This is a genomic window from Hymenobacter arcticus, from assembly GCF_054779975.1.
The window spans coordinates 394,626-451,029 of sequence record NZ_BAAGXF010000001.1; the positions used below are offsets into that span (position 1 = coordinate 394,626).

Genomic DNA, 56,404 nt, shown 5'->3' on the forward strand with positions numbered 1-56,404 from the left:
GCATCCGGCGGGTGGCCAGCTTCTACATCGTGCCATTGGATGTGGTAGTGTCGGCCCGCAAGTACGAAACCAACGGCTGGCTGCGCGTGCAGCTGGCCAACCTCACGGCCTTCGCTATGTACTTTCTCAAGCAGCCGCCGCCGCGCATTGCGCGCACCTACAAAGCCCTGCTCAACTACCGGTGAGTCAGTCATCTCTGCTGCCACGCGTGCTCGTGACCGGCGCCAACGGCTTCCTGGGCCGCCACCTCGTGGCCGAACTGCTGCGCCGCGGCTACCCCGTGCGGGCGCTGGTGCGGCCGGGCAGCCCGCACAGTTCGGCCCTACCGCCCTTGCAATCGCTGCCTATTGAGGTGGTTGAGTTTGACCTGGCTCCCGCTGCCACTAAGGCAACCATGACTGGCCTGGCCGCGGGTTGCGGGGCCATTATCCATGCGGCTGCTTTGGCCCAGGTAAACCCCGCTCGCAATCCAGACGTGGTGCTTACCAATCTCAGTGGCACTGAAAATGCACTTCGCATGGCGCGGCAGCCTGGAATCGCCCGTTTCGTGTACGTGGGCACCGCCAACGTCTTTGGCTTTGGCTCCAAAACCCGGCCCGGCGACGAAACCCGGCCCTACGCCGGCCGCCGCTACGGGCTTGATTACATGGATAGTAAGCGCGCCGCCACCGACCGCGTGCTGGCCGCCGTGGCCCGCGAGCAGCTGCCCGCCGTGCTGGTGCACCCCACCTTTATGCTGGGCCCCGGCGATGCCCGGCCCACCTCGGGCGCGCTGCTGCTGGCGCTACGCGCCGGCCAGCTGCCCGGCTACCCGCTGGGCGGCAAAAACTACGTGCACGTGCACGACGTGGCCGTGGCCACCGTCAACGCCCTCACCCAGGGCCGGGTGGGCGAATCGTACATTCTAGGCAATGAAAACCTGAGCTATCACGAAGCCTTCGGGCTGCTGAGCGGCGTGCTGGGCGTAGCGCCCCCGCGCTGGCCGGTGCTGCCGCCGCTGGCCAATTGCTACGGCGTGCTCTGCGACCTCCGGGCCCGCCTCACCGGCCGCCCCGCCCCGGTAAATGCGGCCATGGCAGCCGTGGCCAACGATGGCCACTACTTCACCGCCCAAAAGGCCCGCGCTGAGCTGGCCCTCCCCCAAACGCCCATCACCCAAGCCGCAGCCGAGGCCCGCGACTGGTTTATCACCCACGGCTATGTCAAGTAAAAAGGCCGGTTCGCTGGCGGGGCAAGTGGTGGTTATCACCGGCTCCGAGTCGGGCATTGGCCGCGCAACGGCTCGCGCTTTTTGCCAACAGGGGGCGGCCGTGGTGCTCAACGGCCGCCAGGCCGAGCGCCTCGAAGCCACCCGCCTGGCCTTGGCCGATGAGGGCTACCCGGTGGCGGCCTGCGTGGCCGACGTCACCGACTACGCCGCCTGCGAGCGCCTTGTGGCCACGGCCATCGCCCACTTCGGCCGGCTCGATATCCTGATTGCCAACGCCAGCATTTCCCAACGCGCCTACTTCGCTGATATGCAGCCTGATGTGTTTCGGCAGGTGCTCGATAGTAACGTGTACGGCGCGGTATTCCCGCTCAAGGCGGCGCTACCGCACCTCATTGCGGCCCGGGGCAGCGTCACGTTCATTTCCTCCATCTCGGCCCTCAACGGCATGCCCAGCGGCTCGGCCTACTGCGCCGGCAAGGCCGCGCTGGCCAACCTGGCCCACACCCTGCGCCTGGAACTAGCTGGCACCGGCCTGCATTTCGGGGTAGTGCACATTGGCTTCACCCAAAACGACCCCGACAAGCGCGTGCTCGATGCGGCGGGCCAGCCCGTGCCCATTGCGCATCGCCCGCCGCGCTGGCAAAAGTCACAGGCCGAGGTGGCGACTATCATTTTGAAACATGTGCGGCGGCGGCGGCGGCGCACGGTTATTTCGGCTCTGGGCCGCCTTATTTTAGTGGTGCATTCGCTGCTGCCCCGCCTCGGCGACTGGGTGGTGCTAACTTCCCAGCGCCGGCTGCGCAATTTTTACGAGTAGCCCGCCCGGCAATCTGTCCCCCGTCTTTTTTTCGTAGTATACTTCAAAGTTCTGCCCCATGGAAACGTATTACAACCCCGCCGACCTCAAGAAATTTGGCAACATCGGTGAGTTTCAGAAAGAGTTTGCCGATAAGTTTTTCGCCTACTACGGGGCCGTATTCGCCGAAGGTGCCCTCACGGCCCGCGAAAAATCGCTCATCGCCCTGGCCGTTTCTCACGCCGTGCAATGCCCCTACTGCATCGACGCCTACTCGGCCGACACCCTGGAAAAAGGCTGTACCGAGCCCGAAATGATGGAGGCCGTACACGTGGCCGCCGCTATCCGGGGCGGCGCTACGCTGGTGCACGGCGTGCAGATGATGAATAAGGTCAAGGAGTTATCGATGTAGTGCAGCGTGGACTCTGTGAGTCCGCGCGTTGTACGATTCCCAACGTTCCCACGCGCGGACTCACAGAGTCCACGCTACTTTCCCCATGATAAAATCTCTCAAGGCCTCCGGCAACCAACTCGCCGATTCGGCTTTTCAGCTCACCGTACTGCGCCAGGAAGTGGTGGATGTGCTGCACCTGCCGCCCTTCCACCAGAAGATGCGGGAGGCCAGCCTGTTTCCGCTTAAGCCGGTGGCCCCGGCGGTGCTGCAAATCAACGTGGGCAAGATGTGCAACCAGGTGTGCAAGCACTGCCACGTGGATGCCGGCCCCGACCGCAAGGAAATCATGACCCGCGAAACGATGCAGCTCTGCCTCAACGCGCTGGCCGCCACCGACATTCCGACGGTGGACCTCACCGGCGGCGCGCCCGAGATGAACCCCGACTTCCGGTGGTTTGTGGAGGAAATCAGCAAACTAGGTCGCAAGGTGTTGGTACGCTGCAACTTAACTATCATCGTGGCCAATAAGAAGTACCACGACCTACCCGAGTTTTTCAAGAAACACGGGGTGGAAGTGGTCAGCTCGCTGCCCTTTTACTCGGCCGACAAAACCGACCGCCAGCGCGGCGATGGCGTGTTCGACGACTCCATCAAGGCCCTGAAAATGCTGAACGCTGTAGGCTACGGCCAGCCCGGTAGCGGCCTGACCCTGAACCTGGTGTATAATCCGGCCGGGGCCTTTATGCCCGGCCCGCAGGCGGCCCTGGAGCGGCAGTTCAAGCAGGCGCTGCTCAAGGACCACGGCATTGTGTTCAACAGCCTGTTTGCCATTACCAACCTGCCGGTGAGCCGCTTCCTCGACTACCTCGTGGAGTCGGGCAACTACGCGGGCTACATGGAGAAGCTCGTGAACGCCTTCAACCCCACGGCGGCGGCCGGCGTGATGTGCCGCGACACCATTTCGGTGGGCTGGGACGGTGGCCTCTACGACTGCGACTTCAACCAGATGCTCGACCTGCACGTGGCCAGCACCGGCCAGCACATCCGCGATTTCGACGCGGCGGCCCTGGCACAGCGGCCCATCGTGCTCAACCAACACTGCTACGGCTGCACAGCGGGCGCGGGCTCCAGCTGCGGCGGCACCGTGGCGTAAGAAGTACCGGGGCAGTGCCTGCCACGCCCCGATACTTCTTACATAACATATTGATAATCAATAAATTAGCTTGCTACGGCACCGGTACGACGCTGCGCTTATCCATTGATTTGCGGGTGGGGCGGCTGCCGGGGGCGGTAGCGGGGCGGGGCACGGCCCGCTCCATTTTGGCCCGCTGCTTGGCGTTTTCGAGGGTCAGCAGCACGCCGTTGGTCCAGCCGAAGCCGTCTTGCAGGGGATATTCGCCACCGCCGCCGGCGGCGGTACCGGTGGCTTCCACGTTATACTTTTCGAGGAGCTTGCCGGTTTGCATGAAGCCGCGCACGTTGAGGCGGGCCCAGCGGTCGGCAACGGTATCGGCCAGGGCTTGCTGGCCGTAGCGGCGCAGGCCCACGATGGCCAGGTACTCCAGCGGGGCCCAGGCGTTGGGGGCGTCCCACTGCTGGCCGCTGTGCACGGGGGTGGTGAGCAGGCCGCCGGGCCGCAAAAACTCCTGCTGTAAATGACTCGCCACCTGGCTGGCCTGGGCGGGCGTAGCCACCCCAAAGGCCAGCGGAAACACGGCGGCCAAGGTGCGCGCCGGCGTGGGCTGGCGCTTATCGAGGTCATAATCAGTGTAGATACCGGCCTTGGCGTCCCAGCAGTAGCGCCGGATGGCGGCGGCCCGCCGCTGGGTGAGCTGGCGGTAGCGCGGGGCCTCGGCGGAGTCGCCGGCTTGGCGGGCGGCCAGGCCCAGGGTTTGCTCCAGGGTCAGCAGCAGGCAGTTGAGGTCCACGGGCACGAGGCGCGTGGTGCGGATGGTGCCCAACCCCTGGCCGGGCTCAAACCAGCGCGAGCTGAAATCCCAGCCCGAGGCGGCGGCGGCGCGCACATTGCGGTAAAACTCGGCCGGCGGCTGGGTGCTGGTTTTGGCGGCTTCCACGTCTTCGCGGTACGACTCCTCGCGGGGCTGGTCGCTGTCGTCCCAGTAGCGGCTCAGCAGCTCGCCGCCGGGCATGCGCACGGCTAGGCGCTCGGCGGTGCCGGGTGCGGGCTGGGCGCCGTTGGCGGTCCAGTAGGCGTATTCTTTCAGCAACTGGGGCTGAAACTGGGTGAGGGCGCGGCTGCCGGGGCCTTCGCTTTCGGCCAGCAGCTGCACCATGAGGGCAAAAAACGGCGGCTGCGAGCGGCTGAGGTAGTAGGTGCGCGTGCCGTTCGGGATGTGCCCATAGCGGTCGATGAGCGAGGCAAAATCGGCCACCATGTCGCGCACCAGCGCCGTGCGGCCGGCCTCACGCAAACCCAGCATCGTGAAGTACGAGTCCCAGTAGTACATCTCGCGGAAGCGCCCGCCTGGCACCACGTAGGGCCGGGGCAGCGGCAGCAGCGACGAGTACGGCACCGGTTGCAGCTGGGCCGGCCGGCTCAGCACCGTCCACAGCGTATCGAGGTGCGCCCGAATGCCCGCCTGGATGTTGCTGCGATAGTCGCTGGCCACCGCCGTGGGTGGCATAAAATACTGCTTTACAAAGGCTTGCAAATCAAACCCCGGCTGGCCGCGCAGGTGCTCGTAGGCGGCCACTACCTCGGTGGGCGGCGCGGTGGGCAGCGCATCCACAAAGGTTTTGCCATCCGGGTACACCCGATTCATTTGGATAGCCTCAAACAGGCCGGGGTACAGCTGGCGGGGCGTGGGATTGGGCGTGGGCTGGGCCGCGGCGGCCAGGCCCGCCAGCAGCAAGCTGGCACTGAGGAAGAGGCGTTTCATGAGGCAGGGCGACGGGTGGGAAGGGGTAAAGGTGCGGTTTTTTTCGTTTGTTCTTAAAGTAAGTAACCAGAACGTCATGCTGAGCTTGTCGAAGCATCTCTACCACGCCATCGGGGGTTACTTATCACTAACGGCGCGGTAGAGATGCTTCGACAAGCTCAGCATGACGTTCTAGGTTATTGCCTTTTCACCAGGCTCCTCCCGTCAAGCCTCCCGCACGTACTCCGGCGGCACGGCCTCGGTGAGCCACACGCCGTTGCCAGAGCGGTAGAACACGCCGCCGGCCGCGTGCCAGGCGGCGGCGTCTACGGTCAGCAGCACGGGGCGGCCCCGGCGCTGGCCCACGCGGCGGGCGGTGGCCTCATCAGCCGTGAGGTGCACGTGGTGGCGGCTCATCTTTTGCAAGCCGGTGGCCCGGATGGCAGGCAGCGCGGCCGGGGCGGTGCCGTGGTAGAGCACGGCGGGCGGCGTGGCCGGGGCCAGCTCCAGGTCGACGGCCACGCTGTGGCCCTGCTGGGCCCGCAGGCGCTGGCCGGTCTCGTCGTAGGCAAAGCGCTGTTTGTCATTATCTTCCACCAGGTCGTCGAGCTCGTCGTGGGTGAGCGGGTGGCCGTGGGCAGCGCAGGCGGCCAGCAAGTCGGCCACGGCTACCCAACCGCCGGCTTGCAGCGTCAGGCCGATGGCCTCGGGCTGGTGGCGTAGGTGCTGGCTCAGAAATTTGCTATGGCGGGTGGCGTCTTGCGGGTTCATGGTGCCTAATGTAGGGTAGCGTGGACTCTGTGAGTCCGCGCGTGGGGGCGTTTGGCAGGGTCGTTCGGCCATCGGGCCACGCGCGGACTCACAGAGTCCACGCTACTTGCCGACCTTTGCGCCATGCCGCTCTTCGAAGAAAACGTTTCGCTCCGCCCCTACAACACCTTTGGCCTCGATGTGCAGGCCCGCTACTTTGCGCGCTTTGCCTCGGTGGAAGCGCTGCGCGAGCTGCTGGCCCAGCCCGAGGTGCAGGCCGGCCCGCTGCTCATTTTGGGCGGCGGCTCCAACCTGCTGCTCACCCAAAACTTTGACGGCGTGGTGCTCAAAAACGAGCTGATGGGCCTCGAAATCATGGGTGAAGATGCCGATACGCACACCGCCCTGCTGCGCGCCGGGGCCGGCGAAAGCTGGCACGGCCTGGTAACCTACGCCCTCGACGAGGACCTGAGCGGCGTCGAAAACCTTTCGCTCATCCCCGGCACGGTGGGCGCGGCCCCGCTCCAGAATATCGGGGCCTACGGCGCCGAGCTGCAAGACACTTTTGAGCGGCTGGAGGCGCTGGAAATCAGCACCGGCGAGCTGCGGGTATTTGGCAAGGAAGCCTGCGGCTTCGGCTACCGCGAAAGCGTGTTTAAGGGCGCGCTCAAAAACCAGTTTGTGGTGACGTCGGTGGTGCTGCGGCTGCACCGCGCCGCGGCCGCCCGGCCCACCAACAGCAGCTATGGCGCCATTCGGGAAACGCTGGCCGAGCTGGGCATTGAGGACGAGCCCACCCCGCGCCACGTGAGCGAGGCCGTGGTGCACATTCGCCGCTCGAAGCTGCCCGACCCGGCCGAAATCGGCAACGCGGGCTCATTTTTCAAAAACCCCGAAGTGTCGCAGGCCAGGTTCGACGACCTCAAGCGCCGCTACCCCGGCCTGCCCGGCTACCCGGTGCCGGGCGGCGTGAAGGTGCCCGCGGGCTGGCTCATCGAGCAGGCCGGCTTTAAGGGGCTGCGGCGCGGGGCGGGCGCGGGCACCCACGGCGTGCACGAGCGCCAGGCGCTGGTGCTCGTGAACCACGGCGGGGCCACCGGCCAGGAGCTGCGCGCGCTGGCCGAAGAAATCATCCGGGCCGTGGGCACGCAGTTCGGCATCGAATTGCACCCCGAAGTTAATATCTTGTGAATGAGCTACTTATTGGAATAGCAACATTTTTAACCTTGGCTTAACCGCCCTTAATTGCTTGTCAGCTAGCTTTGCACCTTAATTTACACGCCTTTTTTACAAGTAGTGCTATTTCTTTTCTCCATATGATTTTTGCTACGCCTCTAGTTGTCGCCACTTTGCTCAGCAGCCTGGCGGGCCCTGCCCCCAAGCCCGCCGCTACGCCCCCTGTCACGGGCGTGCAGTCCATTAAGGCGGCGCGGGCACTGGGCGCGGGTGCCACGGTGACGATACGGGCGGTGGTGCTCAACGGCCCCGAGCTGGGCGGCCTGCGCTACGTGCAGGATGGCGAGGCGGGCCTGGCCCTCTACGCCCTGCCCACCCGCGTGCCGGGCTTCGACGAGCTGCGCGCCGGCGACAGCCTGCAAGTAACCGGCCAGCTCAAGAGCTATAATAACCTGCTCGAAATGGACCCCATTATGGCGGTGCGCAAAATCAGCGGCGGCCACGCCCTGCGCAGCCTCAAGGTGCCCATGGCCGACGTGGGCAGCGCCTTTGTGGAAGCCAACGAGGGCCGCCTGCTCGAAATAACGGGCGTGTCGCAGCTCACCAACCCCACGGGCACGCCCGTGCAAACGCTGACCGCCAACGCCAACTTCCTGCTCGACGGCGACAAAAACGCCCTGCTGCGCGTCACCAACGCCAGCACCGGGCCCACCGGCCTCATCGACTCGGCGGTGCCCAAGGGCGAGTCGTTTGACGTGCGCGGCATCCTGAGCCAGTTTTCGCCCAGCGGCACGGGTGGCTACCAGCTGCTGCCGCGCCTGGCCAGCGACATTGTGCGCGGTGGCGGTGTGCCCCGCATCACCGGCGAGCCCGTGCCGGTGGGCACCACGCCCCAAAGCTTCACCCTGGAGTACACCACGCTGTACCCCGGCGACACCCGCCTCAAGTTTGGCCCCTCAGCCACCGAGCTCACCCAGGAGCGCCTGGTGGCGGACTTTACCACCCAGCACCGCATCACGGTCGATGGCCTGGAGCCCGGCACCACCTACTACGTGCTGGTAAGCTCGCGCAACGCGGCGGGCACGGCCTCTTCTACGCCGGTGCCCATTATCACGGGCGGCAAAAAGAGCACCCGCAAAAACCGCTAGGCCCCGCGGCCGGGCTTTAACAGGCTCCTCCATAATAGTTTGCATAAGCCTGCTCATCAATTAGATGAGCAGGCTTATTTTTTGACCGTCCGCTTTCTATTATTGTGACTTTCGTGGTGCCGGCTTTTTGGGGTTAATTTGCATCTTCTGGCCGTCCTGTTTCTGCGTTGAGTAATCCGTCTGTTCCTGCTCCTTTGTTGGCGCGCCTGCGCGCCGAAACCCGCCCCTACCACGATGCCGTGGAGCAAAACGAGTTCAACCGGGCCCTGGCCACGGGCACACCCAGCGCAACGGCCACCGAGCGGTTTTTAGCTAAGATGTACGGCTTCATGCAGCCCTACGAAACCCAGCTGCAAGCCCACGCCGCGGCCCTGGGCCCGGCCTGGGAAATCCCTGAACGCCTGCGGACTCCCCTCCTGTTGGAAGACCTGCGGGTATCCGCCAGTGAGTTGCCGCTGTGCCCGGCTTTGCCGCCGCTGGCCACGCTGCCCCAGCTGCTGGGGGCCATGTACGTGCTCGAAGGCTCGACGCTGGGCGGGCAGGTGCTGGCCCGCCAGCTGGCCAAGGCCGGCCTCGACCTGGGCCGGTTTTTCACCGGCGCGGGGCCACTTACCGGGCCGCGCTGGAAATCGTTTTGCCACTTGCTGACTACCACGGTTGCCCCCGAAGAGGAGGCTGCGGTAGTGCAGTCAGCCATTGTCACCTTTCAAACGCTGGCCGACTGGCTGGTCCGCCCGTGAGCCTCCCCGACGAGCGCCTGCTTGACCAGGCCATTACCCTCACCAACTGCGACCGCGAGCCGATTCACACGCCGGGGTCCATTCAGCCCTACGGCTTTGTGCTGTGCCTTGATGAGAACACGCGGCACGTGGCGCACGTGAGTGAAAACACGACCACCCTGCTGGGGATAGACCCCGCCGATTTGTTTAACGCGGGGCTGGGCTGCCTGCTGGCCCCCGCCCGCGTGGCCGAAGTGGAAGCGTGCTTTGCCAGCCTCACCACCGCGCACCAGCTGCTGGGCGTGCGCCTCGAGCTGGTGGCGGGGCAGCCCTTCTACAAGCTCATTATGCACCGCCACGACCGGCTGCTGTGGCTGGAGTTTGAGCCGGTGGTGGAGAGCGGGCCCGCTACCCTCGACCTGCCCCTGCTGAACGCCGCGCTGGGCCAGATGCTGACCGCCGGCTCGGTGGCTGAGTTTTGCCAGCAGGCCGTGGCGCAGGTGCGCGCCCTCACGGGCTTCGACCGGGTGGCCATCTACCGCTTTGCGCCCGATGAGAGTGGCGAGGTGGTGGCCGAGGCCACCAGCCCCGGCCTGCCCCCCTGGCTGGGGCTGCGCTACCCGGCCAGCGACATTCCGCAGCAGGCGCGGGCTATGTATCTGGTTAACTGGCTGCGCTTTATTCCCGATGCTAGCTACGTGCCGGCCCGCCTGGTGCCGCTGCGAGTGGCCCGCACCAGCCGCCCGCCCGACATGACCTATGCGGTGCTGCGCAGCGTGTCGCCCATTCATATCCAGTACCTGCACAACCTGGGCTCGGCGGCCACCATGACGCTCTCGCTCATCCAGGACGGGCAGCTGTGGGGCATGATTACCTGCCACCACCGCACGCCCCTGCTGGTGAGCTACGAGCTGCGCGAGCTGTGCCAGTTCATTGCCAAAACGTTTTCGGCCCTGCTCGGCTCCAAGCAAAAGCAGGACGAGCTGGCCTACCAGCTGCGCATTCGGGAGCGGCAGGTGCGGCTGTTTGAGCACATTTCGCACACGCCCAATTTTGTCGAAGGCCTTTATAAACAGACCCCTACGCTGGCCGGCGTGCTGGATTGCGGCGGCGCGGCCATCTGCTTCGATGGCGAGATAACCCTGCTGGGCAGCACGCCCAGCCGCCCCCAGGTGGAGGAGCTGCTCGCCTGGCTGCAAGCCCACGTGCAGCAGGACGTATTTCACACCAGTTCGTACGCCAGCCTCAACCCGGCGGGGGTGGCCATTCGGGGCACGGCCAGCGGCATTTTGGCGGCGGCGCTGGCCGAGGCCCCCGGCAACTACCTGCTCTGGTTTCGGCCCGAGCTGGTGGAAACCGTGACCTGGGCGGGCCAAAATGAAAAGGTGCAGCAACTGGCCAATGGCGAGCTGTTTTTGTCGCCCCGCCAGTCGTTTGAGGCCTGGAAGCAGCTGGTCGAGAACACGGCTGCACCCTGGCAGCCCCTGGAGCTGGCGGCGGCCCAGGAAATCCGGCTGCACATCTCCGACGTGCGCCTCAAGGTGTTCAACGAGCTACACGCCCGCGCCCGCGCCCTGCAGCAGCTCAACACGGAGCTGGAGCGCAGCAACGACGAGCTGGACTCGTTTGCCTACGTGGCCTCGCACGACCTCAAAGAGCCGCTGCGGGGCATTCACAACTACTCGCTTTTTTTGCTCGAAGACTACGCCGACCAGCTCGATGCCGACGGCGTGAGCAAGCTGCAAACCCTGGTGCGCCTCAGCCAGCGCATGGAAGGGCTGATTGAGGGCCTGCTTCAGCTGTCGCGCGTGGGGCGCATTGAGGTGGTTTTCAAGGAGGTAGACATGAACGAGGTAGTGGCCGGGGTGCTCGACCTACTGCACCCGCGCCTGGAACAAACCCAAACTACGGTCACGGTACTGGGCCCGCTGCCCACGGTGCTGGGCGAGTACCTATGGCTACAGGAAATATTTAACAACCTCGTAGCCAACGGTATAAAGTATAGCGACCAAGCGGCCAAGGCCGTCACTATTGGCGTAGTGGGCAGCGGCGTGGTGGTACCCGGCGGCCCGAGTAGTCCATCCAATTTTCATGTCTTTTACGTACAAGACTATGGCATCGGGATTGACCCGCGCCACCACGAGAATGTATTCAAGTTGTTCAAGCGCCTCCATGCCCAGGAAAAGTATGGCGGCGGCACCGGGGCTGGCTTAGCCATTGCCAAGAAAATGGTTGAAAAACAGGGCGGCCGCCTATGGGTTGCTTCTGAATTAGGCCAGGGAGCTACCTTCTATTTCTCGCTGCCCAAGCAGCTATCCGTTTTATAATTAATTATAGTAAGCCGTGATTACCAGCCCGTTGAAGCCCATCTTAGTGGTGGAGGATAGTGCCGAGGACTTTACCGCCTTGGGGCGCGCCTTTCGCAAGCACGCCCTCCAAAACCCCGTGCTGCGCTGCGAGGATGGCGACCAGGCCCTCACCTACCTCAAGGGCTACGGCAAGGCGGTGGGCTGGCCGGCCACGCTGCCTGCCCTGGTGCTGCTCGACCTTAACCTGCCGGGTACCGATGGCCGGGCGGTGCTCGAAATTCTCAAGCGCGACCCGCTGCTGCATTCCATCCCGGTTATTATTTTCAGCACCTCTTCCAGCTCGCGCGATATTGAGGATTGCTACCGCCTGGGGGCCAACAGCTACCTCACCAAGCCGATTGAGTACAGCGCGCTGGAAGAGAAAATTCGGCTCACTATCAATTATTGGCTGGGGGCCTCGGAGCTGCCGGCGCTTAACTAAGGCGCTCATCCCTGAACGTGTAAGGTGAAGAAAATTCTTCTCGTCGATGACAATGAGCAGGACCGGCAGCTTTACCGGCGCTACCTAGGTAAGCAGCTGGGCCACGAGCGGGTAGAAATTATCGAAGCTTCCTCAGGGCAGGAAGCCATTAAGCTGTTTGCCAGCACCCAGCCCGACTGCGTGCTGCTCGACTACAACCTGCCGGACGTGGACGGCCTCGATTTGCTGGCCCAGTTCAAGCAGCTGGCCCCGCCCGATGGCTTGTGCGTGGTGATGATAACGGGCGGCGGCAACGAGCAGCTGGCCGTGCAGGCCCTGAGCATCGGCGCCCTCGATTACCTGGTCAAGCAGCAGTTCGACCCCGAGCTGCTGGCTAAAACGGTGGTGCACGCCATCGAAAAAAACGAGTGGCGGCAGTACCAATCTAACTACCACCAGGAGCTGCAAGCCATGAACCAGCAGCTACGTGAGTCGCTGGAAATGGTGGAGGAAACGCGCCACGCCCTCGATGCCAAGAATGCGGAGCTCACCATTGCCAACCAGCAGCTGGCCCGCACCAACGCCGACCTCGACAACTTTGTATACGCCGCCAGCCACGACCTCAAGCAGCCGGTAAACAATCTGCGCGGGCTGTTTGACGAGCTGCGCGCCACGGCCACGTTTGATGACCCCTTCGCCCCCAAAATGTGGGACCTGGCCGACGACTCGCTGCGCGTGCTGGCCACCACCATTGCCGACCTAGCCAGCGTGGTGCAGGAAGAGCGTCAGCCCGCCAACGAGCCCGTGGAGCAAGTGGCCATGGCCGACATAGTGGCCGAGACCACCCAGGCCCTGCACTTGCAAATAACTGATAGCAAAGCTTTTATAACTAATTGCTTCGAAGCGTTACCCGTGCTGCGCTACTCGCCGCGCAACCTGCGCACCATCTTGCTCAACCTGCTGGCCAACGCCCTCAAGTACCGCCACCCCGACCGCGCCCCGCGGGTGCGCCTGCGCACCTGGCTGGCCGCCGGCCATCCCGTGCTGGAAGTGCAGGACAATGGCCTGGGCATTGACCTGGAGCGCCACCGGGGCGAGCTGTTTCAGCTGTTTCGGCGCTTCCACCCCGATGCCGCACCGGGCACAGGCGTGGGGTTGTTCCTGGTCAACCGGCTGGTGCAGGCGCAAGGGGGCCACATTGAGGTAGCCAGCCAGCCGGGCGAGGGCACTACATTTAATATTTATTTACAAAATACTGATTAACAGCATTTTGTAAATAAATAACGCATTTATAAGAAATAGGCATCGTTACGAAAACGGCCCGTAGCTCAGCAGCACGTAGAGGTGCCAGCTGGCGACTACGGCCAGCACCGCAGGCCGGGCGTAGCGCGCAGGCCAGTGCGGCAGCAGGCCCGCCAGCAAGCACAGCACCAGCGGCAGCAGCGTGTAGGCCAACCGCTCGGGATAGTAACCCAGCAGGGCAAAAAACAGCCCGAAGCAACCAAAAACCCAGCCCAGCGCCGGCCCGGTACCAGCGGGCAGCACCGGCTGGCCACGAAGCCGGCGCCGCCACCAGGTAGCCGCCAGCAGCAGCGCGCCGCCCAGCAGCCACCAGCGCATAACCCCAATGCTGGCGGCGTAGGCTTGCAGCTTAGTCGCTACCACATTGCTAAACTCCGGCCAGGGCAGCGGCCAAGCCTCGGGCAGCCATACCAGTTGATGGAAGCGGGCGGCCTCGTGGTTGTAGTAAGCGGTACCCTGAGTGCGCAGCAAGGCAATCCACAGCAAGGTGGGCAGGCCAAAGAGCAAGCCGCTCAGCAGTAGGCGGGCCACCATCGGCAGCCAGCGCCGGCTGGCGCTTAGTACGCCTCGGGCGGCCCACACTACCCCATAAGCCAGTGCGGGCCAAGCCAGTACGAAGCTGCCGTACACCAACGGCAGCAGCCCCAGCGCGAAAGCCAGGCCCGCCAGCTGGCTGCTGCTTAGCCGGCGCTTTGCCACCTCCAAGACCAGCGCCAGGCAAAAAAGCGGCACCAGAAAGGCAAACATCTGCTGATGGGCCGTCCAGAAAAAAGCCTTGGTGATGGGGTTAGCCACCAGCACCCACGCCAAGGCGTAGAACTGCCAGGCCGCACCCTGGCCAGTAGTCAGCACCATGTATAAGTACCTCAACAACAGCATACTGACTAGCAATGCCAGCCCATTGAGCAGCACAAAGCCGGCGTAGTAGCCGGCAATGCGCGGGTCCTCGGGGTAGAAGGGCAGCACCAGGCCGTGCCGGCTGGCCAGGCGCAGCGCGGCTGTGAGCGGGTAGCCCACAGCCGCGCCTAGCAATGCATAGAGCGGGCGCGACTGCCGTACTTCCTGGGGCAGCAGCAGCCGGCGCGGCTCCTGGGCCACGAGGATGTAGCCGTAGCTGTCATGGTTGACCACGAAGCCCACGCCGGGAACCAGGCGCACGTATTCGCCCCAGTATTCTACATCGGGCTGGCCCTGCGGGGCCGGTGATAGCCAGAACGATAGGCAGGCCGCCAGCAGCAACGCCACCAGCGGCACCAGGCCCCTGAGGTACCTAGCCAAGCGGCGGCTCCTCCCGGTTGGGGCGGGCGAGGCCCTGCATATCGCGGGTGTTTTTTTGCACCGCAATGGCCGCGAACAAGCTCAGCAGGAACGACATGGCATAGAAACCTTTCTCGCTGGCCGTGAGCGTGGCGTTCCACAATCCTATTACCAGTAGGCTGATGGCCAGCACGGTCGAAAACCAGCTCAGGCCGTAGTAGATGTTGGTGACGATGACGCCGTCTTGGCGGTCGCGCACGCTTTTTTGCACCGACACGGCCGAAAATAGCCCGTACATGAGCACGGTGAAGTAGTAGCCTTTCTCGTTGAGCACCATCTGGGCATTCCAGAGGCCAATATTGTAGGCCACCATGCCGGCCAGCAGCGCTACCCAGGAGGCGATAATGAAGGCGGGAGATGGCCCCTGGGGCACGGTGCGGGCAGAAGGATTCATGAGTATAGGATGATGACCGGGCAAACATACGCCCGCCGGCCCCACCCCACTCCTACCGCGCCAGCCGGGGCCGGCGCAGCCACCAGCTGCCCAGCCCGACACCCAGCAGCAGCAGCCACGGTGCATAGTCGTCGAGCGGTACGGCGGTGGCGGCCGTGGGCGGCTCGGCTTCCTGGGCATCGAGGCTGGCGTTGGCGGCCAGCGTTTGGGCCTGCTTGCGGTAGAGGGCCTGCTTCTGGGCCTGGTTTTCGAGGGCCAGAAAGGCAGTGAGCGGCGTGAGCAGGCGGCTCCGAAAGCTGGCCTGGATGAAGGCCAGGTGCTGGGCATCGGCGGCGGCGGGGTGCAGCGCCTGCCACTGGGCGCAGCCGCGCAGCAGCAGCCCGGTTTGCCAGCGCGAGGCCGCGGCGGTGGGCACGGCGAGCGCAGCGGCCGGCTGGCTGAGCACCACGCTGGGGCGGCCATCGTCGGGCAGGTACGCGCGGGGCTGGGCAGCCGTGGGCCAGGCGCGCACGGCTGGCTTCACTTCCTGTTGATTACCAATATTTTGTGCAACTTCGCCGGACGCGGTGCGCAGCGAATGCACCGTGGCCTGGCCACCCGGCCCCAGCACCAGGAAGGCGTCGCTTTCGGGGTAAGCCGGGGCTAATTCGGCAAAGTCGGGGGCCAGCACGGTGCCGGCCAGCGAATCGGTGACTACTACCAGCACCGGGTAGCTGGCGGCGGGGTGCAGCTGGGCATCGGCCAGCGTACGCTGCACGGCCCCGGTGAGGTAGCAGCCGCCCGCGTTAGCAAAGGCGTCGAACTGCTGCCGCCAGTCGGCCCCGGCCGGCATGGGCGTGGCGTAGGTGTTCACGAGCGTGAAGCGGGCCGGCGCGGCGCTGGCGTGCTGCTCCAAAAACTGGGCAACCCACTGCCGGTAAGCGGCTTTGCTGGCCTGGTGGGCGGCCGATACGTCGAGCAGGAAGTGGTAATACGGCTGGCGCTGCACCCGCGGCAGCTGCTGCTTGGCCGCCGCGCTGAGGTACACCACTGCGCCGCCGGGCGTGGCCACGGGCGCGGGGCTGGTAGCCATCGAGTCGGCGCGGCCCAACTGGATTTTTTGCCCGTCAATAACTAATTCAAATGGCTCCTTATGCGTGAGCTGCACGCCCGTGCGGCGCGGGGCGGCGCCCTCCACCGGGTACACCTGGAGACGCAGCTGGTCGGGGCCGGCGTAGGCGAGCAGGCCGGGGTCGCGGCGGTCATTCTGGTGCACTATCTGGGTGTATACCCAGTCGGCGGCCTTCTTCTCGGCCAGGATGCCCGGCTCGCGGCGGCCAGCTATGTCGAGGTAATAATCGCTCACCCAGCAGCCGGCCGGCAGCGCAAACGTGGTGCGGTACTCGCCCACCGCCTGCACCGGGTTAGCGTTGCCAACTTCCACCTCTACCCAACTCACCCAGGCCTGCTGGCGGGCATCGTAGGTGCTGCGGGCCGTGAGGTGCCGCAGCGCGGCGGGCGCAGGCGCGGACGCGTTGGCGGAAAATCTACCTAACTGCCAGTTATTAAGTTGATTGAGTCCTATTCCAAATACGCTTTCCAGCGTGGCGAGCTTACTTTCGGATAGCAGCAGGTTATCGAGCACTAGCCAGTTGAAATACGTGGAGAGGAAGGGCTGCTGGCTGCCCATAAACAGGTCGCGGCCCTGCTGGTCTTTGTGCTGGCGCACGGTGGCCAGGGTGCGGGCCAGCGACGCGGCGTCGAGGTCGTAAGTTTTGGCGTAATCGGGGGTGTACACGTAGGCCAGCGCCGCGTGCAGCGTGCGGCGGGCGTGGTAGTAGTCGGCGGTGAGCAGTAGCGGCAGCACCGCCACCCCGCCCAGCAGCACGGCGCGTGGCACCCAGCGCCCAAAGTGGGTGCGCACGGCGGCCACATCATCGGCCAGCAGGCGCAGGTGCACCACCAGCAGCACCAGCGGCGTGAGCATGAGAAAGCCCGTGCCAATGGCGATGACGGCTAGCAACGACAGCGGTAAAAACGGCAGGAAAACCAGGAAAAAGTACAGCGTGTAGCTCAGCAGCACGCTGCGCGCGCCCAGCAGCGCCAGCCGCCCGCCCGGCCGCGCCGGGGCCGGCACGCACAGCAGCACCCCATTGAGCACCGCCAATCCGTAGAACCACGGCGTATTGAAATTGCCAAAAATGCCGCTCTGCTTACCCACCACCCCCAATAGCATGCCCGCATTCACGAGCAACCCCAACAAGGGCAATACCAGGGTAATGAGCACTTTCCAGATGATAGTAAACTCATCGTCGCGGCGCAGACTGATGAGGTAGGCGGCCCGCACCAGAAAAAATAGGAAGGTCAGCGGGCCCACTACCAGCCCGGCCAGCAGCAGCGGCCCACCCAGCCAAGCGCTGTCGGCCCAGCTACCCAGCAGCGTGCTCACCAGCCCCAGCACCAGCCACCCGCCCATCGGAATGGCCACGGCTAGTTCCAGGCTGGGCAGCACCGAGTGCGGCCGGCCAGCGGGCACGCTGCGCACCACCAGCACCAGCAGCGCGTGGGCCAGGGTAGGCATCAGAAAGGTCCAGACGTAGATGAGCAAGTCGGTGGGTACCATCCAGCGCGGCACGTCGCGCGGCAGCACCACCTCGCTGCTGGTCGTGTACCAGGTCAGGTAGGCCGCGTAGGCCAGTAGCGCGGCCCCGGCATAGCGGGTGCCCAGCGGCAGCCCGCGCCGCCACTGCCAGGCCGCGTACAGCAGCGTGGCCCCGCCCAAGCCCGCCAGTACCAGCGCCAGCTGCTGCCACACGGCTACGCTGGCGGCCGGCAGCAGCGTTTCAATCACCGAAAACTCGCCGTAGCCCAGCGCCGCCAGCAGCAGCAGTGGCAACGTATTGAGCAGCAGCACCCATTTGGCATTAAGCAAGTTGTGCATAAGTAGCGGGTAGTAAGCTGGAGCGCCTTTCTACCACCGGCGACAATGACCAGGGTGGAACGCTGTACAAATGTATTGTAAAGAACTTTGTAATTCAAAGCAATTTTTTCATGCTTCTTAAATCTTTCGATTTTTGGGGCGCGCTAAGCAACTTTGGCTCGCTCTTGTTCTACCGCTTCGCGATGGGCCAGCTTTAGTCAGCCCGCCGCGCCTTCGCCCTATGCTTTCCGAACCTACCTACCTGGCCGCCCGCATGGTGGCCCCCGCCCTCGCAGCCCACTTTGCCCAGCACCGCACCAACGCCGCGCAACTGGGTGGGCCGCCCCTGCCCCCACCCCCGCCGGCGGCCCTGCTCGAAGCCATTATCGACGTGGCGTTTTGGGCCAGCTTGCGGCGCGAGGAGGGCCGGCCGCCGCGCATTTCGCTGGCGCTGCTCGAGCCCGAGGAGGCGGGACAGCCGCTGCTGTTTGGGCACCGGCTGCGCCTCACGCCGCAGGTGCTCATCAAGCTGGCCCCGGCCGTGGAGCACCCCGGCATTCACCTGGGGGTGAGTTTTGATGCGGAGGGCCTCTACATCTGGGGCACGGCCAGCCAGGTGCCGCCGGTGTGCTTTGTGCTGGAAGTGGTGGAGCCGGGCCTGCTGGTGGCCAAGCACCGCCGGGCCGACGGCTTCGGCAAATTCATCAACGTGGCCGTGCTGCGGGGCGACCAGATACGGGTGGTGGACGAGGACACCATGGGCCTGGGCGACTACCCCGCGCTGCGTGCGTCGCTGCCGGCCATTCCGTGCCCGGCCACCGCCCCCGGCGGCCGGTCGGTGGATGTGCTGCTGGAGTTGGCCCGCGCCATGCGCGCCCACGGCCGCGGCGGCCTGCTGCTGCTGGTGCCGCCGGGCTCCGAGGCGTGGCGGGCCTCGGTGGTGCAGCCGCTGGGCTACCCCGTGGCGCCGGCCTTCGCGGGCATTGCCGACCTACTCACCGACGCCGACCGCAGCCACCGCGACTGGCAGGAGAACCTGCTGGATGCCATTGAGATAGTGGGCGGCTACACGGCCGTGGACGGGGCCACCGTGCTCGCCCGCGACTACAAGCTGCTGGCCTTCGGCACCAAGGTAACGCGCCGCACCAACGGCACGGCGGTGGAGGAAATCGTGCTCACCGAGCCCGTGGTGGGCAGCAGCGCCACCACCCTGCACCCCGCCAAAAACGGCGGCACCCGCCACCTGGCCGCCGCCCAGTTTGTGCACGACCAGCACGATGCGGTATCGCTGGTAGCCTCGCAGGACGGCAATTTCACGGTCTTCTCGTGGTCGGAAGCGCTGGGCCGGGTGCACGCCCACCGGATTGACGTGCTGCTGCTGTGAGCACCGGCTGGCTACTTGGGCTGCAGCAATAGCCAGTTCACGGCCGCCGTCTCGCTATCGAAAGAGCGGTAGCGTACCGGCAGGGCTAGCACGCTAGTGGTGATGTAGGAGGTAGCCAGGCGCGTTAGTACATTGCTGGCCACCACTATAGCTCCAAATCGGTAGCCACTTTGCTGCACCGCCGCTGGCAGCCACTCCGCGCTTATCCAGTCTTGTTCCTTGGAGTTAAACGGTATCATGCTGACCTGATTAATCAAAATCCGGCTCCAGCCGCGCTCTTCCAAGGCCTGCGCCGCTGTGGTAAACATGGCCTGCGTTTGGGCAAATGGCCGGGGCTGGTTGCCCCAATTCAGGCGCAGAAAGCCCGCCGGGTCGGCCAGCACCTGGCCGGCCGCGTTGCGGAGTAGGACGAGCAGGCTAGAAGCGTCTTGCATAGGTACTCTATATCCTTTTGATTCGCAGCAAATTATCACCCATTCAGCCATGAAACAGTCTGTGCCGCCTAATTGCTTTGCCCTGCCGCAGCCGCACCGCGTGGTAGAGCGTGGGCACATCACTAGCCCACACCTTCAACGTGAGGAGGATTCCCATTATTTCGAGCCGCGAAAGCACCCCTACCCAAAAGCACAGCTGAAACAGCCACCCGACCGGCAGCTTAGGCAAACCTGCACCAGCGTGGCCAACGATACCAATACCCAGCCCTTGGCCGCGAAGGAATGCGTAGCTACCTCCTTGCGAAATCTTAGGCAGGAAACGGCGTAAGTCAAGGCTTCCAAACCCAGTAATATACTGAGCTGTAAGCTATTGCCAGTAAAGAAGACAGGGCAGGCTACGTACGTGGCCCCCACTACCAACAGCCAGAATACCTGGTCGATGGTAGAGTCGAGCCGCCGCAGACGTTGCGTCGAAATGCCCAGCTGCCGGGCCACTATCCCGTCGAATACGTCGGTGAGCACGGCTACTATCAGCAGCCCAATGGCCACGGGGCCGTAGTGCGGAATATGGCAGTAGCTGAGCCCCACCAGCAAAACTCCGATAAGCAGGCGACTGTAAATCAGCCCTATCGGGATTTTGTTGGTGAGGCTACGCATGGAGCCAAAGCTACGCTACTTGAGCACGGCCAGCGTGACGCCGTCGCCGCCGCGGTCGGCGTGCTCGTCGCCCACGCTGGCGATGGCGCGGGTGCGGCGCAGGTAGTCGCGGGCTATTTGGCGCAGCACGCCGTTGCCGCGCCCGTGCAGGATTTTCACCTCCGGAATCCCCAGCATCACGGCATCGTCCACGAAGCTCATGAGCTTGGTGAGCGCATCTTCGGCCCGCTCGCCGCGCAGGTCGAGGGTGGGGCTGAAGCTGGCCATGCGGCCGGTAATGTCGAGGCTCTGACCGCTACTGTTAGCGGCGGCGGTTTTGCGGGCTACCTGCTCACGCTCACGCGCTTCGGCCCGGCTCAGCTTTTCGAGCTGGGCTACTTTCACCAGGGTTTTCATGCCGCCAAAGAGTACTTCGGCGGTTTTGCCCTTCACGCTCACTACCTCACCGTGGCCGTCCTGGCCTAGGATGGCCACGCGGTCGCCGGCCAGCAGAGTGCCGGCGTCGGCCAACTCGCGGGAGGGGCGTGCCCTAGGCGGCTCCACTTGCAGCTCTTGGCGCACGAAGGTTTCGAGGGTCGAGCGGGCCTGCTTGGTGGTTTCCTTATCAGCCTGAGAGCGGCGGATTTCGGTAATGGTGGATTCGATTTGCTGGTTGGCCGTTTGCAACAACTGCTTGGCCTGCTGCTTGGCGGCGCGCAGAGTTTCGGTGCGGGTGTCGTCGAGGTGCTTCTTGAGGTCCAGGTATTCCTGGGTGAACTTGCGCAGGCCGTTCTGCAGCTTTTCGGTATCGCGGAGCTTGTTTTCGAGCTCGGTTTTGTCCTTTTCGAGGCCTTCGAGCAGGCGGTCGTAGCGGATTTTGTCCTTGCCCACCAGCTGGGTGGCGCGCTCCACGAGCTGCCGGGGCAGGCCGATTTTGCGGGCAATTTCGATGGCGAACGACGAGCCCGGCTTGCCGATTTCGAGGCGATAGAGCGGTTGCAGGCGCTCGGGGTCGTAGCGCATGGCGCCGTTCACGAGGCCGTCGGTTTTCTCGGCAAAGTTTTTGAGGTTAGTGTAGTGCGTGGTTATCACCCCAAAGGCGCGGGCCTGGTTGAGCTGCTCCAGCACGGCTTCGGCAATGGCCCCGCCCAGGCTGGGCTCGGTACCGGTGCCAAATTCGTCAATCAGGATGAGGCTTTTCTTGTTGGCTACGGTCACGAACTGCTTCATGGCCAGCAAGTGCGATGAATACGTACTCAGGTCATTCTCAAGACTTTGCTCATCGCCAATATCAAGCAGGATGTCCTCAAACATGCCGGCTTCCGAGTAGTCGTCGCACGGAATGAGCAGACCGCATTGCAGCATGTACTGCACCAAGCCCACCGTCTTGAGGGTCACCGACTTACCACCCGCGTTGGGCCCCGAAATAACCAGCATGCGGCGCTCGGGCGTCAGCTCCAGGTCGAGCGGCACCACTTCACGCTTCTCGGCGTCTTTGCCGGCGGCCTTGTTCTGCTCCTTAAAAGTGAGGGTGAGTACCGGGTGGCGCACCCCGCGCCAGCGGATGAGCGGCCGGCTGCTGAGCTCGGGCAACTGCGCATCGAGCTCGCGGGCCAGCCGCGCCTTAGCCCGGATGAAGTCGAGCAGGCCGAGGTAGCCGTAGGCCTTGCGCAGGTCGGGCAGGTGGGGGCGCAGCTGGTCGGTGAGGCTGGTGAGAATACGAATCAGCTCGCGCTGGTAGGCGTTTTCGAGGTCCTTGATGTCGTTGTTTGACTCAAACACCTCCGAGGGCTCAATAAACACCGTTTGGCCCGAGGCCGACTCGTCGTGGATGAGGCCGCGCACGCGGCGCTTGTGCTCGGCTATCACGGGCAGCACCAGGCGGCCGCCGCGGATGGTGGGCTCGGCATCGCCGGGAATCCAGCCCTCCGACTTGGCGTGGCGCAGCACGCTGGCAATCTGCTTGCGCAGCTGGCCCTGGCGCTGAATGAGCTGCTGGCGCACCTGCCGCAGCAGCGGTGAGGCGTCGTCGCGCACCAGGCCGTCGTCGTCCACCACTTTGTCCATGGCGGCCAGCAGGTTGCGGTCGGCCTGAATGCCGATGCCCAGCAGGCGCAGGTTGGGATACAGATTTTCGGCCGCCTGGGTAAAAAACGTGAGCGCCGAGCGGATGGTACGCAAACTCATCTTCACCTCAAAAAACGCGGCCGCGTCGAGGTACGCACCGGGCAATGAGGCGCGCTTGAGGTGCACCGTCACATCGTAGTAATACGCGCCCGGAAACTCGCTGCCGCCGGCCAGCAGCTGCCGAAACTCGTCGGTTTGGGCCAGCAGCTTGCTAAGCTGCTCGTGCTGGGTGATAAACTGCATGTTGGCCACGTGCTGCCGGCCCAGGGCCGAGAGGCAGAGCTGCTCCAGCAGCTCGCGCAGGGTGGTGAAGCCAATCTTGGCCTCAAAGTTTTGGGGTACTAACAAATCGAATACGAGCAGGAATAGGGACTAACTGGCCGTAAAGTTAAAACAGCAAACGGGGCGGGAAGATTCGGTGCGCGGGCGGTGTTTTCACCGCAGAAGACGCAGAGGGTTTCGCAGAAGGTTAGGCGGTGCACCGGGATATGACCACGGCGGCTACGGCCACGGCTACCAGCGCGCCCAGGCGCAGGGCCAGAAACACCCAGGCGGGCAGCTCGGGGCCTTTGGAATTTTTGAGCATAAGCCCGTGTACGTAACCCAGCTTAATATGCTACTTTCTTATCCTAGCTTGATTAATTACTCGCGCTTATCTGAGAACATAGCCCATACACTCAGGTAAGGCAACACTACAAGTACTACCGGCAAAACATACTTGATAGGAGAAACAGCTGCTGAAAAGCCCCATGCTATTAGTACAGTAGCTAAGGCGAACAGGCTCAACAGTACTTTGGTAGAAATCACCCGCTCGAAAAATCCTTTTTCACGCAGAATGGGTGTCATATTTTCAGTCTGATTATACTGACGTAACGCTTGTTCAAAAGCCTTAATCATGTCGGCAAATTCAGTAGTATAGCTGGCGGAGAAACTCAATTTTTCTTCATTCTTAGTTCGTAGTAGCAACCCCATACTTCCTTTTGCCGGAAGTATTCGATATGAATGAAGCTGCTTAAACAACAAGGTTATTTGTACGCCTGTCTTCTGGTTTGTGAGCTCCAATCCGTCAGCATCGATTCTGACGCGGCCATCCTCTCCTACTAGCTTATCACGAAACCGAAGGAGAATACCTAACCCAATCGGCAACAGACATAATAGTCCAAATACAGCATCTGTATGGTGCGTGCCTAAAAGCGTAATAAGCAATCCCACATAACCAATATACCCCCAAAGCACCCGTAAGCCCTTTCGCTGATTCAATATTGTTAATTCAAATTCTCTGACCATAGGCATTGAAAGCATAAGCGACATACTCATTTGTCACTGGGAGCGGCTTACCATTACACAAGTAAGCTACCCCACGCCCTCCCCAAACAGCGCGAAGTCATATTTCACGGGGTCGTGGGGGTCGAGCAGGCGCAAATTAGCAGTTAGTTCCTCGGCGGCGGGCCAGTCTACTTTGTCGCGCTTTAGCAAACCCAAAAGCCGCGCCTGGCGCTCGACGTGCACGTCGATGGGGCAGATTAATTCGCTGGGCGAGAGGCGCGTCCAGAGGCCAAAGTCGACGCCGTTATCGTCGCGGCGCACCAGCCAGCGCAGGTACATGTTGAGGCGCTTGCAGGCCGAGTTGCGGGCGGGCGTGGCTACGTGCTTGCGGGTGCGGGCCGGGGCGTCGGGCAGGCTGAAAAACAGGTCGTGAAAATTGATAAGCCGCTCGCGCATGGTATCCCCGCGTAAGAAGGCGTCTTCTAGCGAGTTATGCGTTTCATAGAACCAGCGTAGCCAGTGCACAAAGTACAACAGGTCGGTGTCGCAGAAAGTGCGGTGGCAAAACTTGAGCAGCTGTTTGAGGTCCTCTTCCTGGTGCTGGGTGATGAACTGGTAGGGCGCCTCGTCCATGCGCGTCATCAGCTCGGCGGTTTTTTTGAGGATGGTGGGGCGCTGGCCCCAGGCCAGCAGCGCAGCAAAGAGGCCGCTGATTTCAATATCCTGCAACTTACTGAACCGGTGCGGGATGCTGACCGGGTCTTTGAGCAGAAACTCGGGCTGGTTGTACTGGTCGGCGCGCGCATCGAGCAGGGTGCGCAACTCATTTATTCTTAAAGAATTCATTATCCGTCAACTGTCATTACAAAGAGAACGTCATGCTGAGCTTGTCGAAGCATCTCTACCGCGCCGGAAGGGTTAGTAATCCCTGCGGCGCGGTAGAGATGCTTCGACAAGCTCAGCATGACGTTCTTTTAACTCGGTACTTACCTGATATAATTCCGGCCGGCCCTACGGCACGTAGCTGGTTTCGACGCGAAACTTGGCGTCGGTGGTGCCCAGCTTTTGCACGGCGCGGGGAGAAAGGCGCACCAGGATGTTCTCGTTTTCACCGGTGTCGGGCAGCGGCCCGATAACGCGCACGTACACCGACTGGCCGTTCATCTGATTCTTTACCTGCATAATGGTGCCCACGGGGGCCGTTTTGTGCAGCGCCAAGTACTTGTCGGTGCCGCTGTTGCCGATGGCCGAGGCGATGCCCACGTCGGTTTTGCGCGTCACCAACTCGCTGGCGTGGGTGGGGCTGCGGGTTTCGGCGGCTTCCTCGCGCTTTTCGGCGGGCGTGGCGGCGGTTACGGTGGCAATCTGGGCCGGCGCAGTGGGGTTAATCTTAGGCGTGGCAGTGGTTTCCGTGGCAGCGGGGCGGGCGGGCGCTATCGCAGTAGCCGCCACGGGCGTAGCCCCAGCTTCAGCGGCGCGCAGCAGCAGCTCTTGGCCCACGCGCACCGAACCGCCGCTGGGCAAATGGTTGAGTAGCAGTAGCTCGGCGGGCGAGAGGTTGAAGCGGCGGGCAATGCCGAACAGCGTTTCACCCTTGGCTACGGTATAGCGGTCGGGCACGGCGGCGCTAGTGGCGGCGGGCGCAGCAATAGTCGCCGTTTTGGCGGGGGTGGCGGCCGTAGCCGGGGCCCCAGCGGCCCGGCCGCTGGGCCGCGGTATCAGCACTACTTCGCCAATGCCCAGGCCGTTTTTAAGCTGCGGGTTGGCGGCGGTAATCTGGTCTACCGTCACTTTGTAGCGGCGGCTGAGGGCAAACATGGTTTCGCCCTGGGCCACGCGGTGGCGCACGAAGCGCTGGCCCCCGCGCATTTCCTGGCCGATGGAGTCGGTGGGCAGGCGGTGGCTGGCGGGTGGCGCGGCCAGCGGGCCGTGCAGCGAATTAAGTATCAGGAAGGAAGCAAGCAGACTCATGCGCAGAAGCAAGGCTAAAAATGTACCAAAACCGACTCTCGGCCGGCCCCGGCTCAGTGCCAGCGGTAGGCAAAGTAAATAGCTAGCGGCCGGGCGGCGGTATTTTCGGGCTCGGGGCAGGTCGCCAGCCCCTGTTTCACAAGCCTCTGCCGGGCTAGGCCAGGCTACCCATTTACTCATTCACTCCCCCACTTCTTCACCTATATGTCCGCTCTCGGCATCATTCCGGCCCGCTACGCCTCTACCCGCCTCCCCGGCAAGCCCCTCGTGGACCTCGGCGGCCAGTCTATGATACAGCGCGTGGTGACGCAGGCCCGGCAGGCAAACTTGGCGCGGGTGGTGGTAGCCACCGATGACCAGCGCATTCTCGACCATGTGCGGGGCTTTGGGGGCGAGGCTGTGCTCACGCGCCCCGACCATCCCAGCGGCACCGACCGCGTGTGGGAGGCGTTTGAGTTATTGGGCCGGCCAAGGGAGGTGAATTGCATTGTAAATATTCAGGGCGACGAGCCGTTCATTCACCCCACGCAGATTGATGCGCTAGTGGCGCTTTTTGCTCAACGGCCCACCCCCGCCATTGCTACGCTCATCAAGCCCGTGCTCACCGAGGAGGAGCTGTTTAGCCCGCACCTGCCCAAAGTAGTAACCGACCAATTCGGGCGGGCGCTTTATTTCAGCCGCCACCCCCTGCCCTACCAGCGCCAGCACGCCCCCGCCGACTGGCTAACCCACCACCGTTATTACCGCCACCTGGGCCTGTACGCCTACGACCCGCAGGTGCTGGGGCAAATCACGCTGCTACCACCATCCTCTTTAGAAGTGGCCGAGAGCCTGGAACAGCTGCGCTGGCTGGAAGCCGGCTTTCCAGTCCAAACTACTGTTACCGAACTAGATGCCTTCGGCATCGACACTCCTGAAGACGTAGTGCGGGCCCGGCTCAGAATCAGCGGGCAGCAGGCCGATTAACTTTCTGTCAGTCTTTCTCTTACTTCATGCACCGCGCCGGGCGCTACTTATTTCTTACTGTTGCTGCATGCTGAAGCGAATGCGCAGGGTTGCGGGCACCCGCACGGGCTTGCCGGCCAAGCGGGCGGGCGTCCACCAGGGCATGAGGCGCACTAGGCGCAGGGCTTCTTCGTCGAGGCCTGCGCCGATGCCTTTGGCCACTTCGGCATCGAGAATGCGCCCGGCCTCATCCACCACGAAGCTCACATACACGTCGCCCGACAGGTTTTTGGCCTTGGCCACTTCGGGGTAGCGCACGTTTTGCTGCAAGTAGGCGCGGTAGGCTTCCACGCCGCCGGGGTAGGTGGGCTGCTCGTCGGCCAGGTTGAGCAGGCCGCTTATCACTTCGACGCCCGCCGCGGCGGTGTTGCCGCCCACGCCCACCGGGTGCATGGTGAGGGTAACGGGGCCGGCGGCGGTGAGTGCTACCGTTTGGGTCTGATAGCCGGCGCATTTGAGCGTGAGCACGGGGTTAGGCAACTCACTGTTCAGCAAGAAGCTACCCGCGGAGTTGGTAGTTGCGTTAGCGGCCGCGTCTTTCATCGTAATAAACACGCCGGGCAGCGGGGCCCCCTTGTCGTTCAGGATGCGGCCCGTAATGATGAGCGCCCCAGGGCCGGCCGCCACTGCCAGCGGAGCAGCTGCGCTTTGCCGGGGCAAGGCCGCCCCGGTACCCAGTGCCCAGGCCAGCACCAACGCCAGGTGCTTCACCCGAAAGTGCCGTAAACATTTATTCATCGAAAAGTACAGTACAGGTGGGAATGTACCACAAGTATAAGTAGTTAGGAGCTAACTTTCCTAACCACTCATCTTGGGTTAATCCTGTCTGCCCATACCGCACGCCCGGCGGTATCAGTCGTGCTTAGCCTGGTTAAAATCCTCCGGCTCGGGCCCGCCTTCGTGGCGCTCCTGCTGCATTTCTTTGGATAGGAAATAGTTGAGCGCCGTGCGGATGACGGCAATGGCCCCGAGCCGGCCAATCTGCTCCCACCCCGGCGCAATGGTCGTGGACAGGATATCGGCCCCGAGCTGAAACTCCAACGCCAGGGCCAGGTAGCGCGCCAGCGTGAGCCGGATGGCCGTAAAATCGGCCGTGCGCCGGGCCAGCAGCGCCCGCACCAGTAGCCCGCCCGCCACTACCACGCCCAGCGAGATAACCAACGCCCCGAGCAGCTCGGCCCCCAGTTTGAGCCACTGCACGCCGGCTACCACCGTAACCTCCGTATGGCTGAACAGCGAAGCGGGCACTTCCGAGGGCAGTGTAACCATAACTATTTGCTTGTCAATTACTTATATAGAAATAGACACTACCCCGCGCAGGGTCGCCCTTAGCCTTGGGTGACCGCCGCCAGCCCCAGCGCCGCGCCACGAGCCAGCAGCAGGGCGTAGGCGGGCTCCCACTCGTTGGGCACTTCGCCTTCCAAAATGGCTTCTAGCACGGCTTCCTTCAGCTCGCCCACCTGGCGCGAAGGCTTAAGGCCAAAGGTTTCCATGATGACCTCGCCGGTGATGACGGGCTTGAAATTGCGCAGGTGGTCCTTGCTCTCGATTTCGCGCAGCTTCTCCTCCACCGTGTCGAAGTTGCTGAGGTAGCGGGCTTTGCGCTGGTGATCCTTGCTGGTGATGTCGGCCCGGCACAGCAGCATGAGGCGGTCAATGTCGTCACCAGCCTCAAATAGCAAACGCCTTACGGCTGAGTCGGTTACAATAGCCTTGCTGAGCACGATGGGCCGCAGGTGCAGGCGCACAAGCTTCTGCACCATGCGCATTTCTTCGCCCAGCGGCAGCTTGAGGTCGGTGAAGATGCCCGGCACCCAGCGCGCGCCCTTGTCTTCGTGGCCGTGAAACGTCCAGCCTACCTTGGGGTCGAGGCGCTTGGTGGCGGGCTTGGCAATGTCGTGCAAAATGGCGGCCCAGCGCAGCCACAGGTCGCCGCCCGCCGCCGCCACGTTATCAAGCACTTGCAGGGTATGGTAAAAATTGTCCTTATGGGCGTGCTGGCCCACTTTCTCCACGCCGTGCAGCAGCGCCATCTTCGGGAAAATGAGCTGGAGCAAACCGGTCTGAAACAGCAGCTTGAAGCCGTAGCTGGGCACCGGCGATTCCACTATCTTATTGAGCTCGATGGTGATACGCTCCTGCGACACAATCTTAATCCGCTCCTTATTACGGCCGATGGCGTCGAACGTATCGGGCTCAATATCAAAGTTGAGCTGGCTGGCAAACCGGATGGCGCGCAGCATCCGCAGCGGGTCGTCCGAGAACGTGATATCGGGCCCCAGCGGCGTGCGGATGGTCTTGGCGGCCAGGTCCTTCAGGCCGTCGTAGCGGTCCACGAGCGCGCCAAAGTCGTCAGCGTTCAAGCTCAGGCCCAAGGCGTTGATGGTAAAGTCGCGGCGGGCCAGGTCGTCTTCCAGCGTGCCGGCTTCCACCTCGGGCTTGCGGCTTTCGGCGCGGTAGCTTTCCTTGCGGGCTCCCACAAACTCGATTTCGCCGGCCTCTTCGGTGGGCAGCATGGCGGTGCCAAAGTTCTTGAACACCGTGACGCGGCCCCGGCCCGGCAGCCGCCGGCCCACCGCCTGCGCCAGCCGGATGCCATCGCCCACCGTCACCACATCTATGTCTTTGCTGGCCCGTTGCAGCGCCAGGTCGCGCACGTAGCCGCCTATAACGTAGGTGGGCTGGCCCAGCTCCTGGGCGGCGTCGGCAATGGTGCGAAAAATGGGTAGGTCGGGCAGCGTGGGCGTAGTCATGGCCGCAAAGTTCGGCAAAATGTGGCGTGAGCGCTGCAAAAAGTAGCGTGGACTCTGCGAGTCCGCGCGTGAGCGGAGCGAATAGCTGGCGTGCGAATCCTCCGGCCCCATCTGTTCGCTCCGCTCACGCGCGGACTCGCAGAGTCCACGCTACACTACTCGCGTACCACTTCCAGGGTGCCGCCCACTCCCAGGCGCACCACCCGCGAGGGGGCCACGCGGGTAGCATCATCCTGCCGCCAAGTCACTACGTGCCCGACCCCGCGCACCAGGTCCGGGTTAACTTCCGCAAATATGGCGGGCGCTGGCTCGCCGGGCTTGTTGGCCGAGGTCGATACCAGGCCGTGGCCCAGGCGGCGCACTACTTTGTGGCAAAACTCGTCCTGCGTTACGCGCAGGCCCACCGTGCCATCGGGGGCCAGCAGGCCGGGGGCAATGGCCCGGCTGGCGGGCAGGATGTACGTAGTAGGCCGGGTTTGGGTGGCCAGGGCGGCTTCCAGTTCGTCGGGCACCTGGGCGGCGTAGCGGCGCAGCATGGCCAGGTCGGCCACCAGCACAATGCTGGGCTTGCCCTCGGGGCGGCCTTTGAGCTTATATAATTTATCCACGGCGCGGGGCACTTCGGCGTCGCAGCCCAGGCCCCATACCGTATCGGTGGGGTACAGAATTACCTCCTGGTTGAGCAGCGCATCGACTGCTATATCAACTTCTTGCCTGAAAAAGACCACAGATTCAAACGGATTTAACGGATTTCGCAGATACGCCGCTTACGCGGCTGACTACGTGGGCGCAGCGTTGGGGCTGGAGCCCAAATATTTGATTAGTAGGCAACTGCACCGCTAGCGCGGCTTGCTATGTGAACGCAGCTTTGAGAACTGAAACGAACGGCGAGATGACAAGATACTTGCTAAGTAGGCTAGCCAGCTGCGTCAGCGGCGTATCTGCGAAATCCGTTAAATCCGTTTGGATCTGCGGTTAATCAGCGTTCTGGCAGAGTTCTACCAGCACGCCGCCGGCGCTCTTGGGGTGCACAAAGCACACCAGCTTATTATCGGCCCCGCGCTTGGGTACTTCATTTAATAATACGAAGCCCTCGGCGCGCAGCCGGGCCATTTCGGCTTCAATATCATCGACCTCGAAGGCCACGTGGTGGATGCCTTCGGGCTTCTTCTCCAAGAACTTGGTGATGGCGCTGTCGGGGCTGGTGCCGGCCAGCAGCTCAATTTTGGAGCCGCCGACTTGGAAAAAAACTGTGTCTACGGCCTCGCTGGGCACGTGTTCGGTTTTGTAGGGTGGCTGGCCTAGCAGGCGCGTGTAGAGGTCGGTGGCGGCGGCCAGGTCGCGCACGGCCAGGCCCAGGTGTTCGAGGTTGGTAAGCATAGGAAGGGAAGTGCCGGCCGGGCCAGCGGCGCAAAGCTACCGGCCGCCGCGGGTAGCGGGCCGGGCCACGCGGTTTTTGGCAAGCTACCCGCTATTTTTGTGGATTCGAAAAAACTGTTTAGGCCAAAATTCTGTTTCAAAGGCAGTCAAAGCTTAACTTTAGACCTTACTAGCCACATCCAGCCCAGCGCCATGCTTAAGCTACCTATCTACTTGGACAATAACGCCACCACGCCGCTCGACCCGCGCGTGCTGGAGGCCATGATGCCCTACCTGACCGACGTATTCGGCAACGCGGCTTCGCGCAACCACCCCTTTGGCTGGGCGGCCGAAGAAGGCGTGGACTACGCCCGAAATCAGATTGCCCAGCTTATCAACTGCGACCCCAAGGAGATTATCTTCACCAGCGGCGCTACCGAAGGCGACAACCTGGGTATTAAGGGCGTGTACGAGATGTATAGCCAGCGTGGCAACCACATCATCACCACCACCACCGAGCACAAAGCCGTGCTCGACACCTGCAAGCACATCGAAAAGCTCGGCGGTAAGGTGACTTACCTGCCCGTGAACGACAAGGGCTTGATTAGCCTCGACGAGCTGGAAGCCGCCATGACGCCCCAGACCATTCTGGTGACCATCATGTACGGCAACAACGAGACGGGCACTATCCAGCCCATCCGCGAGATTGCCGCCATTGCCCACAAGCACGGCGCGCTGTTTATGACCGACGGCACCCAGGCTACCGGCAAAATTCCGGTGGATGTGCAGGCCGATGGTATTGACATTATGGCCTTTACGGCCCACAAAATGTACGGCCCCAAAGGCGTGGGCGCGCTCTACGTGCGTCGCAAAAACCCCCGCGTAAAGGTTACTGCCCAAATGGACGGTGGCGGCCACGAGCGCGGCATGCGCTCGGGTACCCTCAACGTGCCCGGCATCGTGGGCTTCGGCAAAGCGTGTGAGTTGGCCCGCCTCGAAATGGCAGCCGACACCGAGCGCCTCAGCAAGCTGCGCGACCACCTGGAGCAGTCGCTGCTGCCCCTCGAAGAAAGCTACGTGAACGGTTCGGTAGAGCACCGCCTGCCCCACGTAACCAACATCAGCTTCAAGTACGTGGAAGGCGAAGGCCTGATGATGGGCGTGAAGGACCTGGCCGTATCGTCGGGCTCGGCCTGCACCAGCGCCTCGCTGGAGCCCAGCTACGTGCTCAAGGCCCTGGGCCTGAGCGACGACCTCGCCCACAGCAGCCTGCGCTTCGGCCTGAGCCGCTTCACCACCGACGAGCAAATCGAGTATGCCATCGGCCACGTAAAAGAGGCCGTAACCAAGCTCCGCGAAATGTCGCCGCTCTGGGAAATGCACAAAGAAGGCGTTGACCTCAGCACCATTGAGTGGGCTGAACATTGATTTAAGGTTTGAGGGTAGGGGGGTAGGAGTTCAGGAGATATCTCCTTCTAAACCCGCCCTTCTTTTCCCCCTCCTACCCCCTTACCCTCTTACACTCATACCCTAAAATACCATGGCTTACTCCGATAAGGTAATCGACCATTACAGCAACCCCCGCAACGTGGGCACGCTCGACAAAAGCAAAAAAACAGTAGGCACCGGCCTCGTGGGCGCTCCTGAGTGCGGTGACGTAATGCGCCTGCAAATCGAGGTGGATGAAGCCACCAACACCATCACCGATGCCAAGTTCAAGACGTTTGGCTGCGGCTCGGCCATCGCCTCGTCGTCGCTGGCGACGGAGTGGCTAAAAGGCAAAACGGTTGACGAGGCCCTGGCCATCGACAACATGGAGATTGTGGAAGAGTTGGCCCTACCGCCCGTGAAGATTCACTGCTCGGTACTGGCCGAAGATGCCATCAAGATGGCTATCAACGACTACCGCGTGAAAAACGGCATGCCTGCCCTGGAGCTGGAGAAGTCGCATCACTAAGCTGACCTGCTCGCAAGGAAGACGACCCCGAACTGGGGTCGTCTTTTTTTTGTTATTTAGAATCCTTCTTAGTGGTATCTTTGTTATAGAAGCGCTGCCGGGCGGGGCGGCCCCATTCTCTCTACGCACCTCTATTACTTACGCATTATGATAACCGTTTCGGATAAAGCCAAGGAAAAGGTGGAGCACCTGATTCGCGACTCGCAGCTCGACAGCACCTATCGCCTGCGCGCCTCGGTAGCCGGTGGTGGCTGCTCGGGCCTGAGCTATAAGCTGGACTTTGACAACGAGATGCGCCCTATGGACCAGGAGTTTGAGGACAAAGGTGTGCGCGTAGTCGTCGATATGAAGAGCTTCTTGTATCTAGCCGGTACGGAGCTGGATTTTTCGGATGGCCTGAATGGCAAGGGCTTTCAGTTTCACAACCCAAATGCCTCACGCTCATGCGGTTGCGGCGAAAGCTTCTCCGTATAAACTTCTTTTGATTGTCCCGCAGAAGGCCCCCGTGCACTCCGCACGGGGGCCTTTTTTATAACTTGCGAACGAGTGGAAGGTGGCAGCTGGCTGAAATTAGCTGGCGCCACGCCGTTTTTTTCAGCACGTTGATAGTGAGTGACCTTTCCGCGTTTGCGTTTTCTACGGCCGACGAACTGCTGCGCGATACGCTGGCCGTGTCGCTGACGGCCATCAACCTGCTGCGGCCGGTACTGGGGCCGGCCGGGGAAATCAGCGATTTTACGCTGGAATACGTGAATCCCGCCGGCCAGCTCCTGGCCGGCTTGGCTGAGCAACCGGCCGGCACGCTGTGCAGCTTGTTTCCGCACGCGCAACCTACTGGCTTACTGGCCTTTTACTGCCAGGTTTTTACCACTGGCGAGGCGAGTACGTACAATTTCAATTACCAGAACCAAGGCGAGGACACGTTTTACTTAGTGGCAGCGCGCCGCAGCGGGCCGCGCCTGGTGGTGAGCCTCAGCGACAGCACCAACCACGAGCGCTCGGCCGTGGAGCAGGCGCTGCGCGCCAGCCAGGCCCGCGAGCAGGCCGCCCGCGCCGAGGCCGACTTGCAGCGCCAGCAGCTGCACAACGTGTTGCAGCAGGCCCCGGCCATGATATGCGTGACTGCCGGGCCGCAGCATGTGTTTGAGTTTGTGAATCCACCCTACCAGGCGCTGGTGGGCCAGCGGCCACTGGTGGGCATGCCGGTTGCCGTAGCCATGCCTGAACTGGCCGGCCAGTCTATTTTCGAGTTGCTCGATGAGGTATACCAAACGGGTAAAACCTTCTACGCCAATGAGATGCTGGCACAGCTCGACCACGAGAACAACCAGCCCGAGGCCCTGGACAAGCGTTACTACAACTTCATTTACCAAGCTCGCTACAGCCTGGCGGGCGACATCGACGGCATTTTCACGTTTGCCTACGAGGTAACGGCGCAGGTACTGGCCCGCTACCAGGTGCAGGAGCTCAACGAGGAGCTGGCGGCCACCAACGAAGAGCTGCTGGCCGCCAACGAGGAGTTTTTGACTAGCAATGCGGAGCTGGGGCAGGCGCAGCAGCAGCTACGGCAGCTCAACCAGGAGTTGGAAACCCGCGTGGCCGAGCGCACCCAGGCGCTGGTGCTGGCCCAGGCCGAAACCGAGCGGCAGCGGCAGCGCTTGGCACGGTTTTTCAGCCAGGCCCCGGCGGCCATCTGCATGCTCGATGGCCCCGACCTCACCTATGAGCTGGTAAATGGCGCGTATCAACAGCTGTTTCCGGGCCGGCGGCTGCTGGGCCTGCCGCTGCTCACGGCCCTGCCCGAGCTGGCCGGCCAGCGCGCATGGCACACGCTGCGGCAGGTGTACGAAACGGGCGAAACGCATGAGGAAATGGGCATTCGCCTTGCGATAGCCAAGCACGAAGGCGGCCCGCTGGAAGACTTTTATTTTCACTACATTCAGCAGGCCCGCTACGATGAGCACGGCCGCATCGATGGCGTGCTGGTGTTTGCCCTGGATATGACGGCGCAGTTTTTGGCCCAGCAGCGCGCCAAGGGCTTGCAAACCGAGGTACTGGCGGCCGCCCAGCGCCAGGTGCAGCAGCGCGAAGACTTATACCGACTTTTTGAGCGCACGCCCGCCGCCATTGCCCTGCTGCGTGGCCCCGAGCACCGCCTCGAATACTTCAACCCCGCGTATCAGCAGCTGTTTCCGGACCGGCGGATGCTGGGCCGCCCCATTGGCGAGTCGCAGCCCGAAGCCGTGGCCCAGGGGTTTGTGGCGCTGCTAGACCACGTGTACCGCACGGGCGAAACCTACTACGGCAACGAGGTGCCCCTGCACGTAGCGCCGCTGGCCAACGCCCCCATCGAAACCCGCTACCTCAACTTCACCTACCAGGCCTACCAGGAAGCCGGCCAGACGGCGGGCATCTCCGTGTTTGCCTACGACGTGACCGAGCAGGTGCTGGCGCGCCAGCAGCGGGCCACGGCGCAGGCCCAGCTGCAAGCCGTGCTAGAGCAGGCCCCAGTGGCCATTGGCATTCTGCGGGGGCCAGCGTATGTAATTGAGATTGCTAACCCCCTCATTGCCAGCATCTGGGGCCGCACTACGGAGCAGCTGCTGGGCCGGCCGCTGTTTGAGGCGCTGCCCGAAGTGCGCGACCAGGGCTTTAAAGAATTACTCGACAAGGCATTGCGCACCGGCGAGGCCATTGTGGCGCAGGAAGTAACCAGCCTTTTGCAGCGCCCGCAAGGCCTGCAAACCGTGCAGCTCAACTTCGTGTACCAGCCCCTGCGCAACGCGGCGGGGCACTTCACGTCCATCGCCATTGTGGCCACGGAGGTAACCGAGCAGGTGGCCGGCCGCCGGCAAGTGGCCGAGGCCAACGAGCGCCTGCGCGCCTCCAATGCGGAGCTGGACCTAGCCAACCAGCAGCTCACCCGCACCAACGTGGACTTGGATAACTTCATCTACACCGCCTCGCACGACCTCAAAGCGCCCATCACCAACATCGAGGGCCTCCTCACGGCCCTGCAAGAGCAGCTACCGCCGGCGGTGCGCCAGACCGAGCAGGTGCAGCCCCTGCTGGCCATGATGGCGGGCGCGGTGGAGCGCTTCCAGAAAACCATTGCCCACCTCACCGATATTTCCAAGCTCCAGCAGGCTCACGACCAAGTGGCCGAAGCCGTGGACCTGGCCGCCCTAGTGGAAGATGTGCGCCTCGACCTGGCCCACGAGCTAGCCGCCGCCCAGGCCCAACTGCTGGTTGATGTGAGCAACGGCCCCAGCCTGTCGTTTTCGCCCAAAAACCTGCGCAGTATCGTCTACAACCTGCTCAGCAATGCCATCAAGTACCGGGCCCCCGGCCGCCGGCCCGTAGTGCAGCTAAGCAGCCACACTACCCAGAGCCAGCTGGTGCTTCAGGTGCAGGACAATGGCCTGGGCCTGAGCGAAACGCAACAAACCCAGCTATTTATGATGTTTCAACGCCTGCACAACCATGTCGAGGGCTCGGGGGTGGGCCTCTACATGGTCAAGCGCATTGTGGAAAACGCGGGCGGCACCATTGCGGTGCAGAGCGAGTTGGGCGTGGGCACCACATTCACAGTAAAACTTTTTACGTAACTTATTGATTAATAATAATTTATGTAAAAATGCAAACTACATAGTAGCGCTATTTGGAGCAGGCAAGGAGTTGGTGAGGCTCTCAAAAAAGCGCCTGGCCACGCTGTTGTAGTTAACGCACATTTCTGCGGCGCTTTTGCCACTCTTGTCCCTTTTTGTGTAATCTGCCCCATTTTGCACAAGCAGCTCGACGGTTTCGTTAGAGATAACGTCCGCTTCATCATTTAAAAAAGCTTGGACGGCTACATCTACTGCTACATGCAAGGGTAGCGTATATACCTGCCGGGGGTCGGGATTGGGATTAGCTCCCTGCGCCAGCAAAAATTTTACGAGCTCCACATTCATCGTATCAACGGCAATCAGCAAGGGGGAATCCTGGCTGGAGGAAAAGTAATTTACGTCTGCACCGGCTTGCACCCACTGCTTTACCAGACCGATATCTTCGCTGGCAACTGCTTGTAATAATTGTTCATTAAGGTTGGTGGTCATGGGTTTACGCTACCAGGACTTATGCAGAGTATCCTTTTTTGCCCTCAAGACAGTACCTAGCGCTACTCCCAGAGTGGATAATGCTCTAGCTGCACTTCCTGGCCGAAGAAGATGCGCGTGCTTTCCTCAAACGAGCGCGTGAAGTCGCTCACGTAAAAGTGGTGGCGCAGCCCCGGCGCGGCGCCCGGGGCGGCCAGCAGCTGGCGGGCGGCCAGGGCCTCGGCCACGGTGGCGGCTACCACGTCGGAGGGGTCGAGCACGGCCACGCGGCCCTGGTAGTGGGCCTCCATCTGGGGCTTAATGAGCGGGAAGTGCGTGCAGGCAAGTAGCAGCGCGTCAATACCTTGCAGCGCATCATGGTCGAGATAGGCGCGGATAATCTCTTCCGATACGCGGCCGGCGAAGAAGCCTTCCTCAATCATGGGCACCAGCAGCGGGGTGGCCAGCGCGTGCAGGTCTACGCCGAGGTCGAGCTGGTCGATTTTTTTGCGGTAGATGTTGGAGCCCACCGTTTGCTTGGTGCCGATGAGGCCCACTGGGCGGCCGGCGTAGTGCTGGCCCACGTAGGCCACCACGGGGTCTATCATGCCCACTACCAGCGCTTTAGAGCCCACATACTCGCGCACCAGCTCGTAGGCCGCGGCCGAGGCCGAGTTGCAGGCAATGAGAATCAGCTTGCAGTGCTGGCGCAGCAGCACATCGCAGATTTTGATAGAGTAGGCCTGGATAGCGGCGGTGCTTTTTTCGCCGTAGGGCAGGTGCGCCGTGTCGCCGAAGTACACCAGCCGCTCGTGGGGCAGGCGCTGGGCCACGGCGCGGGCCACCGTGAGGCCGCCAATGCCGGAATCGAAGATGCCAATGGGCCGGGCGGCCGGGTCGGGAGGAGCTGTCATAGGTGGCGGCAAAGGTCGGGCGGGTTTAGCGTAGCGCGGACTTTCAGTCCGCGCTACGGCCTGTTCGCCAATCGCTCTAGCAGCACTATCGGGATGTTTTTGTAGAGTACCCGGTCAATTTCCTGGTAGCCAACTTTTGCCGCCAGGCGCAGGGAGGACTGGTTGGCCACATCCACGATGCACACCGTGCGCGCCACCGGCAGATGCACATCGCCCCAGGCCAGCGCGGCCTGCGCCGCCTCCAACGCGTAGCCCTGGCCGTGCGTGTGCGCCGCCAGCACCCAGCCCACTTCGGGAAAGCCCTTGAGCGAGGGCGTGATGCCGCGCTGCCACTCACCAAAGCCCACCGCCCCGATAAAGTGGCCCGTCGCTTTTTCTTCCACGGCCCAAAAGCCGTAGCCACACAGGTACCACACACCCAGGTGGCGCAGCATCTTGGTCCAGATTTCCTCTTCGGGCAGCGGCTTGCCGGTGAGGTATTGGTAAAACTGCGGCTCTTGCCACATGGCTACCGAAGCGGCAAGGTCGCTGGGGTAATGGCCGCGCAGCCGCAGCCGGGCCGTTTCGATAACCGGAATTTGCATGGAACAGCCAGTTAGTTACTGGCAAATTTTATCAATCAACGAGAAAGCTAACAGCTAGCAGCTAAGAGCTAACAGCTTACCAGCTAGAGCAGCGGCTGCACGGTGCGCCACACGGTGCGGGCTACCAGGCGGTGGCCTTCGGGGGTGGGGTGAATGCCGTCGCGCTGGTTGAGGCGGGCGATGCCGCCCACGTTTTCGAGCAGGAAGGGAATGAGCGTGAGCTTATTCTTGGTCGCGATGTCGGCGTAGAGCTTCTTGAAATCGGCGGCGTAGGCGGGGCCCATGTTGGGCGGAATCTGCATCCCAGCGAGCACGATTTTGGCCTGCGGGGCTTTCAAGCGCACCGTGTCGATGATGGCTTGCAGGTTCTGGCGGGTGTCGGTGAGGGGCAGGCCGCGCAGGCCGTCGTTGCCGCCCAGCTCCAGCACAAACACGCTCACCGACTGCTGGCTGAGCACCCAGTTGATGCGCGAGCGGCCGTCGGCGGTGGTTTCGCCGCTGAGGCCAGCGTTGACCACGGCGTAGGGCAAGTGCAGCGAATCGACGCGGTTCTCGATGAGGGCCGGGTAGGCTTCGTCGGGGTCTACGCCGAGACCAGCCGTAATGCTGTCGCCAAAGAACAGGATGGCCGCCTGAGTTTTGGCGGCCGGTGCGGCGGCCGCGGTAGGGGCGGCAGTCTTGGTGGCGGGGGCGTCGGGCTGGCAGCCCGCGGCGCTTAGGGCCAGCAAGCAAACCAGCCGGGTCAGGTGTTTCATAGTAGGGAGCTGTTAGCTTTTAGCTGCTGGCTATTAGCTTTTTTAGTAGATAATTGGTTATGGGAACGACGAAATCCAGTTGATTGCGACTGACTTTTTAAGAACAAAATCAAAAAGCACGCAAAAGTATAAGCCGCTGTTACGCGTCCTACGTAGCCTACAACCGATGGGAAGACGTTTTTCTTCCCGAAAGACTTTTGATAGGACGCTTACGCAAAATCGTTTGTCATTGCGAGCAACGCGAAGCAATCGCACCAGAACGAGCTGTTCGGGTGTCGTTCGGGTGTGATTGCTTCGCGTTGCTCGCAATGACAAACGATTTTATGCAAACCAAACAATTTCTAACCACTTACTCCTGAACGCCTTCCGTGACCAGCCTTCAAGTCGAAAACCTCACCAAAACCTACACCAGCGCCGGCCGCCAGCTCACGGTGCTGCACGAAGTTAGCTTTAGCCTGCAACCCGCCGATACGTTTGCCATTGTGGGGCCGAGCGGCAGCGGCAAAACCACGCTGCTGGGTTTGTGCGCCGGCCTCGACCGGGCCAGCAGCGGCAGCGTGTGGCTGCAAGGCATTCAGCTTGATACCCTGAGCGAAGACCAGCGGGCGGCGGTGCGCAACCAGCACGTGGGCTTCATCTTTCAGAATTTTCAGCTGCTGCCTACCCTCACGGCCCTCGAAAACGTGCAGGTGCCGCTGGAGCTGCGCGGCGAGCGCAACGTGGCCAAGCAGGCGCAGGTGCTGCTGGAGCGCGTGGGCCTGGGCGAGCGCGGCCACCACTACCCCACCCAGCTGAGCGGCGGCGAGCAGCAGCGCGTGAGCCTGGCCCGCGCCTTTGCCAACCGCCCCCAGATTCTGTTTGCCGACGAGCCCACCGGCAACCTCGACCCCGACACCAGCGCCAACGTGGTGGAGCTGCTCTTCGACCTCAACCGGGAAGCCGGCACCACGCTGGTACTCGTGACCCACGACCTGGAGCTGGCCGCTAAAACGCAGAGAATCATGCGGATGCGTGGCGGCCGGGTGGTGGAAGAAACCGTGGCCACGCAAAAGGCCGGCTAGCCACGTTGCACACGTCGCCAGCCGGCCCTCCAGAGGTTTGTTTTCAGGCCCTTCTATAGATTAGTTTGTGTTTTCGCAGGCAATGGGTGTTTTGTCGGCAGTGGTGCTGGCTATGTCGAGGGGGCCGTATTTGCCGCCGCCTTCGTACGCGCGCCGCAGGTAGTAGCGCGTGTAGTAGCAGCTGCCATCGGCGGCTTTTTCTACCGTCCAGATGGCGCGGGTAATCTTGTACTCGGGCACGCCCAACGCGTTTTTGTGGATGAGGTAGTCGGCACTGCCCGGCTCCACGGCGAAGCGCACGGTGCCGGGCCCCAGCTTCTGCTTGAGGGCCGCCGCGCTCAGCTGCGGGTCGCTGAAGCGGCCGGGGGCTTTGAACACGGCGGGCAACGTGGCCGACTTGGCGGCGGCACCGGCCTGCGCCTTGAGGGTGGTATTGAAGCGAGCCTCCAGCGCCCGCTTTTCCGGAAAGCCGTTCACCGTCAGCGTGAAGCTGCCCTTGGGGGCATTTTCGCCATCAAACTCCATGGTAAAGAGCTGCTTGCCAAAGGGAATGGTGCCCAGCGAGGTAGAGCTGCCAAATTTGGTGAAGATGAAGCTGAGGTGGTCGTTGGGGTTGCCCCGGCCGATGTACTTGGTGTGGGCATTGCCGGCGGCGGGCAGCACGTCGAGGTCGTAGAACGTCTTTTTATAGTCGGCTTTCGGAATGACCAGGTTCACGTACTCGTCGGGGGCACCGCTGCCCGCGCCAATGCCCACCGTCAGCGTTTGCTGGGGCTCCTCTTCCTTGCCCTTCGCCGCGAGCTGGTCGTAGAGGGTTTTGGGCATGAGCACCCGGGCGTAGATGTTGTCGGTCGGCCCAAAATCGGTAGCCGTGCCGGTGGTCTGGCCGGGCTTGAAGGGCTCCTTGCTGAAGATAATACCCTGCTTATCGGTGACCCGCCCGGCGGCGTCCGACGCCTGGTTTTCGGCCGCCTGCCGGGCCTTGCCGCCCACCGAGGGCCCGCCCGCCCCCGCCGACTGCACGGCGTTGGCGGCCCGGTCCTTGAGCCGGTTCAGCAGCTGGGCGGGGGCCGCGTGGAAGGTGCAAACAGCCGCAAGTAGCAAGAGGTAGCGCATCATGGAAAAAGGGAATTGGTGGATAAATCGGGTGGCCTGGCCCGGCCGCCGGCTGGGCCAGCGGGGCCGCGCCGGGCACTAAGGCCGCCGCCAGCGGGCCGGTTAGCTTGGAACGAAGGTTTATTTAGCCGCGCCGTACCAGCACCATTCTACCCGGTTACAAATGGTTTACCACTCAGTCAACATCTTGTTTATCAGCAATATAATAGTAGATACCCGTAGCTGCTAATGCGGCCCCTACCCGGCCCCACCGGCCCCTGGCCACCCCCAGCGCCGTAAAGCATTTTGCCTTGTGGGCCGTTTACTTAGGGTGGCGGGCATAAGCTGGCCACCGTTTTTCATCCGCCAGCTCACTGGGTTGGCGCTTCTTATTTTCTACTTCGTGTCCGTTTCTCCCAAACCAGCCGCTGGCTTCGGCTGGCTTTTACAAATGGCCTGGCGCGACTCGCGCCGCAGCCGCTCCCGGTTGGCGCTGTTTATGTCGAGCATCGTGCTGGGCATTGCGGCGCTGGTGGGCATCAACTCGTTTGGCGACAACCTGGCGCGCAGCATCCGCGAGCAGGCCCGCGAGCTGCTGGGGGCCGACCTGGTGCTCTCGTCGAGCCAGCCCTTCACGACCAGCACCCTGCGGGGCCGCCCCCAAACGCCCGGCGACTCGCTGGCCGTGGCGCTGGCCCCCACTCTGGAGCGCCTGGGGCAGCGGCGCAGCGAAGAGGCCTCGTTTGCCTCGCTGGTATCGTTTCCGCGCACCCAAGGCGTGCGGCTGGCGCAGGTGCGGGCACTGGGCGCGGGCTTCCCCTACTACGGTGCCTGGGAAACCCAGCCGGCCGCGGCGGGCGCGCAGTTCAAGGCCGGGCAGGCCGCGGGCGCGCTGGTTGATGACGTGCTGCTGGTGCAATTCGACGCCAAAGTGGGCGACTCGGTGAAGGTGGGCACGCTCACGCTGCCCATTGTGGGCCGGGTGCTGAGCACGCCGGGGCAAACGGGCTTTAGCGCCGCCGTGGCTCCTAAAGTGTTTATTCCCATTAACTTACTACCTAAAACCAACCTGGTGAAGCCCGGCAGCCGGGTGCAGTACCGCACGTACTTCCAGTTTGCCACCGGCACCGACGTGGCGGCCATCGTCAAGCCTCTGGAACCCAAGCTGGAGCAGGCCAACATCGACTCCGATACCGTGGCCAGCCGGCAGCAAAGCACCGGCCGCGCTTTCCAGGACCTCACGCGTTTCTTGAGCTTGGTGGCCTTCGTGGCGCTGCTACTGGGCTGCGTGGGCGTGGCCAGCGCCGTGAACCTCTACGTGCAGGAAAAGCTGGCCTCGGTGGCCGTGCTGCGCTGCCTGGGGGCCAGCGGGCGGCAGGCGCTGCTCATTTATCTCATTCAAACGTCGGGGCTGGGGCTGCTGGGCGCCATTATTGGCGCGGGGCTGGGTGCGGTGGTGCAGCTAGTGCTGCCGAAGGTATTGGGCAGCTTTTTGCCGGTGGCGGTGAGCGTGTCGGTGTCGCCCACGGCCGTGGCCATTGGGTTGCTCACGGGCCTGGCAATGGCCGTGCTGTTTGCGCTGCTGCCGCTGCTGGCCATCCGGCGGGTGTCGCCGCTGCGGGTGCTGCGCGCCTCTTTTGATGAAGACACCACCACGCCCGACCCGCTACGCTACCTCGTGCTGGGCGCGGTGCTACTGTTCGTGGTGGGATTTGCCTACGCCCAAACGCGCGAGTGGAAGCAGGCGCTGGGCTTCACGGCCGGGCTGCTGGTAGCGCTGGGCGCGCTGGCGGGCCTGGGCCTGGGCCTTCGCTACCTGCTGCGGCGCTACTTCCCGGTGGGCTGGAGCTACGTGGCGCGCCAGGGCCTGGCCAACTTGTTTCGACCCCAGAACCAGACAGTTACGCTCATCATTTCACTGGGCCTGGGCACGTTTTTGCTGGCCACGCTTTTCCTCACGCAAGCTTTGTTGCTGAGCCGGGTGCAGCTTTCGGCCAGCGGCAAGCAGCCCAACCTGGTGCTATTTGATATCCAGACCGAGCAGGAGCGCGGCGTGGAGCAACTACTTCAAAAACAAGGCATTCCGGTTATGCAGCGGGTGCCCATCGTGACGATGCGCCTGGCGGCCATCAACCGGCGCACGGTGGGCGAGCTGCGCAAAGACACGGCCAGCGGCGTGCCGCTGTTTGCGCTCACTCGCGAGTACCGCGTCACGTACCGCGACACGCTGAGCGCCAGCGAGAAGCTGGTAGCCGGTACGCCGCCGCAGGCGGCCGTGGCCGGCGGCCTACCCCGCGTATCGGTCGATGCCAACTACTTCCAGCGCGTGAAGCTTAAGCTCGGCGACACGCTGACCTTCAACGTGCAGGGCGCGCCGCTGGCCGTGGTGGTGGGCGGCACCCGCGAGGTCGATTGGGCCCGCGTGCAAACCAATTTCCTGGTAGTGTTCCCCACCGGCGTGCTGGAGCAGGCCCCGCAGTTCCACGTCATTCTCACCCGCGTGAAAGACAACCAGCAGCTGGCCCTGGCCCAGCGGGCGCTGGTGCGCGATTTTCCCAACGTGTCGGCCATCGACTTGGGCCTGATTCTGCAAACGGTGGACGAGATTCTGAGTAAAATCTCGTTCGTCATTCGCTTTATGGCGGGCTTCAGCATCCTCACCGGGCTGCTGGTGCTGGCTAGCTCGGTGCTCATCAGCCGCTACCAGCGCACCCGCGAGAGCGTGCTGCTGCGCACGCTGGGCGCCAGCCGCCAGCAGATTCTGCGCATCACGGTGCTCGAATACGCCCTACTGGGCAGCCTGGCCGCGCTGGCGGGCGTGCTGCTGGCCGGGCTGGCCGCCTGGGCGCTGGCCGTGTGGGTGTTCGAAACGCCGTTTGTGGGCAGCAGCTTGCTGTGGCTACCGGCCCTAGTGGCGCTGGTGGCGGGCCTCACGGCCCTCATTGGCGGGCTCAACAGCCGCTCGGTGCTCAGCCAGCCGCCGCTGGCGGTGCTGCGGGCAGAGGGGTAATTGCCCTTGCTTATTGATAATTAGAGGCTATTTACTTTATGTGCCATTGACTAAAATAACGCGTACCATTCTGTAAGCATATTTGCGCAATTTGGTCAATTAACGTAGTATCAGCCTGGGCATTGCGAGGACTCGTACCAGCAAAGGAGGAGGTGAAGAAGACTGGCGTATCGGCTAGCCCAAATGCTCCATCCGGGTCAAGCTGGCGGTTCGTAGTGCTGCCGATAATCCGGTACGCGCCGAATTCATCCGGCTCGGGAGTAAACTGCAAACCCATCCATTCGTTTTCACCAGTTTGGGCATTCTTGTAGAATCCGGTTAGCCGCTGCCCGAAACGATTAGCAACTACTAGGGCTACCGGTTGCAACAGTGCCAGCAGACGCTTGGTCAGTTGTAGCTGCTGCCAAACGAAGCTGGCGGCACCAGGCGTATTCCATACCTGGGTTTCTAGCGCTCGCTGACTGGTAGCGCGCATATACAACAGGTCCAGATGGCCCCACTCCAACTCGCCAAAATGGTACAGCTGTTCGCCTGGCGAATAGGAAGATTCTTGAAAGAGTCGCTGATATTGCCTCGCTATTTGCTGCCCAAAGCGGCCAATTCTTCGGAAATAAGGGTGGCTGTCAAATCCCACAGGATAAGTTAGTTTATCCCGGTCGTGGGGGTTGAGCGACGGATTCAGCCCCAATACCTGCACTTGCTCCAACCGAGCAGATTCTGGGTAAAGGGGCGGTACAGGTCCCATTTCGTCTTTCGTCCAAGGATTGAGTTGAGAAAATTCAGCCCATATTTCTGCCAGTGTGGGGGCTAGCAGTGGGGCTAGCTCAAGGTCTTGGTTGCGAGGTAACGACAAGTCAGCGAACGTTTTATTGAAGTCCATGTATTTGCTTTGATTGGGGTGAGTTGGGTAGTGTACTACAAGTGAGCGCTAAGTTCAAGTTTAGGCCGCTCATCCTGCTCATTGCGCTTCAGAGCTAATTTTGCCCCATGCCTGCCCCTACCCCACTCACAAAACTCTTCGCCGATTTCAATAACCTGCACGTCCTCATTGTGGGCGATGTGATGGTCGATGCCTACGTGTGGGGCCGCGCCAGCCGGCTCTCGCCCGAGGCCCCGGTGCCCGTGGTGAACGTAGACCGCACCGAAAACCGCCTCGGCGGGGCCGCCAACGTGGCCCTCAACGTGCAGGCCCTCGGGGCCACGCCCCTGCTGTGCTCGGTGGTGGGCGACGACCAAGGCGGCGACCAGCTCCTGCGCCTGCTGCACGACCACCAACTGCCCGCCGACGGCCTCATCCGCAGCGCGCACCGCCCCACCACCTTCAAGCAGCGCATTCTGGCCCACGGCCAGCAGCTCGTGCGCATCGACTCGGAGGTCGAAACCAACCTCAACGCCGAGGAAGCCGCCCAGCTCCTGGCTGCCTACGACGACCTGCTGCCCCGCGCCGATGTCGTCATCTTTGAAGACTACGACAAAGGCGTGTTGAGCGAAGCTATTATTACGGAGTGCATTGCGCGGGCGCGGCAGCGTGGCATCCCCACGGTGGTAGACCCCAAGAAGAAGAACTTCCTGGCTTACCGCCACTGCACCCTCTTCAAGCCCAACCTGAAAGAACTGCGCGAAGGCCTCAAGCTGGAATTTGGCGCACCCGACGCCGACCGCCCCGGCTTCGAGGCCGCCGTGGCCCGCCTGCGTGAAGTGCTCACGCCCGAAATCGTGCTGGTCACGCTCTCCGAGTACGGCGTATTTGCGCAGCAAGCAGACCAGAAAACCTACCTGCCAGCCCACCTGCGCACTATCTCCGACGTGTCGGGCGCGGGTGATACCGTTATCAGCATTGCGGCCTGCTGCGTGGCGCTGCACCAGCCCGCGGCCTTCACGGCGGCGCTGGCCAACCTGGGCGGTGGCCTGGTATGCGAGCAAGTGGGCGTGGTGCCGATTGAGAAGCGACTGCTGCTGGCCGAAGCCGAAGCGGCGGGCCTGTAGCAAATTTCCGCACTGCGTTAAGAAGAGGCAGAGAGAGTTTTACAGATTGAATCAACTCTCTGTAAAACTCCCTTTTTCTCTAACGCAGTGTAAAATCGGTACCCGGTCGTTACTTCTTGAACAGCGTAAGCAGCCACAGGAGCACCAGCAGCACCAGGGGCGTGGTGATAATGGCGGCCATGGCCGTCGCTATCACCACTACGCCCTCGGCCCGGAATACGCGCCGGAACAGCCGCCGCCAGCCAAAAAACAATACGCCGGAAACCACCAGCGACACCACGTAGAAACCAACGCCGAACCCTGTTTTTGCAAGCTCCATCGCGCGGCTAGGCTTTCTTCAAAAACTCGGTTTTGAGCACCATCGTGCTGCCGCCGGCCCGGCCCTCTACCTCGGCAGGCGAGTTGGTGAGGCGAATATTCTTGACCAGCGTGCCGCGTTTGAGCGTCAGCGACGAGCCTTTTACTTTAAGGTCTTTGATGAGGGTAACCGCGTCGCCCTCGGCGAGCAGGGTACCATTGCTGTCTTTTACGTCCATGGGGCTACTGGTGCGCAGTGCTTTCAGGGGGTAGATACTGTTATTTTTTAACCAAGACGTACTCGGCGAAACCCAGCAAATCCCAGAAAATGCTTGGCACAATGCGGCCGTATTTGAGCAGGTTGTGGGGTATTTTGAAGGGGATGAGCGCTATAGTGTGCCAGCGCCGCACCACGCCCCCGGCCACTACTTGGCATCGCTGGCGCATAAACAGGTTGTAGAGCTCACTGAGTGAGTAGATGCGCACATGCGTGTCATCATCGAAATAGTTTAGCGTGCCTTTCATGCGGGGCAAGGTCGTGGAGTTGAAGCCCGGAAACTCCACGTACAGCATGCCGCCTTTTTTAAGCTTTGGCAACAAGCCTTCCAGCACGGCATCACCGTTACGCAGGTGCTCAATGACGTGGGCCATGATGATGAAATCGAAATACCCGTCGGGAATGGCGCTGAAATTCAGCTCCTCCAGGTTCATCTCATAGAAGGCCGTCATCACCGCAAAGTCCCGCTCGTCGTTGTTGTAGTTCTTATCTAAATCAACGCCGTGGTACTCACAATTCGGAAACCACTTTTTGGCGTTCGAGGCCGAGTGGTTTCCCGCACCGATATCTAAGAGCCGAAAGGGTTTATTGGCATAAAAACGCTCAACAAATCTAAACTTGGCCGGAATTGCCAGGTAGCGGGACAAACTCATTTCTACTAGTTAAGCCATAATAAATAACACCCTGCTACCCGCGCCACGCCTTCACCGTCTCCACAAACACCTTCACATTGTCGGGGTTGGTGTCGGGGTACACGCCGTGGCCGAGGTTGGCGATGTGGGGGCCACCAGCAAACTCGCGCAGCATGGCTTCAGTGGCAGCTTTTACTTGGGTGGGCGTGCCATAGAGGGCGCAGGGGTCGAGGTTGCCTTGCAGGGTTTTGCCGGGGGCCTGCTGGCGCACCTGGGCCGGCGACTGGTTCCAGTCGAGCCCGATGGTGCGGCAGGGCGTGTGGGCGAGGTCTTCCACGGCCCACCACGCGCCTTTTGCGAAGATGGTAACGGGCACCAGCGGGGCCAGCGCCGCGCAAATACGGCTGATGTAGCGCGTCGAAAACTCGGCGTAGTGCGCGGGCGGCAAAATGCCGGCCCACGAGTCGAACACCTGCACCAAGTCGGCCCCGGCGGCGACCTGGGCTTGCAGGTAAGCAATGGTAGTCACCGTAATTTTTTCCAGCAGCTGGTGGGCCAGCGCGGGCTCCTGATAGAGCAGGCGGCGGGCCTTGCTGAAGGTTTTGGAGCCGTGGCCCTCTACCATGTAGGCCAGGATAGTCCAGGGCGCGCCCGCAAAGCCGATGAGCGGCACCCGGCCGGCCAGCTCCCGCTTGGTGATGCGCAGGGCTTCCAGCACGTAGCCCAGGTGCTCCTCGGGGTCGGCCACGCGCAGCCTGGCTACGTCGGCGGCATTCTTTATTACTTCGGGGAAGAGCGGGCCGCGGGCCTCCACCATCTCGTAGGTGAGGCCCATGGCCTCGGGCACCACCAGGATATCGGAAAAGATGATGGCCGCGTCCACGTCGAGCGCATCAACGGGCTGGATGGTGACCTCGGCGGCCAGGGCGGGCGTTTCAACCAGCTCCTTAAAGCCCGAGAGGCGGCCGCGCAGGGCGCGGTACTGGGGCAGGATGCGACCGGCCTGGCGCATGAGCCAGACGGGAGTACGTTCGGTGGTTTCGCCCTGGGCGGCGCGGAGGAGAAGGTCGTTTTGGAGCATGGGGCAGGGAACGGGCCGCAGCGCAGGGCTGGGCCGCAGCGGGCCGCAAAGGTAACAGCGAGCGGGGCCGCCCGGGCCCCCAGCCGGCGCTAGGGCCGCTGCACGGCGCGCAACAGCTCGTCCTGGCGGCGGCGGGCGCGGTCTTCAGTCAACGAGGCCACTCCCCAAATAGCGGCCGGAATCCAGCCGATAAGCGTGAGATGCAGCACGAAGCAGATGAAGGCTTTGAGGAAGTGGCCGTTGAGAAACATCGACACACTAGGGAGCAGAATAGCAAGCAGCATGGGTAAAAAGCAGAAAAAGGTACTGGACGGGGTTGGTTTCGCGGGTGCTTCGGCTGGGTCTTACTACGCATAACCCAACGCCAAAGCTACGTTAAGGCCAGGCAGTGGCGAGGGCCTGTTTCGCATTACCAGCCGTCCGCAGCAGCTAGCTACCTGATTCGCTACTGCTTTATATAGCAGGCACTTACAAATAAAGGGAGCAACGATTGCTCGTTGCTCCCTTTATACAAGTTACGGCCGTAGCCTGCTAGCGATAAGGCTAGTGCGAAACAATAGTGTGAGAAAAGTCAGTCCCAAGCCATTGGCGTTCGGCTTTGGGAGCCGGGCCGACGCGGCCCGGCGAAACAATGCGCTTGGGCAACATCCCCAGGTCCTGCATAAAAATCAGGTCCTGATGAGCCACGGCAAGGAATTCCGCAGTGTCTTTAAAATCGCTGCCCGTAGGCAGCAAACTGGGCGGGCACAAGGTAGATTGGTCCATTGTTAGTATACGCAACCAGCCCGGGCGGTGGTTACAATGGCCCGCCGCGCAAGCACCAAAAATCGACGCGGCTAGGGCTTCTTTAAGTGGGAATCAACTGCCGGGCTATGGCTACTGACTACCTACTGGCTTAGCAAGCCAGCTGGCCGCGTGGGCACCAGAACAGGAGTAGAATAAGAACGTCGGCGAGCAAGGCGCTAAAGTCACAACTCACCCTACCTGCTAAAAATACGCCTACGCATAACTTGTTATTAGACAGTTATTTACTAAAAGGTAAATAATTTTATCTACTTAAAAATTGTGTTTATGAATGACGTTTTATGACCTAGTTTATTTTTCAAAAAAATACTAATGTCACAAAACAACCCAGTTTGTCCTTTCGTAGTTCATTTTATTGGACTTTCTTTGCACTACTACTTCCCATCTGCGGAGGTTCAACACCCACCCTTTCCAACATTTTCCTTTTCCAAACCAGGGTTACTTAGGGCCTCCTCAAGCAATTGAGGAGGCTTTTTGCTGGCGCTGCCCCAGCGGGCTGGCCTTGCTGGGGCAGCGCCGCAGCCAGTCGTAGGCCGAGGCTACATCCGAGAAAATGGCCACCACGGGGCAGGGCAGCAAAAAGCACGCGCGCTCCATCGCAATGCGGTCGTGGTAATCGGCCGCGCACACCCAGGCAAAATGCGCCACGCCCAGCGCGGCCAAGCGGTCAAAATAATCCCCGCCAATCCAGGGCACCATCCTGTGCCAGGCACCGATAAGCTCACTGTGGTCACTCAGCATTTTGGAGCAAGGCTGCGCCGCCAGGCACGCCACCACGCCGTCGGCGTGCATTTTGATGGAAGCCGCGTCGTGCTTGCCGCGCCACTGGTTGTAGAGCCAGCCGTTGGGCGCATCGTGTGACACGCGCAAACCGGGCGAATCCAACAAGCAACGAAGCTCTTCCATTCGGCAAAGATATTCGGCTGTTACCCAAAGCTGAAGCGCTTATTTACGCAACCAATAGCGGGGTGGCGAGCGGCCCCGTTCGGCACGATGCCCAGCCATGGGCAGGCCATCGCAATTCATTCAATAACTAGCTGTATAACAAGTAATTATGAACAAAGCACAACCCAAAGCCAGCGCAAAACATCTTTTCCTTACCCCACGCCGAGACGGATAATTGGCATGCACTACCGGTGGGTCGCTGGCCTATACCTACCAGGCACGCGGCTAGCTGGCAAATGGGGCATAAAAAATAAACCCCTCACCAGCTAAGATGAGGGGGTTTAGAGTGGCTCCGCTGGGATTCGAACCCAGGACCCGTACATTAAAAGTGTACTGCTCTACCAGCTGAGCTACAGAACCAATAACGAAAACTTAACTATATTCTAGTACTAACAATTTTTATAAAAAATCCAATTCAACAAGCATTGAAAAGGATTAGTGGCTCCGCTGGGATTCGAACCCAGGACCCGTACATTAAAAGTGTACTGCTCTACCAGCTGAGCTACAGAACCAATATCTTTGTGCCACAATGGCGGTGTGTTACCGTTTTTTGTGGGTGCAAAAGTACAGCGACATTTTGAATTTGACAACCCCTGGGCAAAAAGAAACTGTTTTGGGCCATGGCCGGGGCCGGCTGCGTTGGCTTATTGCATTGCCTTTCTGGCTGTTGGCCACGGGTTGCGGCTCTGTAAATTTTTCGGGCGGCCCGGCCACTGAGGCGGCGGCCAGCTTGCGGCAGGCCGATTTATTGTTTGCCAATGGGCAGTACGCCGCCGCGGCGCCGCTCTACCGGGCCCAGATATGGCGGCAGCGAGAGGTATCGGCGCAGCTGGTGCTGCGCATGGCCTACGTGCAGCATCAACTGCGCCACTACCCCGCCGAGCTGCTGTACCTCAACCTGGCCCAGGCCCGGCAGCCCCGCCTCACCACCTGGCGGCAGCTGGCCACGCTGGCGCAGCGGCAGCGGCTGGTGGGCTACCCCACCACCTGGCAGCAGGAGCTGCGAGTGCAGGCCCAGCGCTACTACTACCCCACCCTGCAAGGGCTGCTAACCGGGGCCGTGCTGCTGGCCATTGGGCTGGGCCTGCGGCGGCGGCGCACCAAGCCCGGCGCGTGGCTGGCCTACGGGGCCTACGTGCTGGGCACGGGGGCCTACCTCACGCTGCTGCGCCCCGAGGCCGTGGGCGTGGTTACGCACGCCGGGGCGGCCCTCATGGCGGGGCCAGGAGCCGGGGCCACCTGGCTGAGCACGGCGGCCCCCGGCGACCGCCTGCCCGTGCTGAGCCACGAAGACATCTGGCTGCGGGTGCGCTGGCAGGAGCGCGTGGCCTACGTGCGGGCCACCGACGCGCTGGTAGTGGAGTAGGTATCTGTCATTGCGAGCGCAACGAAGTGGAGCGCGGCAATCTTTCCTTCACATTAGGGTTCGTAATCCTAGCGTGAAGGAAAGATTGCCGCGCTCCACTTCGTTGCGCTCGCAATGACAACTACTTAGCCGATGACTTTCTAGTTAAAATACACTTGATATTGCAGGATAACGGCCCCGCGGCGCGAGTCTACCACGTTGAGGCCGTCGCTGGCGCGGGTGATGTAGTACGGGCGGTTTTGGTAAGAGAGGGTGAACTTGGAGGTGTGGCCCGTGATGAGCCAGTTGACGCCGGCGTCGTAGAAATTCACATCGTCGGAGAGGCGGGCGTAGCGCGAGTGCTGATAGGCTACGTAGGGCATGAAGGTGCTGGTGCCCACCAGGTTATCCTTAAACTTATAGCCCAGCTGCGAATACACCGAGTTGCCGGTGCCGTACTCGGGGTAGGCGTTGCCGAAGCCGCCGATGGTGTTGGTGGTGAGGTTGGAAGTGCCGGTGGCGGGGTTCATGGGTGCACCGCTGCGGATGTAGCCGGGGCCGAAATCGTAGTGGATAGCGGCGGCGTAGAAACTCACGCTGGCCGCGTCGGGCGTGGTGGTGAGCGGCGCGTCGTAGAACACATCGACGGCGTACTGCTGCATGGCCTTTGTTTGCACGTTGGTGGGGCTGCCCAGGGTATACCACACGGCTTCGGGCTGCACTACGAAGCCTGCGCCCACGTTGAACACGGATTTTTTGCCCAGGTAGGTGCCGGCCGAGTAAGGCGTGAGGTTACTCTCTTGGTCCTTAAGCTGATACGAGAAGTATCCCTGGTACTGCGGTTTGGGCGGCGTGAGGGCAAAGGAGGCGTTGGGGCCAGGCGTGGTGACGAAGCCGGCGGCCTTCTGATACAGCAGCGGGTCGGAGATGGCCACGCGGTAGTCGAGCTTGCCGAGCTTGCCCTTGAGGTATACGCTGAGCTTGCGGCCAAACTGGTCGGTCACGTCGTTGGTAGCTTCTTCGAGGGTGGGCAGGTCGAGGCCCATGATGGTGCCGGCCGAGGAGAAGGCGTATCGCGCCAGCCCGTTCCAGGCCCCAAGGCCGGTGCCGAAGGACACCTTGTTTTTAACGATGGCATATTCGGCCACGGCATCGTGCAGGAAGAAGCCACCCGTGCCGCTCTGGCTAGCGCCGGGCGTGCCGCCACTTTTGCGGTCGGCATTGTAGCTGAAGTTGTTCAGCCCGATTTGCGAGTAGATGAACACGCGGTCGGTGAGCTGGCCGTAGAACTGGATGCGGAAGCGCCGGATGCCGATGTCGTAGGTGTTGGGCACGTTGTAGCCGCCCACCGTGGAGCCGGGGTTGCTCTCGTTGTAGCGCATCCACACCTGGTTGAGCAGCGTGAACTTGATGTAGCGGCTGGCGTCAGCATTCAGCGGCAGCTTGCCATCCTTGAGAAAAAAATTGGGCGCGGGCGGCGCCTGGGGCTGCTGGGTAGCCTGCTCGGCCTGGGTTTGGGTGGGCTGCTGGTTGGGCGATGGGTTGACCTGAGCGACGGCCAGCGCCGGCACCAGGAAAGCTGCACCGAGTACGCTGGTAGATAGTAGTTGCTTCATCTAAACTGAAAAATGGGAACGCAAAAAACCGGTCCTGCGCATTCAAAACGAACGCGCAGGACCGGCAAAGGACCAACTCAGAAAATGAACGCCGCGTGAGCAAACGCCCTAGGCAGCCTACAATTCGCCTTCTTCTTTGCGAAACTTATTCAGTACCATCTTGTCCATCAGGCCGGGTAGCCATTTATTTAAAAACACCACTAATTTGCCTTCGCCGGTGAGTACCATAGTGCGCTGACGCTGCGCCACGGCTTGGCGCAGGTGCTGGGCCACTTCCTCGCTAGTCATCATTTTGCCTTCGTCGCGGGGCGTTTCGTTCTGCGTTTGGCCGTTGGCAAGCAGGGCAGTGTGGCGAATGTTGGAGGCCGTGAAGCCGGGCGCGGCCGTGAGCACGTTGACGCCCGCCGGCAGCAGCTCGGTGCGCAGGGCTTCGAGAAAGCCGTTCATGGCAAACTTGGAGGCCGAGTAGCCGGTGCGGCCCGGCAGGCCCCGGTAGCCGGCAATGCTGCTGATGCCCACGATGGTACCTCGGCTGGCCAGCAGGTGCGGCAGCGCCGCCTTGGTGACGTACACGGTGCCGAAAAAGTTGGTTTGCATGAGTTGCTCGATGACTTTCACGTCGGCATCGGCAAACTTGGCGCGCATGCTGAGGCCGGCGTTGTTGATGAGCACGTCGAGGCGGCCGAAGGCGGCGATGGTGTCGGCCACGGCGCGGTTGGCGTCTGCCAGCACGCCTACATCGCCCTGCACGGTGCGGTGGGCAATGCCGGCGGCGGCTAGCTCGGCGGCGGTGGCGGCCAGCTTGACCGCATCGCGGCCCGTGACAACCACACTGGCCCCAGCCCGGCCAAACTCCAGGGCGCAGGCGCGGCCAATGCCCGAGGTGCCGCCCGTGATGAGAACTACGTTATTCATAGAGGAAAAAATGAGGAATTACCCGGCCGCCGCCCACTGCCGGGCCGCAAACCTACGGCCCCGGACGGCCCAGGTAGCCGGAGCCGGCCAAATTTCGGCGAAGGCGACCGACTGGTCTATTTTTGGCGCGTGAAGCCTGGTTTTATGCCTACTTTTAGGCCTGTGGGTGGGCGGGCAATTTTTAAAGCGCGCCACCACTTTTCCCTTTCTATTCGTTGTTCTTTTTAGTGCATGTTTCTACCTCTACGTTCGTGGGTTAGCCAGCTGGCCGGGCTGAGCTTTTTGCTGCTGCCGGCCCTGGCGCAGGCGCAGTGCCCGGTGGCCGCCACCTGCACGCCGGGCCCCGCCAGCAGCGCCGTGGCGTCGAGCTTCGGCATGGGCATCTACAATGTAACGCTGGGCAGCATCAATAATAATAGTGCTGGCTATAGTGCTGTATTTCAAGATTTTAGCTGCATCACTACCGGGGCCGTGAGCACTACGCTGCCCGTGAGCACGCCCACGGCCATCAGCGTGCGCAATGGCACGGTGGCCAGCGAGAACGTGCGGGTGTGGATTGACTACAACAACAATGGCGCGTTTGCCGACAATGAGCTGGCCTTTTCTTCGGATAGCAAAATGCTGCACACGGGCAGTGTTACGCCGCCGGCCACGGCCACGCTGGGCGTGCCGCTGCGGCTGCGCGTGGCTTCTGATTTTAATAACGGAATTATCCCCACGGCCTGCTCGACGCCGCAGTACTCGCAAACCGAAGACTACCGCGTGACGCTGGCCGCCAACGCCAGCCCGCCCACGGCCACCTTCACCCAGGACGTGACCACCACTTGCTCGGGCCGGGTGCAGTTCACCGACCAGTCGGCGAACGCGCCCACCAGCTGGCGCTGGGACTTTGGCGACAACACCAGCAGCACCCTGCAAAATCCGCTGCACACCTACGCCGCAGCCGGCACCTACCAGGTGCGGCTAACCGCCACCAACGCGGCTGGCAGCAGCACCAGCGCCGCCACGGCCGTCACCTACAATGCCAGCGCGCCGGTAGCGGCGGCCTGCCCCGGCCTGGCGGCCTCGGCCAACTGCTGCAACTACGGCATTGTGCGGGTGCGGCTGGGCAGCATCGACAACACCTCGGCCGATGGCAGCGCGGGCTACCAGGACTTTACCTGCCCGCAGCGTACGAGCTTATCAGCGGGCCTCCAGTATACGCTCAACATCACCACGGGCATGACTACCGGCGCCACCAGCGCCTACGACGTGCGCGCCTGGCTCGACCTCAACAACGACGGCGTATTCGGCGCCAGCGAAAAGCTGGCCGAAGCCCTCAACACCACCAGCCCCAGCCTGAGCTTCACGGTACCCAGCACGGCCGTGCTGGGCCAACCGCTGCGCCTGCGCCTGGTAGCCGATGGCGCGGGCAACAACCCCCAGCCCTGCACCGCCCCGGTGCTGGGCCAGGTAGAAGACTACACCGTGACGGTGGTGCCCAACACCAGCCCGCCGGTGGCGGCCTTCACGTCGAGCTACGTGGCGGGGGCCTGCCCGGCGGGCAACGTATTCACCTTCACCGACCAGAGCACCAACGGCCCCACCAGCTGGCTGTGGAGCTTTAGCCCGAGCACGGGCGTGTCGTTTGTGAACGGCACCTCAGCCGCTTCGCAAAACCCGCAGGTGGCCTTTGCCACGGCGGGCTACTATTCGGCCACGCTGCGGGCCACCAACGCCAACGGCAGCAACGCCCTCACGCAGGCCAACGCGCTGCTCATTCAAGTGCCCTGCCTGAGCTACTGCGCGGCCAACGGCGGCAGCGTATCGGGTAGCTTGTTCACCAACAGCCAGCTGTGGATAGCGAATGTGGGCGTGAGCGCCGGCACGGCCAGCGGGAATTTCAGCAACAGCTCGGGCAACTCGACGGGCACGGGCTACACCTTTTTTGCCGGGCAAAGCGTGCGCCTGGTGGGCGGCACCACCCAAAATATCAGCGTGACCACCAACCTGGCCTCGGCCCATCGCGTCACCGTTTGGGTGGATTATAACCGCGACGGGGTATTTGGCAGCACCACCGGCGCGGGAGGCGAGCTGGTGTACAACGGTATCGTGAGCGCGGCCACGGCCACCGTGGCCGCCGCCATCCCTAGCGGCGTAGGCACCACCCGCCTGCGGGTAGCCGTGACGGTGAATAACAACACGCCCAATCCCTGCGCCACCAACCAGGGCGAGGCCGAGGTGGAGGACTACCCCGTGAACGTGACGGCCCTGGCCGCCCGCGAGACGCAGGCCCTGGCCACCCTCAGCGTGAGCCCCAACCCGACGCCCGACGGCGAGCTGCGCGTGCTGGTGGGCGAGGCCAGCGCCAGCGGCCTCTACCAGGT

General features: G+C 62.3%; 53 protein-coding genes and 2 tRNA genes (2 of these 55 only partly in view). 22 read left to right on the forward strand and 33 right to left on the reverse strand.

Translation table 11 applies throughout. From position 1 onward, the window contains the following. The 5 genes from ACYVGC_RS01820 to arsS all read left to right on the forward strand — a co-directional run. Positions 1-185, forward strand: partial view of a glycosyltransferase gene (locus tag ACYVGC_RS01820; protein ID WP_460582069.1) — the 3' portion only. 505 nt of this gene lie to the left of the window's left edge; 185 of the gene's 690 nt are visible here — the last part of the coding sequence; the start codon falls outside the window, past its left edge; it ends in the stop codon at positions 183-185. Next, positions 182-1,210: a Rossmann-fold NAD(P)-binding domain-containing protein gene (locus tag ACYVGC_RS01825; RefSeq protein ID WP_460582070.1), complete on the forward strand. Its 1,029-nt coding sequence runs from the start codon at positions 182-184 to the stop codon at positions 1,208-1,210. The genes ACYVGC_RS01820 and ACYVGC_RS01825 overlap by 4 nt, the downstream gene beginning before the upstream one ends. Beyond that, entirely contained in the window at positions 1,200-2,027 is an 828-nt protein-coding gene (locus ACYVGC_RS01830; RefSeq protein WP_460582071.1) for an SDR family oxidoreductase, read from the forward strand. Before ACYVGC_RS01825 ends, ACYVGC_RS01830 begins: the two co-directional genes overlap by 11 nt. A 58-nt stretch (positions 2,028-2,085) precedes the next feature. Next, the gene (locus tag ACYVGC_RS01835) at positions 2,086-2,418 is read left to right on the forward strand and encodes an arsenosugar biosynthesis-associated peroxidase-like protein (RefSeq protein WP_070742308.1); all 333 of its coding nucleotides are present in this window, start codon (positions 2,086-2,088) and stop codon (positions 2,416-2,418) included. 88 nt (positions 2,419-2,506) lie between these two features. Next, entirely contained in the window at positions 2,507-3,553 is a 1,047-nt protein-coding gene (gene arsS / locus ACYVGC_RS01840) for an arsenosugar biosynthesis radical SAM (seleno)protein ArsS (protein ID WP_460582409.1), read from the forward strand. Positions 3,554-3,626: 73 nt separating this feature from the next. Here arsS and treA read toward each other — a convergent pair whose 3' ends face one another. Both treA and ACYVGC_RS01850 read right to left on the reverse strand, forming a co-directional pair. Continuing rightward, a complete protein-coding gene (gene treA / locus ACYVGC_RS01845) occupies positions 3,627-5,300 on the reverse strand; it encodes an alpha,alpha-trehalase TreA (protein ID WP_460582072.1) in 1,674 nt (557 codons plus the stop codon). A gap of 204 nt (positions 5,301-5,504) precedes the next feature. Then, positions 5,505-6,050 (reverse strand): RNA 2'-phosphotransferase, encoded by a 546-nt coding sequence (locus ACYVGC_RS01850; RefSeq protein ID WP_460582073.1) that lies wholly within the window; start codon positions 6,048-6,050, stop codon positions 5,505-5,507. 123 nt (positions 6,051-6,173) lie between these two features. Here ACYVGC_RS01850 and murB point away from each other — a divergent pair, with 123 nt between their 5' ends. The 6 genes from murB to ACYVGC_RS01880 all read left to right on the forward strand — a co-directional run bounded on the left by murB (position 6,174) and on the right by ACYVGC_RS01880 (position 13,104). Next, a complete protein-coding gene (murB, locus tag ACYVGC_RS01855; RefSeq protein WP_460582074.1) occupies positions 6,174-7,220 on the forward strand; it encodes a UDP-N-acetylmuramate dehydrogenase in 1,047 nt (348 codons plus the stop codon). A 125-nt stretch (positions 7,221-7,345) separates the two neighbouring features. Then, positions 7,346-8,353, forward strand: a complete 1,008-nt coding sequence (locus ACYVGC_RS01860) for a hypothetical protein (RefSeq protein WP_460582075.1) — start codon at positions 7,346-7,348, stop codon at positions 8,351-8,353. Positions 8,354-8,547: 194 nt separating this feature from the next. After that, positions 8,548-9,093 (forward strand): biliverdin-producing heme oxygenase, encoded by a 546-nt coding sequence (locus tag ACYVGC_RS01865; protein WP_460582076.1) that lies wholly within the window; start codon positions 8,548-8,550, stop codon positions 9,091-9,093. Further along, positions 9,090-11,399 carry an ATP-binding protein gene (locus ACYVGC_RS01870; protein WP_460582077.1) on the forward strand — a complete coding sequence of 770 codons (2,310 nt, stop codon included), beginning with the start codon at positions 9,090-9,092 and terminating at the stop codon, positions 11,397-11,399. Before ACYVGC_RS01865 ends, ACYVGC_RS01870 begins: the two co-directional genes overlap by 4 nt. Before the next feature lie 31 nt (positions 11,400-11,430). Continuing rightward, positions 11,431-11,862 (forward strand): response regulator, encoded by a 432-nt coding sequence (locus tag ACYVGC_RS01875; RefSeq protein WP_460582078.1) that lies wholly within the window; start codon positions 11,431-11,433, stop codon positions 11,860-11,862. A gap of 24 nt (positions 11,863-11,886) precedes the next feature. Next, entirely contained in the window at positions 11,887-13,104 is a 1,218-nt protein-coding gene (locus ACYVGC_RS01880; protein WP_460582079.1) for a sensor histidine kinase, read from the forward strand. Positions 13,105-13,149: 45 nt separating this feature from the next. Here ACYVGC_RS01880 and ACYVGC_RS01885 read toward each other — a convergent pair whose 3' ends face one another. From ACYVGC_RS01885 to ACYVGC_RS01895, 3 genes are read right to left on the reverse strand one after another with little or no spacing between them, the layout of a single operon-like run. Next, a complete protein-coding gene (locus ACYVGC_RS01885) occupies positions 13,150-14,421 on the reverse strand; it encodes a hypothetical protein (protein WP_460582080.1) in 1,272 nt (423 codons plus the stop codon). After that, on the reverse strand, positions 14,414-14,854 hold the full coding sequence (gene yiaA / locus ACYVGC_RS01890) for a YiaA/YiaB family protein (RefSeq protein WP_460582081.1): 441 nt from the start codon (positions 14,852-14,854) through the stop codon (positions 14,414-14,416). The genes ACYVGC_RS01885 and yiaA overlap by 8 nt, the downstream gene beginning before the upstream one ends. A gap of 52 nt (positions 14,855-14,906) precedes the next feature. Then, a complete protein-coding gene (locus ACYVGC_RS01895) occupies positions 14,907-17,774 on the reverse strand; it encodes an MSEP-CTERM sorting domain-containing protein (RefSeq protein ID WP_460582082.1) in 2,868 nt (955 codons plus the stop codon). A gap of 220 nt (positions 17,775-17,994) precedes the next feature. On the opposite strand from ACYVGC_RS01895, the gene ACYVGC_RS01900 reads away from it, so the two are divergent. Next, a complete protein-coding gene (locus ACYVGC_RS01900; protein ID WP_460582083.1) occupies positions 17,995-19,137 on the forward strand; it encodes a putative sensor domain DACNV-containing protein in 1,143 nt (380 codons plus the stop codon). Positions 19,138-19,148: 11 nt separating this feature from the next. On the opposite strand, the gene ACYVGC_RS01905 is transcribed toward ACYVGC_RS01900, so the two are convergent. From ACYVGC_RS01905 to ACYVGC_RS01930, 6 genes are all read right to left on the reverse strand, one after another. Continuing rightward, the gene (locus tag ACYVGC_RS01905; protein WP_460582084.1) at positions 19,149-19,571 is read right to left on the reverse strand and encodes a hypothetical protein; all 423 of its coding nucleotides are present in this window, start codon (positions 19,569-19,571) and stop codon (positions 19,149-19,151) included. A 180-nt stretch (positions 19,572-19,751) separates the two neighbouring features. Further along, entirely contained in the window at positions 19,752-20,228 is a 477-nt protein-coding gene (locus ACYVGC_RS01910; RefSeq protein WP_460582085.1) for a CDP-alcohol phosphatidyltransferase family protein, read from the reverse strand. A 15-nt stretch (positions 20,229-20,243) separates the two neighbouring features. Next, positions 20,244-22,682 carry an endonuclease MutS2 gene (locus tag ACYVGC_RS01915; RefSeq protein ID WP_460582086.1) on the reverse strand — a complete coding sequence of 813 codons (2,439 nt, stop codon included), beginning with the start codon at positions 22,680-22,682 and terminating at the stop codon, positions 20,244-20,246. 294 nt (positions 22,683-22,976) lie between these two features. Then, a complete protein-coding gene (locus ACYVGC_RS01920; RefSeq protein WP_460582087.1) occupies positions 22,977-23,636 on the reverse strand; it encodes a hypothetical protein in 660 nt (219 codons plus the stop codon). A 51-nt stretch (positions 23,637-23,687) separates the two neighbouring features. Then, the gene (locus ACYVGC_RS01925) at positions 23,688-24,446 is read right to left on the reverse strand and encodes a DUF2400 domain-containing protein (protein WP_460582088.1); all 759 of its coding nucleotides are present in this window, start codon (positions 24,444-24,446) and stop codon (positions 23,688-23,690) included. A 165-nt stretch (positions 24,447-24,611) separates the two neighbouring features. Further along, a complete protein-coding gene (locus ACYVGC_RS01930; RefSeq protein ID WP_460582089.1) occupies positions 24,612-25,571 on the reverse strand; it encodes a LysM peptidoglycan-binding domain-containing protein in 960 nt (319 codons plus the stop codon). A 204-nt stretch (positions 25,572-25,775) separates the two neighbouring features. Here ACYVGC_RS01930 and kdsB point away from each other — a divergent pair, with 204 nt between their 5' ends. Beyond that, entirely contained in the window at positions 25,776-26,537 is a 762-nt protein-coding gene (kdsB, locus tag ACYVGC_RS01935; protein WP_460582090.1) for a 3-deoxy-manno-octulosonate cytidylyltransferase, read from the forward strand. A 54-nt stretch (positions 26,538-26,591) separates the two neighbouring features. Here the strand turns inward: kdsB and ACYVGC_RS01940 are convergent, their stop codons facing one another. From ACYVGC_RS01940 to mce, 5 genes are all read right to left on the reverse strand, one after another. Then, the gene (locus tag ACYVGC_RS01940) at positions 26,592-27,314 is read right to left on the reverse strand and encodes an energy transducer TonB (RefSeq protein WP_460582091.1); all 723 of its coding nucleotides are present in this window, start codon (positions 27,312-27,314) and stop codon (positions 26,592-26,594) included. Positions 27,315-27,428: 114 nt separating this feature from the next. Further along, complete coding sequence (locus ACYVGC_RS01945; RefSeq protein WP_460582092.1) at positions 27,429-27,845, reverse strand: DUF1622 domain-containing protein; 417 nt, start codon at positions 27,843-27,845, stop codon at positions 27,429-27,431. Positions 27,846-27,904: 59 nt separating this feature from the next. Continuing rightward, entirely contained in the window at positions 27,905-29,329 is a 1,425-nt protein-coding gene (locus ACYVGC_RS01950) for a CCA tRNA nucleotidyltransferase (protein ID WP_460582093.1), read from the reverse strand. 155 nt (positions 29,330-29,484) lie between these two features. Next, on the reverse strand, positions 29,485-30,057 hold the full coding sequence (locus ACYVGC_RS01955) for an L-threonylcarbamoyladenylate synthase (protein WP_460582094.1): 573 nt from the start codon (positions 30,055-30,057) through the stop codon (positions 29,485-29,487). Positions 30,058-30,304: 247 nt separating this feature from the next. Beyond that, positions 30,305-30,709, reverse strand: coding sequence for a VOC family protein (gene mce / locus ACYVGC_RS01960; protein ID WP_460582095.1), 405 nt, complete (start codon positions 30,707-30,709; stop codon positions 30,305-30,307). Between the two features lie 192 nt (positions 30,710-30,901). Between mce and ACYVGC_RS01965 the strand changes: the two genes are divergently transcribed. The 4 genes from ACYVGC_RS01965 to ACYVGC_RS01980 all read left to right on the forward strand — a co-directional run bounded on the left by ACYVGC_RS01965 (position 30,902) and on the right by ACYVGC_RS01980 (position 36,253). After that, positions 30,902-32,116 carry a PLP-dependent aminotransferase family protein gene (locus ACYVGC_RS01965; protein WP_460582096.1) on the forward strand — a complete coding sequence of 405 codons (1,215 nt, stop codon included), beginning with the start codon at positions 30,902-30,904 and terminating at the stop codon, positions 32,114-32,116. A 112-nt stretch (positions 32,117-32,228) separates the two neighbouring features. Beyond that, the gene (gene iscU / locus ACYVGC_RS01970) at positions 32,229-32,645 is read left to right on the forward strand and encodes a Fe-S cluster assembly scaffold IscU (RefSeq protein WP_223650196.1); all 417 of its coding nucleotides are present in this window, start codon (positions 32,229-32,231) and stop codon (positions 32,643-32,645) included. A 147-nt stretch (positions 32,646-32,792) separates the two neighbouring features. Beyond that, positions 32,793-33,119 (forward strand): HesB/IscA family protein, encoded by a 327-nt coding sequence (locus ACYVGC_RS01975; RefSeq protein WP_460582097.1) that lies wholly within the window; start codon positions 32,793-32,795, stop codon positions 33,117-33,119. A gap of 134 nt (positions 33,120-33,253) precedes the next feature. Further along, positions 33,254-36,253 carry a PAS domain-containing protein gene (locus tag ACYVGC_RS01980; RefSeq protein ID WP_460582098.1) on the forward strand — a complete coding sequence of 1,000 codons (3,000 nt, stop codon included), beginning with the start codon at positions 33,254-33,256 and terminating at the stop codon, positions 36,251-36,253. Positions 36,254-36,289: 36 nt separating this feature from the next. Here ACYVGC_RS01980 and ACYVGC_RS01985 read toward each other — a convergent pair whose 3' ends face one another. The 4 genes from ACYVGC_RS01985 to ACYVGC_RS02000 all read right to left on the reverse strand — a co-directional run bounded on the left by ACYVGC_RS01985 (position 36,290) and on the right by ACYVGC_RS02000 (position 38,974). Continuing rightward, positions 36,290-36,742 (reverse strand): ankyrin repeat domain-containing protein, encoded by a 453-nt coding sequence (locus ACYVGC_RS01985; protein ID WP_460582099.1) that lies wholly within the window; start codon positions 36,740-36,742, stop codon positions 36,290-36,292. A gap of 62 nt (positions 36,743-36,804) precedes the next feature. Beyond that, positions 36,805-37,635: a glutamate racemase gene (gene murI / locus ACYVGC_RS01990; protein ID WP_460582100.1), complete on the reverse strand. Its 831-nt coding sequence runs from the start codon at positions 37,633-37,635 to the stop codon at positions 36,805-36,807. Positions 37,636-37,688: 53 nt separating this feature from the next. Beyond that, complete coding sequence (locus ACYVGC_RS01995) at positions 37,689-38,219, reverse strand: GNAT family N-acetyltransferase (RefSeq protein ID WP_460582101.1); 531 nt, start codon at positions 38,217-38,219, stop codon at positions 37,689-37,691. Between the two features lie 83 nt (positions 38,220-38,302). Continuing rightward, positions 38,303-38,974, reverse strand: coding sequence for an arylesterase (locus ACYVGC_RS02000; RefSeq protein WP_460582102.1), 672 nt, complete (start codon positions 38,972-38,974; stop codon positions 38,303-38,305). Positions 38,975-39,342: 368 nt separating this feature from the next. Between ACYVGC_RS02000 and ACYVGC_RS02005 the strand changes: the two genes are divergently transcribed. Then, positions 39,343-40,035, forward strand: a complete 693-nt coding sequence (locus tag ACYVGC_RS02005; protein WP_460582103.1) for an ABC transporter ATP-binding protein — start codon at positions 39,343-39,345, stop codon at positions 40,033-40,035. A 60-nt stretch (positions 40,036-40,095) separates the two neighbouring features. Here the strand turns inward: ACYVGC_RS02005 and ACYVGC_RS02010 are convergent, their stop codons facing one another. Continuing rightward, positions 40,096-41,154, reverse strand: a complete 1,059-nt coding sequence (locus ACYVGC_RS02010; protein WP_460582104.1) for a hypothetical protein — start codon at positions 41,152-41,154, stop codon at positions 40,096-40,098. Positions 41,155-41,581: 427 nt separating this feature from the next. Here ACYVGC_RS02010 and ACYVGC_RS02015 point away from each other — a divergent pair, with 427 nt between their 5' ends. After that, complete coding sequence (locus tag ACYVGC_RS02015) at positions 41,582-44,140, forward strand: ABC transporter permease (protein ID WP_460582410.1); 2,559 nt, start codon at positions 41,582-41,584, stop codon at positions 44,138-44,140. A 31-nt stretch (positions 44,141-44,171) separates the two neighbouring features. Here ACYVGC_RS02015 and ACYVGC_RS02020 read toward each other — a convergent pair whose 3' ends face one another. Continuing rightward, positions 44,172-45,020 (reverse strand): hypothetical protein, encoded by an 849-nt coding sequence (locus ACYVGC_RS02020; RefSeq protein ID WP_460582105.1) that lies wholly within the window; start codon positions 45,018-45,020, stop codon positions 44,172-44,174. Between the two features lie 107 nt (positions 45,021-45,127). On the opposite strand from ACYVGC_RS02020, the gene ACYVGC_RS02025 reads away from it, so the two are divergent. Then, complete coding sequence (locus tag ACYVGC_RS02025) at positions 45,128-46,126, forward strand: bifunctional heptose 7-phosphate kinase/heptose 1-phosphate adenyltransferase (RefSeq protein WP_460582106.1); 999 nt, start codon at positions 45,128-45,130, stop codon at positions 46,124-46,126. A 109-nt stretch (positions 46,127-46,235) separates the two neighbouring features. Here the strand turns inward: ACYVGC_RS02025 and ACYVGC_RS02030 are convergent, their stop codons facing one another. The 9 genes from ACYVGC_RS02030 to ACYVGC_RS02070 all read right to left on the reverse strand — a co-directional run bounded on the left by ACYVGC_RS02030 (position 46,236) and on the right by ACYVGC_RS02070 (position 50,674). Next, on the reverse strand, positions 46,236-46,445 hold the full coding sequence (locus ACYVGC_RS02030) for a hypothetical protein (RefSeq protein ID WP_460582107.1): 210 nt from the start codon (positions 46,443-46,445) through the stop codon (positions 46,236-46,238). 7 nt (positions 46,446-46,452) lie between these two features. Then, positions 46,453-46,662, reverse strand: coding sequence for an alkylphosphonate utilization protein (locus ACYVGC_RS02035; protein WP_460582108.1), 210 nt, complete (start codon positions 46,660-46,662; stop codon positions 46,453-46,455). Positions 46,663-46,702: 40 nt separating this feature from the next. After that, positions 46,703-47,353 carry a class I SAM-dependent methyltransferase gene (locus ACYVGC_RS02040; protein ID WP_460582109.1) on the reverse strand — a complete coding sequence of 217 codons (651 nt, stop codon included), beginning with the start codon at positions 47,351-47,353 and terminating at the stop codon, positions 46,703-46,705. 34 nt (positions 47,354-47,387) lie between these two features. Next, positions 47,388-48,413 carry a uroporphyrinogen decarboxylase gene (gene hemE / locus ACYVGC_RS02045; RefSeq protein ID WP_460582110.1) on the reverse strand — a complete coding sequence of 342 codons (1,026 nt, stop codon included), beginning with the start codon at positions 48,411-48,413 and terminating at the stop codon, positions 47,388-47,390. Between the two features lie 89 nt (positions 48,414-48,502). Further along, the gene (locus ACYVGC_RS02050; protein WP_460582111.1) at positions 48,503-48,697 is read right to left on the reverse strand and encodes a YqaE/Pmp3 family membrane protein; all 195 of its coding nucleotides are present in this window, start codon (positions 48,695-48,697) and stop codon (positions 48,503-48,505) included. A 259-nt stretch (positions 48,698-48,956) separates the two neighbouring features. Then, positions 48,957-49,178, reverse strand: a complete 222-nt coding sequence (locus tag ACYVGC_RS02055) for a hypothetical protein (RefSeq protein WP_460582112.1) — start codon at positions 49,176-49,178, stop codon at positions 48,957-48,959. A gap of 492 nt (positions 49,179-49,670) precedes the next feature. Next, positions 49,671-50,123: a hypothetical protein gene (locus tag ACYVGC_RS02060; protein WP_460582113.1), complete on the reverse strand. Its 453-nt coding sequence runs from the start codon at positions 50,121-50,123 to the stop codon at positions 49,671-49,673. A 326-nt stretch (positions 50,124-50,449) separates the two neighbouring features. After that, positions 50,450-50,522: transfer RNA gene (locus ACYVGC_RS02065), tRNA-Lys, on the reverse strand. 79 nt (positions 50,523-50,601) lie between these two features. Next, a tRNA-Lys gene (locus ACYVGC_RS02070) sits at positions 50,602-50,674 on the reverse strand. A 140-nt stretch (positions 50,675-50,814) separates the two neighbouring features. Here ACYVGC_RS02070 and ACYVGC_RS02075 point away from each other — a divergent pair. Then, a complete protein-coding gene (locus ACYVGC_RS02075; protein ID WP_460582114.1) occupies positions 50,815-51,528 on the forward strand; it encodes a hypothetical protein in 714 nt (237 codons plus the stop codon). A 140-nt stretch (positions 51,529-51,668) separates the two neighbouring features. On the opposite strand, the gene ACYVGC_RS02080 is transcribed toward ACYVGC_RS02075, so the two are convergent. Together ACYVGC_RS02080 and ACYVGC_RS02085 are read right to left on the reverse strand one after the other, a co-directional pair. Next, positions 51,669-53,123 (reverse strand): hypothetical protein, encoded by a 1,455-nt coding sequence (locus tag ACYVGC_RS02080; protein WP_460582115.1) that lies wholly within the window; start codon positions 53,121-53,123, stop codon positions 51,669-51,671. A 117-nt stretch (positions 53,124-53,240) separates the two neighbouring features. After that, entirely contained in the window at positions 53,241-54,038 is a 798-nt protein-coding gene (locus ACYVGC_RS02085) for an SDR family oxidoreductase (RefSeq protein ID WP_460582116.1), read from the reverse strand. A gap of 231 nt (positions 54,039-54,269) precedes the next feature. Between ACYVGC_RS02085 and ACYVGC_RS02090 the strand changes: the two genes are divergently transcribed. Continuing rightward, positions 54,270-56,404: the 5' portion of a GEVED domain-containing protein gene (locus ACYVGC_RS02090; RefSeq protein ID WP_460582117.1), read on the forward strand. Its footprint extends 166 nt past the window's final position; the window shows 2,135 of its 2,301 coding nt (coding positions 1-2,135); the start codon lies at positions 54,270-54,272; its stop codon lies beyond the right edge, outside the window.

Excerpts from the sequence above, each read along its gene's own strand:
- ACYVGC_RS01830 (WP_460582071.1), top strand. The coding sequence starts at position 1,200 with ATGTCAAGTAAAAAGGCCGGTTCGCTGGCGGGGCAAGTGGTGGTTATC.
- ACYVGC_RS01835 (WP_070742308.1), top strand. The coding sequence starts at position 2,086 with ATGGAAACGTATTACAACCCCGCCGACCTCAAGAAATTTGGCAACATC.
- treA (WP_460582072.1), bottom strand. The coding sequence starts at position 5,300 with ATGAAACGCCTCTTCCTCAGTGCCAGCTTGCTGCTGGCGGGCCTGGCC.
- ACYVGC_RS01850 (WP_460582073.1), bottom strand. The coding sequence starts at position 6,050 with ATGAACCCGCAAGACGCCACCCGCCATAGCAAATTTCTGAGCCAGCAC.
- murB (WP_460582074.1), top strand. The coding sequence starts at position 6,174 with ATGCCGCTCTTCGAAGAAAACGTTTCGCTCCGCCCCTACAACACCTTT.
- ACYVGC_RS01860 (WP_460582075.1), top strand. The coding sequence starts at position 7,346 with ATGATTTTTGCTACGCCTCTAGTTGTCGCCACTTTGCTCAGCAGCCTG.
- yiaA (WP_460582081.1), bottom strand. The coding sequence starts at position 14,854 with ATGAATCCTTCTGCCCGCACCGTGCCCCAGGGGCCATCTCCCGCCTTC.
- ACYVGC_RS01895 (WP_460582082.1), bottom strand. The coding sequence starts at position 17,774 with ATGCACAACTTGCTTAATGCCAAATGGGTGCTGCTGCTCAATACGTTG.
- ACYVGC_RS01900 (WP_460582083.1), top strand. The coding sequence starts at position 17,995 with ATGCTTTCCGAACCTACCTACCTGGCCGCCCGCATGGTGGCCCCCGCC.
- ACYVGC_RS01905 (WP_460582084.1), bottom strand. The coding sequence starts at position 19,571 with ATGCAAGACGCTTCTAGCCTGCTCGTCCTACTCCGCAACGCGGCCGGC.
- ACYVGC_RS01910 (WP_460582085.1), bottom strand. The coding sequence starts at position 20,228 with ATGCGTAGCCTCACCAACAAAATCCCGATAGGGCTGATTTACAGTCGC.
- ACYVGC_RS01920 (WP_460582087.1), bottom strand. The coding sequence starts at position 23,636 with ATGCTTTCAATGCCTATGGTCAGAGAATTTGAATTAACAATATTGAAT.
- ACYVGC_RS01925 (WP_460582088.1), bottom strand. The coding sequence starts at position 24,446 with ATGAATTCTTTAAGAATAAATGAGTTGCGCACCCTGCTCGATGCGCGC.
- ACYVGC_RS01930 (WP_460582089.1), bottom strand. The coding sequence starts at position 25,571 with ATGAGTCTGCTTGCTTCCTTCCTGATACTTAATTCGCTGCACGGCCCG.
- kdsB (WP_460582090.1), top strand. The coding sequence starts at position 25,776 with ATGTCCGCTCTCGGCATCATTCCGGCCCGCTACGCCTCTACCCGCCTC.
- ACYVGC_RS01940 (WP_460582091.1), bottom strand. The coding sequence starts at position 27,314 with ATGAATAAATGTTTACGGCACTTTCGGGTGAAGCACCTGGCGTTGGTG.
- ACYVGC_RS01945 (WP_460582092.1), bottom strand. The coding sequence starts at position 27,845 with ATGGTTACACTGCCCTCGGAAGTGCCCGCTTCGCTGTTCAGCCATACG.
- ACYVGC_RS01950 (WP_460582093.1), bottom strand. The coding sequence starts at position 29,329 with ATGACTACGCCCACGCTGCCCGACCTACCCATTTTTCGCACCATTGCC.
- mce (WP_460582095.1), bottom strand. The coding sequence starts at position 30,709 with ATGCTTACCAACCTCGAACACCTGGGCCTGGCCGTGCGCGACCTGGCC.
- ACYVGC_RS01965 (WP_460582096.1), top strand. The coding sequence starts at position 30,902 with ATGCTTAAGCTACCTATCTACTTGGACAATAACGCCACCACGCCGCTC.
- iscU (WP_223650196.1), top strand. The coding sequence starts at position 32,229 with ATGGCTTACTCCGATAAGGTAATCGACCATTACAGCAACCCCCGCAAC.
- ACYVGC_RS01975 (WP_460582097.1), top strand. The coding sequence starts at position 32,793 with ATGATAACCGTTTCGGATAAAGCCAAGGAAAAGGTGGAGCACCTGATT.
- ACYVGC_RS01985 (WP_460582099.1), bottom strand. The coding sequence starts at position 36,742 with ATGACCACCAACCTTAATGAACAATTATTACAAGCAGTTGCCAGCGAA.
- murI (WP_460582100.1), bottom strand. The coding sequence starts at position 37,635 with ATGACAGCTCCTCCCGACCCGGCCGCCCGGCCCATTGGCATCTTCGAT.
- ACYVGC_RS01995 (WP_460582101.1), bottom strand. The coding sequence starts at position 38,219 with ATGCAAATTCCGGTTATCGAAACGGCCCGGCTGCGGCTGCGCGGCCAT.
- ACYVGC_RS02000 (WP_460582102.1), bottom strand. The coding sequence starts at position 38,974 with ATGAAACACCTGACCCGGCTGGTTTGCTTGCTGGCCCTAAGCGCCGCG.
- ACYVGC_RS02010 (WP_460582104.1), bottom strand. The coding sequence starts at position 41,154 with ATGATGCGCTACCTCTTGCTACTTGCGGCTGTTTGCACCTTCCACGCG.
- ACYVGC_RS02015 (WP_460582410.1), top strand. The coding sequence starts at position 41,582 with ATGGCCTGGCGCGACTCGCGCCGCAGCCGCTCCCGGTTGGCGCTGTTT.
- ACYVGC_RS02020 (WP_460582105.1), bottom strand. The coding sequence starts at position 45,020 with ATGGACTTCAATAAAACGTTCGCTGACTTGTCGTTACCTCGCAACCAA.
- ACYVGC_RS02025 (WP_460582106.1), top strand. The coding sequence starts at position 45,128 with ATGCCTGCCCCTACCCCACTCACAAAACTCTTCGCCGATTTCAATAAC.
- ACYVGC_RS02030 (WP_460582107.1), bottom strand. The coding sequence starts at position 46,445 with ATGGAGCTTGCAAAAACAGGGTTCGGCGTTGGTTTCTACGTGGTGTCG.
- ACYVGC_RS02035 (WP_460582108.1), bottom strand. The coding sequence starts at position 46,662 with ATGGACGTAAAAGACAGCAATGGTACCCTGCTCGCCGAGGGCGACGCG.
- ACYVGC_RS02040 (WP_460582109.1), bottom strand. The coding sequence starts at position 47,353 with ATGAGTTTGTCCCGCTACCTGGCAATTCCGGCCAAGTTTAGATTTGTT.
- hemE (WP_460582110.1), bottom strand. The coding sequence starts at position 48,413 with ATGCTCCAAAACGACCTTCTCCTCCGCGCCGCCCAGGGCGAAACCACC.
- ACYVGC_RS02050 (WP_460582111.1), bottom strand. The coding sequence starts at position 48,697 with ATGCTGCTTGCTATTCTGCTCCCTAGTGTGTCGATGTTTCTCAACGGC.
- ACYVGC_RS02055 (WP_460582112.1), bottom strand. The coding sequence starts at position 49,178 with ATGGACCAATCTACCTTGTGCCCGCCCAGTTTGCTGCCTACGGGCAGC.
- ACYVGC_RS02060 (WP_460582113.1), bottom strand. The coding sequence starts at position 50,123 with ATGGAAGAGCTTCGTTGCTTGTTGGATTCGCCCGGTTTGCGCGTGTCA.
- ACYVGC_RS02080 (WP_460582115.1), bottom strand. The coding sequence starts at position 53,123 with ATGAAGCAACTACTATCTACCAGCGTACTCGGTGCAGCTTTCCTGGTG.
- ACYVGC_RS02085 (WP_460582116.1), bottom strand. The coding sequence starts at position 54,038 with ATGAATAACGTAGTTCTCATCACGGGCGGCACCTCGGGCATTGGCCGC.